Origin of the sequence: Enterobacter sp. CGMCC 5087 (genome assembly GCF_003144775.1) — a bacterium.
Lineage (GTDB): Bacteria > Pseudomonadota > Gammaproteobacteria > Enterobacterales > Enterobacteriaceae > Enterobacter > Enterobacter cloacae_M.
On record NZ_QFXN01000153.1, the window covers coordinates 1 to 57,671 of the forward strand.

At 56.4% G+C, this 57,671-nt stretch carries 50 protein-coding genes, 1 pseudogene and 1 other annotated feature; of the genes and pseudogenes, 19 read left to right on the forward strand and 32 right to left on the reverse strand.

Going from position 1 to position 57,671, the window contains the following annotated elements:
• From DEO48_RS14745 to rluA, 6 genes are all read left to right on the forward strand, one after another.
• A partial coding sequence (locus tag DEO48_RS14745; protein ID WP_258306105.1) for an FGGY-family carbohydrate kinase occupies positions 1-828 on the forward strand: 828 nt, incomplete at its 5' end.
• A 10-nt stretch (positions 829-838) separates the two neighbouring features.
• Positions 839-2,341: an L-arabinose isomerase gene (gene araA / locus DEO48_RS14750; protein ID WP_023310371.1), complete on the forward strand. Its 1,503-nt coding sequence runs from the start codon at positions 839-841 to the stop codon at positions 2,339-2,341.
• A gap of 86 nt (positions 2,342-2,427) precedes the next feature.
• Positions 2,428-3,123 carry an L-ribulose-5-phosphate 4-epimerase gene (gene araD, locus DEO48_RS14755; RefSeq protein WP_039260840.1) on the forward strand — a complete coding sequence of 232 codons (696 nt, stop codon included), beginning with the start codon at positions 2,428-2,430 and terminating at the stop codon, positions 3,121-3,123.
• A gap of 74 nt (positions 3,124-3,197) precedes the next feature.
• Complete coding sequence (gene polB, locus DEO48_RS14760) at positions 3,198-5,555, forward strand: DNA polymerase II (RefSeq protein ID WP_109845582.1); 2,358 nt, start codon at positions 3,198-3,200, stop codon at positions 5,553-5,555.
• 128 nt (positions 5,556-5,683) lie between these two features.
• Positions 5,684-8,590 carry an RNA polymerase-associated protein RapA gene (gene rapA / locus DEO48_RS14765; protein WP_109845583.1) on the forward strand — a complete coding sequence of 969 codons (2,907 nt, stop codon included), beginning with the start codon at positions 5,684-5,686 and terminating at the stop codon, positions 8,588-8,590.
• Positions 8,591-8,602: 12 nt separating this feature from the next.
• On the forward strand, positions 8,603-9,262 hold the full coding sequence (gene rluA / locus DEO48_RS14770; protein ID WP_008502014.1) for a bifunctional tRNA pseudouridine(32) synthase/23S rRNA pseudouridine(746) synthase RluA: 660 nt from the start codon (positions 8,603-8,605) through the stop codon (positions 9,260-9,262).
• A gap of 28 nt (positions 9,263-9,290) precedes the next feature.
• Here the strand turns inward: rluA and djlA are convergent, their stop codons facing one another.
• On the reverse strand, positions 9,291-10,106 hold the full coding sequence (gene djlA, locus DEO48_RS14775; RefSeq protein ID WP_023310366.1) for a co-chaperone DjlA: 816 nt from the start codon (positions 10,104-10,106) through the stop codon (positions 9,291-9,293).
• A 239-nt stretch (positions 10,107-10,345) separates the two neighbouring features.
• On the opposite strand from djlA, the gene lptD reads away from it, so the two are divergent.
• Genes lptD through apaH form a run of 6 tightly spaced genes read left to right on the forward strand, consistent with a single transcriptional unit; the run spans position 10,346 to position 17,075 of the window.
• Positions 10,346-12,697 (forward strand): LPS assembly protein LptD, encoded by a 2,352-nt coding sequence (gene lptD / locus DEO48_RS14780; protein ID WP_109845584.1) that lies wholly within the window; start codon positions 10,346-10,348, stop codon positions 12,695-12,697.
• A 53-nt stretch (positions 12,698-12,750) separates the two neighbouring features.
• A complete protein-coding gene (gene surA, locus DEO48_RS14785) occupies positions 12,751-14,037 on the forward strand; it encodes a peptidylprolyl isomerase SurA (protein WP_109845585.1) in 1,287 nt (428 codons plus the stop codon).
• Entirely contained in the window at positions 14,037-15,023 is a 987-nt protein-coding gene (gene pdxA / locus DEO48_RS14790) for a 4-hydroxythreonine-4-phosphate dehydrogenase PdxA (RefSeq protein WP_109845586.1), read from the forward strand. The genes surA and pdxA overlap by 1 nt, the downstream gene beginning before the upstream one ends.
• Positions 15,020-15,841: a 16S rRNA (adenine(1518)-N(6)/adenine(1519)-N(6))-dimethyltransferase RsmA gene (rsmA, locus tag DEO48_RS14795; RefSeq protein ID WP_023310362.1), complete on the forward strand. Its 822-nt coding sequence runs from the start codon at positions 15,020-15,022 to the stop codon at positions 15,839-15,841. Before pdxA ends, rsmA begins: the two co-directional genes overlap by 4 nt.
• A 3-nt stretch (positions 15,842-15,844) precedes the next feature.
• On the forward strand, positions 15,845-16,222 hold the full coding sequence (gene apaG, locus DEO48_RS14800) for a Co2+/Mg2+ efflux protein ApaG (protein ID WP_023310361.1): 378 nt from the start codon (positions 15,845-15,847) through the stop codon (positions 16,220-16,222).
• Between the two features lie 4 nt (positions 16,223-16,226).
• On the forward strand, positions 16,227-17,075 hold the full coding sequence (gene apaH / locus DEO48_RS14805; protein ID WP_023310360.1) for a bis(5'-nucleosyl)-tetraphosphatase (symmetrical) ApaH: 849 nt from the start codon (positions 16,227-16,229) through the stop codon (positions 17,073-17,075).
• Between the two features lie 39 nt (positions 17,076-17,114).
• On the opposite strand, the gene folA is transcribed toward apaH, so the two are convergent.
• From folA to DEO48_RS27185, 13 genes and pseudogenes are all read right to left on the reverse strand, one after another.
• Positions 17,115-17,594, reverse strand: coding sequence for a type 3 dihydrofolate reductase (gene folA, locus DEO48_RS14810; protein ID WP_109845587.1), 480 nt, complete (start codon positions 17,592-17,594; stop codon positions 17,115-17,117).
• 114 nt (positions 17,595-17,708) lie between these two features.
• The gene (kefC, locus tag DEO48_RS14820) at positions 17,709-19,574 is read right to left on the reverse strand and encodes a glutathione-regulated potassium-efflux system protein KefC (RefSeq protein ID WP_109845589.1); all 1,866 of its coding nucleotides are present in this window, start codon (positions 19,572-19,574) and stop codon (positions 17,709-17,711) included.
• Complete coding sequence (gene kefF / locus DEO48_RS14825; RefSeq protein ID WP_023310358.1) at positions 19,567-20,097, reverse strand: glutathione-regulated potassium-efflux system oxidoreductase KefF; 531 nt, start codon at positions 20,095-20,097, stop codon at positions 19,567-19,569. The genes kefC and kefF overlap by 8 nt, the downstream gene beginning before the upstream one ends.
• A 103-nt stretch (positions 20,098-20,200) precedes the next feature.
• A complete protein-coding gene (locus tag DEO48_RS14830) occupies positions 20,201-20,434 on the reverse strand; it encodes a YgdI/YgdR family lipoprotein (RefSeq protein WP_023310357.1) in 234 nt (77 codons plus the stop codon).
• Between the two features lie 138 nt (positions 20,435-20,572).
• Positions 20,573-23,797 carry a carbamoyl-phosphate synthase large subunit gene (carB, locus tag DEO48_RS14835; protein ID WP_109845590.1) on the reverse strand — a complete coding sequence of 1,075 codons (3,225 nt, stop codon included), beginning with the start codon at positions 23,795-23,797 and terminating at the stop codon, positions 20,573-20,575.
• 18 nt (positions 23,798-23,815) lie between these two features.
• Positions 23,816-24,964 (reverse strand): glutamine-hydrolyzing carbamoyl-phosphate synthase small subunit, encoded by a 1,149-nt coding sequence (gene carA, locus DEO48_RS14840; RefSeq protein WP_109845591.1) that lies wholly within the window; start codon positions 24,962-24,964, stop codon positions 23,816-23,818.
• Positions 24,965-25,417: 453 nt separating this feature from the next.
• Positions 25,418-26,239 (reverse strand): 4-hydroxy-tetrahydrodipicolinate reductase, encoded by an 822-nt coding sequence (gene dapB / locus DEO48_RS14845; protein ID WP_109845592.1) that lies wholly within the window; start codon positions 26,237-26,239, stop codon positions 25,418-25,420.
• A gap of 205 nt (positions 26,240-26,444) precedes the next feature.
• Positions 26,445-27,395, reverse strand: a complete 951-nt coding sequence (ispH, locus tag DEO48_RS14850; protein WP_045888142.1) for a 4-hydroxy-3-methylbut-2-enyl diphosphate reductase — start codon at positions 27,393-27,395, stop codon at positions 26,445-26,447.
• A 1-nt stretch (position 27,396) separates the two neighbouring features.
• On the reverse strand, positions 27,397-27,846 hold the full coding sequence (gene fkpB, locus DEO48_RS14855; protein ID WP_003856450.1) for an FKBP-type peptidyl-prolyl cis-trans isomerase: 450 nt from the start codon (positions 27,844-27,846) through the stop codon (positions 27,397-27,399).
• Positions 27,847-27,898: 52 nt separating this feature from the next.
• Entirely contained in the window at positions 27,899-28,399 is a 501-nt protein-coding gene (lspA, locus tag DEO48_RS14860) for a signal peptidase II (RefSeq protein ID WP_023310352.1), read from the reverse strand.
• Positions 28,399-31,215 (reverse strand): isoleucine--tRNA ligase, encoded by a 2,817-nt coding sequence (gene ileS / locus DEO48_RS14865; RefSeq protein ID WP_109845593.1) that lies wholly within the window; start codon positions 31,213-31,215, stop codon positions 28,399-28,401. The genes lspA and ileS overlap by 1 nt, the downstream gene beginning before the upstream one ends.
• Before the next feature lie 45 nt (positions 31,216-31,260).
• Positions 31,261-32,187: a bifunctional riboflavin kinase/FAD synthetase gene (ribF, locus tag DEO48_RS14870; RefSeq protein ID WP_109845594.1), complete on the reverse strand. Its 927-nt coding sequence runs from the start codon at positions 32,185-32,187 to the stop codon at positions 31,261-31,263.
• A 7-nt stretch (positions 32,188-32,194) separates the two neighbouring features.
• Positions 32,195-32,413, reverse strand: a pseudogene (locus DEO48_RS27185) (DUF2575 domain-containing protein).
• Positions 32,414-32,514: 101 nt separating this feature from the next.
• On the opposite strand from DEO48_RS27185, the gene rpsT reads away from it, so the two are divergent.
• Positions 32,515-32,778, forward strand: coding sequence for a 30S ribosomal protein S20 (gene rpsT, locus DEO48_RS14880; protein WP_003856458.1), 264 nt, complete (start codon positions 32,515-32,517; stop codon positions 32,776-32,778).
• Between the two features lie 57 nt (positions 32,779-32,835).
• Here the strand turns inward: rpsT and nhaR are convergent, their stop codons facing one another.
• From nhaR to dnaK, 4 genes are all read right to left on the reverse strand, one after another.
• Positions 32,836-33,735 carry a transcriptional activator NhaR gene (nhaR, locus tag DEO48_RS14885; RefSeq protein ID WP_109845595.1) on the reverse strand — a complete coding sequence of 300 codons (900 nt, stop codon included), beginning with the start codon at positions 33,733-33,735 and terminating at the stop codon, positions 32,836-32,838.
• A 58-nt stretch (positions 33,736-33,793) separates the two neighbouring features.
• Positions 33,794-34,969: a Na+/H+ antiporter NhaA gene (nhaA, locus tag DEO48_RS14890; RefSeq protein ID WP_109845596.1), complete on the reverse strand. Its 1,176-nt coding sequence runs from the start codon at positions 34,967-34,969 to the stop codon at positions 33,794-33,796.
• 172 nt (positions 34,970-35,141) lie between these two features.
• Entirely contained in the window at positions 35,142-36,287 is a 1,146-nt protein-coding gene (dnaJ, locus tag DEO48_RS14895) for a molecular chaperone DnaJ (protein ID WP_023310347.1), read from the reverse strand.
• An 87-nt stretch (positions 36,288-36,374) separates the two neighbouring features.
• Positions 36,375-38,288: a molecular chaperone DnaK gene (dnaK, locus tag DEO48_RS14900; protein WP_008502041.1), complete on the reverse strand. Its 1,914-nt coding sequence runs from the start codon at positions 38,286-38,288 to the stop codon at positions 36,375-36,377.
• Positions 38,289-38,585: 297 nt separating this feature from the next.
• Here dnaK and satP point away from each other — a divergent pair, with 297 nt between their 5' ends.
• The gene (satP, locus tag DEO48_RS14905) at positions 38,586-39,152 is read left to right on the forward strand and encodes an acetate uptake transporter (RefSeq protein ID WP_023334461.1); all 567 of its coding nucleotides are present in this window, start codon (positions 38,586-38,588) and stop codon (positions 39,150-39,152) included.
• On the opposite strand, the gene DEO48_RS14910 is transcribed toward satP, so the two are convergent.
• The 3 genes from DEO48_RS14910 to tal form a co-directional block, all read right to left on the reverse strand.
• Positions 39,129-40,451, reverse strand: a complete 1,323-nt coding sequence (locus DEO48_RS14910) for an MFS transporter (RefSeq protein WP_109845597.1) — start codon at positions 40,449-40,451, stop codon at positions 39,129-39,131. The two genes, satP and DEO48_RS14910, sit on opposite strands and share 24 nt — an antisense overlap.
• Positions 40,452-40,572: 121 nt before the next feature.
• Positions 40,573-41,160 carry a molybdopterin adenylyltransferase gene (gene mog / locus DEO48_RS14915; protein WP_109845598.1) on the reverse strand — a complete coding sequence of 196 codons (588 nt, stop codon included), beginning with the start codon at positions 41,158-41,160 and terminating at the stop codon, positions 40,573-40,575.
• Positions 41,161-41,270: 110 nt separating this feature from the next.
• Positions 41,271-42,224: a transaldolase gene (gene tal / locus DEO48_RS14920; RefSeq protein ID WP_023310342.1), complete on the reverse strand. Its 954-nt coding sequence runs from the start codon at positions 42,222-42,224 to the stop codon at positions 41,271-41,273.
• Between the two features lie 262 nt (positions 42,225-42,486).
• On the opposite strand from tal, the gene DEO48_RS14925 reads away from it, so the two are divergent.
• Positions 42,487-43,917 (forward strand): sodium:alanine symporter family protein, encoded by a 1,431-nt coding sequence (locus tag DEO48_RS14925; RefSeq protein ID WP_109845599.1) that lies wholly within the window; start codon positions 42,487-42,489, stop codon positions 43,915-43,917.
• A gap of 66 nt (positions 43,918-43,983) precedes the next feature.
• Positions 43,984-44,757 (forward strand): peroxide stress protein YaaA, encoded by a 774-nt coding sequence (yaaA, locus tag DEO48_RS14930; protein WP_045355099.1) that lies wholly within the window; start codon positions 43,984-43,986, stop codon positions 44,755-44,757.
• A gap of 31 nt (positions 44,758-44,788) precedes the next feature.
• Here the strand turns inward: yaaA and DEO48_RS14935 are convergent, their stop codons facing one another.
• The 7 genes from DEO48_RS14935 to yjjY all read right to left on the reverse strand — a co-directional run bounded on the left by DEO48_RS14935 (position 44,789) and on the right by yjjY (position 51,616).
• Positions 44,789-45,091 (reverse strand): DUF2502 domain-containing protein, encoded by a 303-nt coding sequence (locus DEO48_RS14935; protein ID WP_023310339.1) that lies wholly within the window; start codon positions 45,089-45,091, stop codon positions 44,789-44,791.
• 254 nt (positions 45,092-45,345) lie between these two features.
• Positions 45,346-46,632 carry a threonine synthase gene (gene thrC, locus DEO48_RS14940; protein ID WP_109845600.1) on the reverse strand — a complete coding sequence of 429 codons (1,287 nt, stop codon included), beginning with the start codon at positions 46,630-46,632 and terminating at the stop codon, positions 45,346-45,348.
• Positions 46,633-46,635: 3 nt separating this feature from the next.
• Entirely contained in the window at positions 46,636-47,565 is a 930-nt protein-coding gene (gene thrB, locus DEO48_RS14945) for a homoserine kinase (protein WP_023310337.1), read from the reverse strand.
• 1 nt (position 47,566) lies between these two features.
• On the reverse strand, positions 47,567-50,029 hold the full coding sequence (thrA, locus tag DEO48_RS14950; RefSeq protein WP_109845601.1) for a bifunctional aspartate kinase/homoserine dehydrogenase I: 2,463 nt from the start codon (positions 50,027-50,029) through the stop codon (positions 47,567-47,569).
• Between the two features lie 24 nt (positions 50,030-50,053).
• Positions 50,054-50,171: a sequence feature (Thr leader region), on the reverse strand.
• The gene (gene thrL / locus DEO48_RS14955; RefSeq protein WP_015572623.1) at positions 50,110-50,178 is read right to left on the reverse strand and encodes a thr operon leader peptide; all 69 of its coding nucleotides are present in this window, start codon (positions 50,176-50,178) and stop codon (positions 50,110-50,112) included. Its footprint overlaps the feature before it by 62 nt.
• A 211-nt stretch (positions 50,179-50,389) precedes the next feature.
• Positions 50,390-51,076: a tRNA/rRNA methyltransferase gene (locus DEO48_RS14960; RefSeq protein ID WP_029740855.1), complete on the reverse strand. Its 687-nt coding sequence runs from the start codon at positions 51,074-51,076 to the stop codon at positions 50,390-50,392.
• Positions 51,077-51,475: 399 nt separating this feature from the next.
• Positions 51,476-51,616, reverse strand: a complete 141-nt coding sequence (yjjY, locus tag DEO48_RS14965; RefSeq protein ID WP_085928893.1) for a protein YjjY — start codon at positions 51,614-51,616, stop codon at positions 51,476-51,478.
• Positions 51,617-51,711: 95 nt separating this feature from the next.
• On the opposite strand from yjjY, the gene arcA reads away from it, so the two are divergent.
• Positions 51,712-52,428 carry a two-component system response regulator ArcA gene (gene arcA / locus DEO48_RS14970; protein WP_003856501.1) on the forward strand — a complete coding sequence of 239 codons (717 nt, stop codon included), beginning with the start codon at positions 51,712-51,714 and terminating at the stop codon, positions 52,426-52,428.
• A gap of 46 nt (positions 52,429-52,474) precedes the next feature.
• Here arcA and creA read toward each other — a convergent pair whose 3' ends face one another.
• Positions 52,475-52,948, reverse strand: coding sequence for a protein CreA (creA, locus tag DEO48_RS14975; protein ID WP_032660778.1), 474 nt, complete (start codon positions 52,946-52,948; stop codon positions 52,475-52,477).
• Positions 52,949-53,159: 211 nt separating this feature from the next.
• On the opposite strand from creA, the gene robA reads away from it, so the two are divergent.
• The gene (gene robA / locus DEO48_RS14980) at positions 53,160-54,029 is read left to right on the forward strand and encodes an MDR efflux pump AcrAB transcriptional activator RobA (RefSeq protein ID WP_109845602.1); all 870 of its coding nucleotides are present in this window, start codon (positions 53,160-53,162) and stop codon (positions 54,027-54,029) included.
• Here the strand turns inward: robA and gpmB are convergent.
• Entirely contained in the window at positions 54,026-54,673 is a 648-nt protein-coding gene (gene gpmB / locus DEO48_RS14985; protein WP_023310332.1) for a 2,3-diphosphoglycerate-dependent phosphoglycerate mutase GpmB, read from the reverse strand. The two genes, robA and gpmB, sit on opposite strands and share 4 nt — an antisense overlap.
• 48 nt (positions 54,674-54,721) lie before the next feature.
• On the opposite strand from gpmB, the gene yjjX reads away from it, so the two are divergent.
• Positions 54,722-55,237: an inosine/xanthosine triphosphatase gene (gene yjjX / locus DEO48_RS14990; protein ID WP_048961786.1), complete on the forward strand. Its 516-nt coding sequence runs from the start codon at positions 54,722-54,724 to the stop codon at positions 55,235-55,237.
• On the opposite strand, the gene trpR is transcribed toward yjjX, so the two are convergent.
• Positions 55,234-55,560, reverse strand: a complete 327-nt coding sequence (trpR, locus tag DEO48_RS14995; protein ID WP_109845603.1) for a trp operon repressor — start codon at positions 55,558-55,560, stop codon at positions 55,234-55,236. The two genes, yjjX and trpR, sit on opposite strands and share 4 nt — an antisense overlap.
• Positions 55,561-55,615: 55 nt before the next feature.
• Positions 55,616-57,553, reverse strand: a complete 1,938-nt coding sequence (gene sltY / locus DEO48_RS15000; protein ID WP_023310329.1) for a murein transglycosylase — start codon at positions 57,551-57,553, stop codon at positions 55,616-55,618.
• Between the last annotated feature and the right edge of the window lie 118 nt (positions 57,554-57,671).

A 57,671-nucleotide genomic window follows, 5' to 3' on the forward strand; every position in this document is an offset into this window, starting at 1 on the left:
ACCTCCACCTGCGACATCCTGACGGCGGATAAAGGCACCGTCGGCGACCGCGCGGTGAAAGGCATCTGCGGCCAGGTTGACGGCAGCGTGGTGCCGGACTTTATCGGTCTGGAAGCCGGTCAGTCCGCGTTTGGCGATATCTATGCCTGGTTTGGCCGCGTGCTCGGCTGGCCGCTGGACCAGCTGGCGGCGGCGCATCCTGAACTGAAAACACAGATAGCAGAGAGCAAAAAGCAGCTCCTGCCGCAGCTCACCGAAGCCTGGGCAAAAAATCCGTCTCTCGATCACCTGCCGGTGGTGCTGGACTGGTTTAATGGCCGCCGCACGCCGTTTGCCAACCAGCGACTGAAAGGAGTGATCACCGATCTCAACCTGGCGACCGACGCCCCTACGCTGTTCGGCGGTCTGATTGCCGCAACGGCCTTCGGTGCCCGCGCCATTATGGAGTGCTTCACCGGGCAGGGCATCGATGTAAACAACGTGATGGCGCTGGGCGGCATCGCCCGTAAAAACCCGGTGATCATGCAGGCCTGCTGCGACGTGCTGAACCGTCCGCTGCAGATTGTGGCCTCCGATCAGTGCTGCGCGCTGGGCGCGGCGATTTTCGCCGCCGTGGCCGCGGGGGTCCATGCCGACATCCCGACCGCACAGCAGCATATGGCGAGCGCCGTCGAAAACACGCTCCAGCCGCGCGCCCAGCAGGCACAGCGCTTTGAACAGCTTTATCAGCGCTACCAGCAATGGGCAAAAAGCGCCGAACTTCACTATCTCCCTGTCGCCGCCCCGGCCAAAAGCACCGCGGACACTACGGCAACCCTGACCCATTAAGGACACGATGATGACCATTTTTAATAACTATGAAGTGTGGTTTGTGATTGGCAGCCAGCATCTGTACGGACCGGAAGCGCTGCAGCAGGTGACGAAACACGCGGAGCACGTCGTTAACGCGCTGAATGCGGAAGCTAAACTGCCGTGCAAACTGGTGCTGAAACCGCTGGGCACCACGCCGGATGAAATTACCCACATCTGCCGCGACGCCAACTACGACGATAAATGCGCCGGTCTGGTGGTGTGGCTGCACACCTTCTCACCCGCCAAAATGTGGATCAACGGCCTGTCTATCCTCAACAAACCGCTGCTGCAGTTCCATACCCAGTTCAACGCCTCCCTGCCGTGGGACAGCATCGACATGGACTTTATGAACCTGAACCAGACCGCGCACGGCGGCCGCGAGTTCGGCTTCATCGGCGCGCGTATGCGCCAGCAGCACGCGGTGGTCACCGGCCACTGGCAGGACGGCAAGGCGCAACAGCGTATCGGCTCCTGGATGCGCCAGGCAGTATCCAAACAGGATACCCGCCATCTCAAAGTGGTGCGTTTTGGCGACAACATGCGTGAAGTGGCGGTCACCGACGGCGATAAAGTGGCCGCGCAGATCAAGTTCGGCTTCTCCGTGAATACCTGGGCCGTGGGCGACCTGGTGCAGGTGGTGAATGAAATCAGCGACGGCGACGTGAGCGCGCTGGTGGACGAGTACGAAAGCAGCTACCGCCTGACGCCTGCGGCACAAATCAACGGTGACAAGCGTCAGAACGTGCTGGACGCGGCGCGCATTGAGCTGGGCATGAAGCGCTTCCTGGAACAGGGCGGCTTCCACGCCTTTACCACTACCTTTGAAGACCTCCACGGCCTGAAACAGCTGCCGGGTCTGGCAGTACAACGTCTGATGCAGCAGGGCTACGGCTTTGCGGGCGAAGGCGACTGGAAAACTGCCGCTCTGCTTCGCATCATGAAGGTGATGTCAACCGGTCTGCAGGGCGGCACCTCCTTCATGGAGGACTACACCTACCACTTCGAAAACGGCAATGACCTGGTGCTCGGCTCGCACATGCTGGAAGTGTGCCCGACGATCGCCGTGGAAGAGAAACCGATCCTCGACGTGCAGTACCTCGGCATCGGCGGCAAAGCGGATCCGGCGCGTCTGATCTTCAACACCCGTACGGGCCCGGCCATCAACGCCAGCCTGATCGACCTGGGCGATCGCTTCCGCCTGCTGGTGAACTGCGTCGATGCGGTTGAAACGCCGCACTCTCTGCCGAAACTGCCGGTGGCCAACGCCCTGTGGAAAGCACAGCCTGACCTGCCAACCGCCTCAGAGGCCTGGATCCTGGCCGGTGGCGCGCACCACACGGTGTTCAGCCACGCGCTGGATCTGAACGACATGCGTCAGTTCGCCGAGCTGCACGACATCGAGCTGACCGTCATTGATAACGATACCCGCCTGCCCGCCTTCAAAGACGCGCTGCGCTGGAACGAAGTCTATTACGGTTCAAAACGCTAAGTACGGAATGCCCGGTGGCGCTGCGTTTACCGGGCCTACGGTTCTGTAAGCCGGATAAGCGAATCGCCATCCGGCAGGAGACAACAATGTTAGACGATCTCAAACGTCAGGTGCTCGAAGCCAACCTGGCGCTGCCGAAACATAATCTGGTCACCCTGACATGGGGCAACGTCAGCGCCGTTGACCGCGAAAAAGGCGTGTTCGTGATTAAGCCTTCCGGCGTGGATTACACGGTGATGACCGCAGACGATATGGTCGTTGTCAGCCTTGAGACCGGCGAAGTGGTCGAAGGTAAGAAAAAACCGTCCTCCGATACGCCGACTCACCGCCTGCTGTACCGGTCATTCCCGACCATCGGCGGCATCGTGCATACCCATTCGCGCCACGCCACCATCTGGGCGCAGGCGGGCCAGTCCATCCCGGCGACCGGCACCACGCACGCTGACTACTTTTACGGCACCATTCCCTGCACGCGTCTGATGACCGACGCCGAGATTAACGGTGAGTACGAGTGGGAAACGGGGAACGTGATTGTCGAAACCTTCGAAAAACAGGGGATCGACGCCGCGCAGATGCCCGGCGTGCTGGTGCACTCCCACGGCCCGTTTGCCTGGGGTAAAAACGCAGAAGACGCGGTGCATAACGCCATCGTGCTCGAAGAGGTCGCCTATATGGGGATCTTCTGTCGCCAGCTGGCGCCGCAGCTGCCGGATATGCAGCAAACCCTGCTGGATAAGCATTACCTGCGCAAGCACGGCGCGAAGGCCTATTACGGTCAGTAGACTGTATATAAACCCAGCATTAAATTCTTAACCAGGCTATAATCAGGCTTGGTTTTGTTTTCTGGGATAACGGCGTGGCGCAGGCGCAAGAAGGTTTTTTACTGACCCGACACTGGCGGGATACCCCTCAGGGCACCGAGGTCGCGTTCTGGCTGGCAACCGATAACGGTCCGCTGCACGTTACGCTGCCCCCGCAGGAATCCGTTGCCTTTATTCCTGAAGCCAACGTCGAGAAGGTGAAGCAGCTGCTGCGCGGCGAAAACGGCTGGCGCATCACCCCGCTTGAGCTGAAAGATTTCCACCGCCAGCCGGTTTACGGCCTCTACTGTCGCGCCCATCGCCAGCTGATGCGCTATGAAAAACTGCTCCGCGAGGCGGGCGTGACTCTCTACGAGGCGGATATCCGCCCACCGGAACGCTTTCTGATGGAGCGGTTTATTACCGCCCCCGTCTGGGTCGACGGCACCGCGCATAGCGGCAGCCTCGTTAACGCGCGCATGAAGCCCAATCCGCACTACCGCCCGCCGCTGAAGTGGGTCTCTCTGGATATCGAAACCACCCGCCACGGTGAACTGTACTGCATCGGTCTGGAAGGCTGCGGCGATCGTGTTGTCTATATGCTCGGGCCGCCGAATGGCGATGCCTCCGCGCTGGATTTCCGGCTTGAGTACGTCAACAGCCGCCCGCAGCTGCTGGAGAAGCTTAACCAGTGGTTTGCCGACAACGACCCCGACGTCCTGATCGGCTGGAACGTGGTGCAGTTCGACCTGCGCGTGCTGCAAAAGCACGCCGAGCGCTACCGCATCCCGCTGATGCTGGGGCGCGGAAACAGCGAGCTGGAATGGCGTGAGCACGGTTTTAAGAACGGCGTTTTCTTCGCGCAGGCTAACGGTCGCCTGATTATCGACGGCATCGAGGCGCTTAAGTCCGCCTTCTGGAATTTCTCCTCTTTCTCTCTGGAAGCCGTCGCGCAGGAGCTGCTTGGCGAAGGTAAATCCATCGACAACCCCTGGGACAGAATGGACGAGATCGACCGGCGCTTTAATGAAGATAAACCGGCGCTTGCCACCTATAACCTGAAAGACTGCGAGCTGGTCACGCAGATTTTCCACAAAACCGAGATTATGCCGTTCCTGCTGGAGCGCGCGACGGTAAACGGCCTGGCGGTCGACAGGCACGGTGGATCGGTTGCCGCCTTTAGCCACCTCTATTTTCCGCGCATGCACCGGGCGGGATACGTCGCCCCCAACCTCGGGGACGTGCCGCCGCAGGCCAGCCCCGGCGGATACGTCATGGACTCCCGACCAGGATTGTATGACTCCGTTCTGGTGCTGGACTACAAAAGCCTCTACCCGTCGATTATCCGCACCTTCCTCATCGATCCCGTCGGGCTGGTTGAGGGCATGGCCCAGCCGGATGATGAGCACAGCACGGAAGGTTTCCTCGGCGCACGCTTCTCGCGGGAAAAACACTGTCTGCCTGAAATCGTGGGAAACATCTGGCACGGCCGCGATGAGGCCAAGCGCCACGGCAACAAGCCCCTTTCTCAGGCGCTAAAAATCATTATGAATGCTTTTTACGGCGTGCTGGGCACCAGCGCCTGCCGCTTCTTTGATCCACGTCTGGCCTCCTCTATCACCATGCGCGGGCACGAGATCATGCGCCAGACCAAAGCGCTGATTGAGTCCCGGGGCTATGACGTCATCTACGGCGACACGGACTCCACCTTTGTGTGGCTTAAGGGCGCGCATTCAGAAGACGACGCCGCGCAAATCGGCAAAGCGCTGGTCGCCTTCGTGAACGACTGGTGGCAGGAACATTTGCAGAAAGAGCGGTTAACCAGCGCGCTGGAGCTGGAATTTGAAACCCATTTCGCCCGCTTTTTAATGCCCACCATTCGCGGCACCGATCAGGGCAGCAAGAAGCGCTACGCCGGGCTGATTCAGGAAGGCGACGCGCAGCGGATGGTTTTTAAAGGGCTGGAGACGGTACGTACCGACTGGACGCCGCTGGCGCAGCAGTTCCAGCAGACGCTCTATCTGCGGGTGTTTCGCAATGAGCCGTATCAGGACTACGTGCGCGAGACGATAGCCAGCCTGATGGCGGGCGAACTTGACGCGCAGCTGGTGTACCGCAAGCGCCTGCGCCGCCCGCTGGCGGAGTACCAGCGCAACGTTCCACCGCACGTACGCGCCGCGCGTCTGGCGGATGAAGAAAACGTACGCCGCGGCCGCGCGCCGCAGTATCAAAACCGGGGAACCATTAAATACGTCTGGACCATTAGCGGCCCGGAACCCGTGGATTATCAGCATTCTCCTCTGGATTACGAACACTATCTGACGCGTCAGCTTCAGCCGGTTGCCGACGGAATTTTGCCCTTCATCGACGATGATTTTGCTACACTAGTGACAGGGCAACTTGGCCTATTTTGACGCGTGACGAAATGGCTGCCATCCAGTACCATAGCGCCCTTTCCATTCCCGGACCCATTTTTCGATGACCGTCTTTTTTGACGGTAGTCGAACTATTGCCTGCAATTAAAGATTAGAGCCGAACAACTATGCCTTTTACACTTGGTCAACGCTGGATCAGCGATACAGAAAGCGAACTTGGATTAGGAACCGTCGTAGCAATCGATACGCGTATGGTTACCCTCCTCTTCCCTGCCACCGGTGAAAACCGTCTGTACGCTCGCAATGACTCCCCTGTAACCCGCGTGATGTTTAATCCGGGTGACACCGTGACCAGCCATGACGGCTGGCAGCTCAAGATTGAAGACGTAAAAGAAGAGAATGGACTGCTCGCCTACATTGGTACTCGTCTTGATACGGATGAAGCCAATGTCGTCCTGCGTGAAGTGCTTCTCGACAGCAAACTGGTGTTCAGTAAGCCGCAGGACCGCCTGTTTGCCGGGCAAATCGACCGTATGGATCGCTTCTCCCTGCGCTATCGCGCGCGTAAGTTCCAGAGTGAACAGTACCGCATGCCGTGGAGCGGCCTGCGCGGCCAGCGCACCAGCCTGATCCCCCACCAGCTGAACATCGCCCACGACGTGGGCCGTCGCCACGCGCCGCGCGTGCTGCTGGCAGATGAAGTGGGCCTGGGTAAAACCATCGAAGCGGGCATGATCCTGCATCAACAGCTGCTTTCCGGCGCTGCAGAACGCGTGCTGATCGTGGTGCCAGAAACCCTGCAGCACCAGTGGCTGGTTGAAATGCTGCGCCGCTTTAACCTGCGTTTCTCTCTGTTCGATGACGAACGCTATGCCGAAGCGCAGCACGACGCCGACAACCCGTTTGAAACCGAACAGCTGGTCATTTGCTCCCTGGACTTCGTGCGCCGCAGCAAGCAGCGTCTTGAGCACCTGTGCGATGCCGAGTGGGACATTATGGTTGTTGACGAGGCGCACCATCTGGTCTGGAGCGAAGACGCGCCGAGCCGCGAATATATGGCTATCGAGCAGCTTGCCGAGCGCGTGCCTGGCGTTCTGCTGCTGACCGCAACGCCGGAGCAGCTGGGTCTGGAAAGCCACTTCGCCCGCTTGCGCCTGCTCGATCCAAACCGTTTCCACGACTTTGCGCAATTCGTGGAAGAACAAAATAACTACCGCCCGGTCGCCGATGCCGTCGCCATGCTGCTGGCGGGCAAGCGTCTTTCTGATGACGAACTCAACACCCTGAGCGATCTGATTGGCGAGCAGGATATCGAGCCGCTTTTGCAGGCTGCGAACAGCGACAGCGACAACGCGGAATCCGCGCGTAAAGAGCTGATCGACATGCTGATGGATCGCCACGGCACCAGCCGCGTGCTGTTCCGAAACACCCGTAACGGCGTCAAAGGCTTCCCGAAACGCGAGCTGCATACGATTAAGCTGCCGCTGCCGACGCAGTATCAGACGGCGATTAAAGTCTCCGGCATTATGGGGGCGCGCAAAACTCAGGAAGAGCGCGCCCGCGACATGCTTTATCCGGAACAAATCTACCAGGAGTTTGAAGGCGATACCGGCACCTGGTGGAACTTCGATCCGCGCGTGGAGTGGCTGATGGGCTACCTGACCGCGCACCGCTCCCAGAAAGTGCTGGTGATCTGCGCCAAAGCGGCCACCGCGCTGCAGCTGGAGCAGGTTCTGCGCGAGCGTGAAGGCATTCGCGCCGCCGTGTTCCACGAAGGCATGTCCATCGTCGAGCGCGACCGCGCCGCGGCGTGGTTCGGGGAAGAGGACAGCGGCGCACAGGTTCTGCTGTGCTCGGAAATCGGCTCTGAAGGCCGTAACTTCCAGTTCGCCAGCAACCTGGTGATGTTCGATCTGCCGTTTAACCCGGATCTGCTCGAGCAGCGTATCGGCCGTCTGGATCGTATCGGTCAGGCGCATGATATTCAGATCCACGTGCCGTATCTCGAAAAAACCGCGCAGTCCGTGCTGGTACGCTGGTTCCACGAAGGTCTGGACGCGTTTGAACATACCTGCCCGACGGGCCGCACCATTTATGATCAAGTGCATGGCGATCTGATCGGCTACCTGGCCGCGCCGGAAAACGCGGAAGGGTTTGATGAGCTGATCAAGTCCTGCCGTGAGAGGCACGACGCGCTGAAAGCGCAGCTGGAGCAAGGGCGTGACCGCCTGCTGGAGATCCACTCCAACGGCGGTGAAAAAGCGCAGGCGCTTGCCGAGAGCATTGAAGAGCAAGATGATGACACCAGCCTGATCGGCTTCTCCATGAACCTGTTCGACATCGTCGGCATCAACCAGGACGATCGCGGCGAGAACCTGATTGTCCTGACCCCGTCCGATCACATGCTGGTTCCGGATTTCCCGGGCCTGCCGGAAGATGGCTGCACCATCACCTTCGAGCGTGACGTGGCGCTGTCCCGCGAAGATGCCCAGTTCATCACCTGGGAACACCCGCTGATCCGCAATGGGCTGGACCTGATTCTCTCCGGCGATACCGGCAGCAGCACCATCTCCCTGTTGAAAAACAAGGCGCTGCCGGTGGGCACCCTGCTGGTAGAGCTGATCTACGTTGTGGAAGCGCACGCGCCGAAACAGCTGCAGCTCACCCGCTTCCTGCCGCCAACGCCCGTCCGCCTGCTGCTGGACAAAAACGGCACTAACCTGGCAGGACAGGTTGAATTCGAGAGTTTCAACCGACAGCTGAGCGCGGTAAACCGCCATACGGGCAGCAAACTGGTGAACGCGGTACAGCAGGATGTGCACGCGATTCTGCAACTGGGCGAAACCCAGATTGAAAAAGCGGCCAGAGCGCTGATTGACGCCGCGCGCAGTGAAGCCGACGAGAAACTGTCTGCGGAGCTGTCCCGTCTGGAGGCGTTAAAAGCCGTCAACCCGAACATCCGTGACGACGAGCTGGCGGCGATTGAAAGCAACCGTCAGCAGGTGCTGGAAAGCCTGAATCAGGCTGGCTGGCGTCTGGATGCCCTGCGTCTTATCGTTGTGACGCATCAGTAAACGGAGCGCAAGATGGTGATGGAGCCTTACAATCCGCCGCAGGATCCCTGGCTGGTCATTCTGTATCAGGATGAACACATTATGGTGGTCAATAAGCCCAGCGGTCTGTTGTCCGTGCCGGGGCGTCTGGACGAGCACAAAGACAGCGTGATGACGCGCATTCAGCGCGATTATCCGCAGGCGGAGTCAGTCCATCGCCTGGATATGGCCACCAGCGGCGTGATTGTGGTGGCGCTGAATAAAGCGGCGGAACGCGAGTTAAAGCGTCAGTTCCGCGAGCGCGAGCCGAAAAAGCAGTATGTCGCCCGCGTCTGGGGCCACCCCGCGCAGGCGGAAGGTCTGGTGGATTTACCGCTGATCTGCGACTGGCCGAACCGGCCTAAGCAGAAGGTGTGTTACGAAACCGGCAAGGCCGCGCAGACCGAGTACGAAGTGCTGGAGTACGCGCCGGATAATACCGCGCGCGTCCTGCTTAAGCCGATTACCGGACGTTCGCACCAGCTGCGCGTGCATATGCTCGCCCTGGGTCATCCGATTCTGGGTGACCGCTTCTACGCGCCGCCTGAAGCGCTGGCCTTAGCGCCACGTCTGCAGCTGCACGCGCAGACGCTCACCATTACCCATCCGGCCTTCGGTAACGCGATGACGTTTAAAGCCCCGGTGGACTTCTAAAAAAAAGCCCGACATCGTCGGGCTTTTTTTATTTGAAACCTTTCTTCTCTTTTATGAGCTCGTACGCCTTCTGGATTTCCTGCGCTTTTTGCTTCGCCATCTCCATCATTTCTGGCGGTAAGCCTTTCGCGACCAGTTTGTCCGGATGGTGTTCACTCATGAGCTTGCGATAGGCACGTTTAATCGTGGTCTGATCGTCAGAGGGCTTAACGCCAAGCACGTTACAGGCGTCTTCCAGCGTCGGACCACGCTGCGCCTGCTGCCAGGCACCGCCGGACGACTGCTGATGATAGCCACCACCAAACTGCGCCCCGCCCTGCATCATGCGCAGGAACTGGTCGAACTGCATACGGGAGATGCCCAGCTCTTCCGCAATGACGTACAGCACGTCACGCTCATTAGGGTGAAGTGAGCCGTCTGCGAAGGCAGCCTGGATTTGAATTTCCAGAAACATCCGAATTAAATCAAAACGTCCAAAGCAGATGCTGCGGAACTGACGCATTTTTTCGCGAAGCGGATAATTATCCGACTTACCGATGCGAAACGCATTTTGCGCTGCCAGACGGGAGTCGCCGTGCAGGTTCATGCGATCCATAAAAACGCTGGCAATCTGAATATCGGCTTCTGTGACACGCCCTTTGGATTTGGTTAAGTGCCCCATGACCTCAAAGGTGGTAGAGAAAAAGAGTGACTGACGCTCGCGCTGATTGGCAAACCAGGCCATTTTGCGGCTGCGCGCCTTATCAAACATATGGCCGATAATAAGCCCAAGCACAATTCCCCAGAACCCGGCACCCATGATGATGGCGAACGCAACGCCGATTATTTTACCCCAATACTGCATATACTCCCCGGATAGTCATATTCCTGGCCGACGCAACGTCATCATCACTGTGTTCAAGTCACGGTCAATTGAAGGACATCGCCTATAATTTGCTTTATCATACTCGTCATTCGATAGCGAGCCTAACACTCTGGCACGCAAACGGGCAGGATTAACGCTGGTACTGCGCAGATGAGTAAGATAGTCTCTGAGCGTTTGTAAGCCGTAGCCACTGATGACGGAACAATAAAATACAACGTATGAAAAAACGTATCCCCACCCTCCTGGCCACAATGATTGGCTCCGCCCTGTACAGTCAACAGGGGCTGGCGGCCGATCTCGCCTCGCAGTGTATGCTTGGCGTCCCAAGTTATAATCGCCCACTGGTGAGTGGCGATACAAATAGCTTGCCGGTAACCATTACTGCCGACAGTTCGAAAGGGACTTACCCTGACAATGCCACGTTTACGGGCAATGTCGATATTAACCAGGGCAATAGCCGCCTGCAGGCAGACGAAGTGCAGCTGCACCAGAAGCAGCCGGAAGGTGCGGCCGAGCCGGTACGAACGGTGGATGCGCTGGGTAATGTGCACTATGACGACAATCAGGTCATCCTGAAAGGTCCGAAAGCCTGGTCAAACCTGAATACTAAAGATACTAACGTCTGGAAAGGTGATTACCAGATGGTGGGTCGCCAGGGACGCGGCGACGCTGACCTGATGAAACAGCGCGGTGAAAACCGCTATACGATCCTGGAAAACGGTACGTTCACATCATGTCTGCCGGGTTCAAATACCTGGAGCGTGGTCGGGAGCGAGGTTATCCATGACCGCGAAGAGCAGGTCGCAGAGATCTGGAACGCCCGCTTTAAGCTGGGTCCAGTACCCATATTCTACAGCCCTTATCTGCAGCTTCCCGTCGGTGACAAACGTCGCTCCGGTTTCCTGATCCCGAATGCCAAATACAGCACGTCGAACTACTTTGAGTTCTACCTGCCGTATTACTGGAACATCGCGCCAAACATGGATGCGACGATCACGCCGCACTATATCCACAAGCGCGGCAACATCATGTGGGAAAACGAGTTCCGCTATCTGACCCACGCCGGTGCGGGTCTGATGGAGCTGGATTATCTGCCGTCGGATAAAGTCTTCCAGGACGAACATCCGACCGAAGGCGACAAGCACCGCTGGTTATTCTACTGGCAGCATGCCGGGGTGATGGATCAGGTATGGCGCTTTAATGTTGACTACACTAAAGTTAGCGATTCGTCTTATTTTAATGACTTCTCGTCCAAATACGGCTCAAGTACCGATGGCTATGCCACGCAGAAATTCAGCGTAGGCTATGCGGTACAGAACTTTGACGCAACCGTCTCGACTAAGCAATTCCAGGTATTTTCCGACCAGTCAACGCCTACATATGGGGCAGAGCCACAACTGGACGTTAACTGGTATCAGAATGATGTGGGTCCATTCGACACCCGGGTTTACGCTCAGGCGGTACATTTCGTTAACACGGATTCGGACATGCCTGAAGCGACGCGTGTTCACCTTGAGCCGACGATCAATCTGCCGTGGTCTAACGACTGGGCGAGCCTGAATACCGAAGCCAAGCTGATGGCGACTCACTATCAGCAAAAAAATATCGATAATTACAATGCCAGTAGAAATGCCAACCTTGAAGAGTCGGTCAACCGAACGCTTCCGCAGTTCAAAATGGACGGGAAGCTGATCTTCGAACGTGATATGGCTCTGCTGGCGGATGGTTATACCCAGACGCTTGAACCGCGTATGCAGTATTTGTACGTGCCATACCGCGACCAGAGCAAAATCCAGAACTACGACTCCTCTTTACTGCAGTCTGACTACAGCGGCCTGTTCCGTGACCGTACTTACGGCGGTCTTGACCGCATCGCGTCTGCTAACCAGTTAACGACCGGCGTCACAACACGTGTTTATGATGATGCTGCCGTTGAACGTTTTAACGTTTCTGTTGGTCAAATCTACTATTTCACCGAGTCTCGTACCGGTGATGACAACATTAACTGGGAGAAAGATAACAAAACGGGATCGCTGGTCTGGGCGGGAGATACTTACTGGCGTATGACCGATCGTTGGGGTCTGCGCGGTGGTGTGCAATATGACACTCGCCTCGATAATATTGCCACAAGTAGTGCGGCTATTGAGTACCGTCGCGATGAAGACCGTATGGTCCAGTTGACGTATCGTTACGCCAGCCCGGAATATATTCAGGCAACATTGCCATCTTATGCTGGCTCTGAACGTTATAAAGACGGTATTTCGCAGGTGGGTGGCGCAGCGAGTTGGCCAATCGCCGACCGCTGGTCAATCGTAGGCGCATACTACTTCGACACTAACGCCAATAAAGCTGCTGACCAGATGGTGGGTCTGCAATATAACTCCTGCTGTTACGCGCTGCGTGTCGGCTACGAACGCAAGCTTAACGGCTGGGATACTCAAAACAATCAGAGCAAATACGATAACGTGATTGGCTTTAACTTCGAGTTACGCGGTCTGAGTTCCAACTACGGTCTGGGTACGCAGAAAATGCTGCGCTCGAATATTCTGCCGTACAGTAGCGCCTTGTAATGTGCTTGATTTGCAACGTAATCCGCTTTGCGGTTAATTGAAATGGAAAAAGTATGAAGAACTGGAAAACGCTGCTGCTCGGTGTCGCTATGGTTGCGAATACCAGCTTCGCCGCCCCCCAGGTTGTTGATAAAGTCGCTGCTGTGGTTAACAACGGCGTCGTGCTTGAAAGTGACGTTGACGGTCTGATGAAATCGGTGAAGCTCAATTCGGGCGAAGCCGGTCAACAGCTTCCGGATGACGCAACGCTGCGCCACCAGATCCTGGAGCGTCTGATCATGGATCAGATCGTTCTGCAGATGGGGCAGAAAATGGGTGTGAAGGTCACTGACGAGCAGCTCGATCAGGCGATCGCTAACATCGCGAAGCAGAACAATATGTCTTTAGACCAGATGCGCAGCCGCCTGGCCTATGACGGCATCAGCTACGCCACCTACCGTAACCAGATCCGTAAAGAGATGCTGATTTCGGAAGTGCGTAACAACGAAGTGCGTCGCCGCGTTACCATCCTGCCTCAGGAAGTTGACGCGCTGGCAAAACAGGTGGGTAACCAGAACGATGCGAGCACAGAGCTGAACCTGAGCCACATTCTGATCCCACTGCCAGAGAACCCAACGTCCGATCAGGCTGCGGAAGCCGAAAGCCAGGCGCGTTCTATTGTTGAACAGGCGCGTAACGGCGGCGACTTTGGCAAGCTGGCGATCGCCTACTCCGCTGATCAACAGGCGCTGAAAGGCGGCCAGATGGGCTGGGGCCGTATTCAGGAGCTGCCATCCATCTTTGCCCAGGCGCTGAGCACGGCGAAGAAAGGGGATATCGTCGGTCCTATCCGTTCAGGCGTGGGCTTCCACATTCTGAAGGTGAACGATCTGCGCGGCCAGAGCCAAAATATCTCCGTCACCGAAGTTCACGCTCGCCACATTCTTCTGAAACCGTCACCGATCATGACTGACGATCAGGCGCGTGTGAAGCTGGAACAGATCGCAGCTGACATTAAGAGCGGTAAAACCTCATTTGCGAAAGCAGCAAAAGAGTTCTCTCAGGATCCAGGCTCAGCTAACCAGGGCGGCGATCTGGGCTGGGCGGCTGCGGATATCTACGATCCTGCCTTCCGCGATGCGTTGATGAAGCTGAACAAAGGCCAGATCAGCGCGCCGGTCCACTCTTCATTCGGCTGGCATCTGATCGAGCTGATGGACACCCGTAACGTTGATAAAACGGATGCGGCACAGAAAGACAGAGCCTACCGTATGCTGTTTAACCGTAAGTTCTCTGAAGAAGCAGCAACCTGGATGCAGGAACAACGCGCCAGCGCTTACGTGAAAGTTTTGAGCAACTAATGAAACAGCATCGTGTTGTTATCACGCCCGGCGAGCCCGCCGGGATTGGGCCTGACCTCGTTGTCCAGCTCGCCCAGCGCAGCTGGCCGGTAGAACTGGTTGTCTGCGCCGATGCAACACTGTTACAAGACCGGGCAACGCTGCTCGGTCTGCCTTTAACGCTCATCCCTTACGTTGAAGGCCAACAGCCTGCACCCCAGCAAGCCGGTACGCTCACCCTTCTTTCAGTTCCCCTTCGTACGCCGGTCAACCCGGGCCAGCTCAGCACGGAAAACGGTCACTATGTCGTTGAAACCCTTGCGCGCGCCTGCGACGGTTGCCTGAAGGGCGAATTTGCCGCTCTGATCACCGGCCCCGTCCACAAAGGCGTCATCAACGAAGCGGGTATACCGTTTACAGGGCATACGGAGTTCTTCGAAGAGCGCTCGCACAGCCCGAAAGTGGTGATGATGCTGGCGACGGAGGAGATGCGCGTTGCGCTGGTGACCACCCATCTGCCGATCAAAGCCATTCCTGACGCGATCACCCCTGAACTCCTGCGCGAGATCATCGGGATTTTGCATCACGATCTGCAGACAAAGTTTGGGATCCCGCAGCCGCACGTGCTGGTTTGTGGCCTCAATCCGCACGCTGGTGAAGGCGGGCACATGGGCACCGAAGAGATCGACACCATCATTCCGGTACTCAACGAAATGCGGGAGAAGGGGATGAACCTCAGCGGGCCGCTGCCTGCAGATACCCTTTTCCAGCCGAAATACCTGGATAATGCCGACGCCGTGCTCGCGATGTACCACGATCAGGGTCTGCCCGTGCTAAAATACCAGGGCTTTGGCCGCGGAGTGAATATCACCCTCGGTTTACCCTTTATTCGAACGTCCGTTGACCACGGTACTGCGCTGGATCTGGCAGGCCAGGGGAAAGCGGATGTCGGCAGTTTTATTACGGCGCTTAATCTCGCCATCAAAATGATTGTTAATACTCAATGACTAATCGAGTCCATCAGGGCCACTTAGCCCGTAAACGTTTCGGGCAAAACTTCCTTAACGATCAGTTCGTGATCGAAAGCATTGTCTCGGCTATTAATCCGCAAAAAGGTCAGGCGATGGTCGAAATCGGCCCGGGCCTTGCCGCGCTGACCGAGCCGGTAGGCGAACGCCTCGACGAGCTGACCGTCATCGAACTGGACCGCGATCTGGCCGCACGCCTGCAAACGCACCCGTTCCTCGGGCCGAAGCTGACCATCTATCAGCAGGACGCCATGACCATGAACTTTGGCGAGCTGTCCGAAAAAATGGGCCAGCCGCTGCGCGTCTTCGGCAACCTGCCGTACAACATCTCCACGCCGCTCATGTTTCACCTCTTTAGCTATACTGATGCCATTGCCGACATGCACTTCATGTTGCAAAAAGAGGTTGTTAACCGTCTGGTTGCAGGCCCGAACAGTAAAGCGTATGGTCGTTTAAGCGTGATGGCACAGTATTACTGCAACGTGATCCCGGTACTCGAAGTACCGCCGTCAGCGTTCACACCACCACCGAAAGTGGATTCAGCGGTTGTGCGCCTCGTGCCGCACAAGACGAAACCGTATCCGGTTAAAGATCTGCGCGTACTGAGCCGCATTACCACAGAAGCCTTTAACCAGCGCCGTAAAACGATCCGTAACAGCCTGAGCAATTCGTTTACCGTTGAGGTGTTAGCCGAGCTGGGGATCGACCCGGCAATGCGTGCGGAGAACATTTCCGTAGAGCAGTACTGCAAGCTGGCTAATTACATCAGCGATAATGCGCCGCCGAAGGAGAGTTAAGCCATGATTGATTCGCCCCGCGTATGTGTCCATGTACAAAGCGTCTATGTTGAATCACAGTCCTCACCGGACGAAGAACGTTTTGTTTTCGCTTACACCGTGACCATTCGCAATCTGGGGCGGATGCCCGTGCAGCTGCGCGGGCGCTACTGGCTTATCACTAACGGCAATGGCCGCGAAATCGAAGTTCAGGGCGAAGGTGTGGTTGGTGAACAGCCCCACATCGCCCCTGGCGAAGAGTACCAGTACACCAGCGGCGCGGTGATTGAAACGCCGATGGGTACTATGCAAGGCCATTATGAAATGGTCGACGTCGATGGCAATGATTTCCGCGTTGCCATTCCTGTGTTCCGTCTCGCCGTAACCACACTCATTCATTAATCTAATGTCTACATATCTGATTGGCGACGTTCACGGTTGCTACGATGAACTGATCGCATTATTAAAACAGGTCGACTTTACGCCAGGACAGGACACGCTCTGGCTGACGGGCGATTTAGTCGCGCGTGGCCCCGGCTCCCTTGAAGTATTACGTTTCGTCAAATCGCTGGGCGACAGCGTCCGCATGGTGCTGGGCAATCACGATCTGCATCTGCTGGCGGTTTTCGCCGGGATCAGCCGCAACAAGCCTAAAGATCGCCTCACCCCACTGCTGGATGCGCCGGACGCAGACGATCTGATTAACTGGCTGCGCCGTCAGCCCCTGCTGCAGATCGACGAAGAGAAAAAGCTGGTCATGGCGCATGCCGGAATCACGCCACAATGGGATCTTGAGACGGCGAAAACCTGCGCGCGTGACGTTGAGGCGGTGCTGGCGAGCGACTCGTATCCTTTCTTCCTCGATGCCATGTACGGCGATATGCCAAACCACTGGAGCGAGGATCTCAGCGGTCTGGCCCGTCTGCGCTTTATCACCAACGCGTTCACCCGCATGCGTTTCTGCTTCCCGAACGGACAGCTGGATATGTATTCCAAAGAGACGCCGGAGAGCGCGCCCGCTCCGCTGAAACCGTGGTTTGCCATTCCGGGGCCGGTGACAAGCGAGTACAGCGTGGTATTTGGCCACTGGGCTGCGCTGGAAGGAAAAGGAACACCGGAAGGGATTTACGGTCTGGATACCGGATGCTGCTGGGGCGGAGAGTTAACCTGCTTACGCTGGGAAGATAAAGCTTACTTTGTGCAGCCGTCCAACCGACAGCTGGACTTAGGGGAAAGTGAGGCCGTTGCCTCCTGATACGCTATTCCCTCTCCCGGCCGGGAGAGGGAAAATCACTTAACGACGTTCCAGAATCTCGAAGCAGTAGCTGTGGGAGTTCTGTGCATCCGCGTCGTGGAATTCGCTGAATACCGATTCCCACTCGTCCGGATCGTAGTCCGGGAAATGGGTATCCCCTTCCACTTCTGCATCAATGTGGGTCAGATACAGCTTCTGCGCTTTTGGCAGGAACTGCTCGTACACGCGCCCACCGCCAATCACCATGATCTCTTCGGCACTGCCGCATGCAGCAATCGCCTCGTCTACTGATTTTACCCATTCGACGCGATCGTCAGTGCCCGGCTGGCTGCTGATAACGATATTCTTACGGCCCGGCAATGGACGACCAATCGACTCCCAGGTCAGGCGGCCCATCACTACCGGCTTGTTTAACGTAGTACGTTTAAACCATGCGAGATCGGCAGGCAGGTTCCACGGCATGGCATTTTCCATACCGATAACGCGGTCCACCGCCAGCGCTGCAATCAGACTGATCATTGAAAATTTCCCGGATGCAAAAAATTGCCGCCACTATACGGAAAGCTTAATCTTTCGTCGACTGGCGGCAGGGTAAAGATAAAGAAATTTTTTAATATTGCTGGCAACTCCACTTCACGCGGAAGGTTTACTCTCCGGTTCGTCAGACGGATCGCCGGTATGCTTGCCCTCTTCCGTGCCCTGCCAGCCGTGACGCTGGATCAGCGACAGGTGATTACGGTCCTCGTTAATGATTTCCGTCAGCATGGCGCTGGTGCGTTTAAACACCGCCGCACGCTCGGTGGCCGAACTCCCGGCCATCGCCGCCATCTCTTCGACCATCTCGGTGTTAAAGCGGCGGAACAGGTCCGCACGCTCACGCGCTTCATACGCGCCGAGCCCCAGATTTTCCAGCGCCATACGGCCAGATTTCAGCGCGCCTTCGAAGGTTTCACGCTCAGGGGCTTCTACGCCCGCTTGCCTGAGACGGATATAATGATCCACATCGCGGGCACGGGAAATAATGGTCAGATCCGGGAAATGTTCTTTCGCCATTTCCACCATCTGCATGCTGGTCTCCGGATCGTCAATCGCGTTAATCAATACCTCCGCTTTGGCCGCACCGGCGGATTCCAATAGATCGACGCGGGTCGCATCGCCGTAAAAGACCTTCATATCAAATTTACGCAGAGTATCGACATGGTCGGGGTCGTGATCGAGGATAACCATCTTCACCCCGCTGGACAGCAGCAGACGGCCAACGATCTGCCCGTAGCGGCCAAATCCGGCAATGATGACGCGCGGCTGTTCTTCGTCAATTTCATCGGCTTCGCGCTCCTGCTCGCTGTCCGATTTTTCCAGGCGCGTCAGCACCACCAGCAGAACGGGCGTTGCGGCCATCGAGAGCGCGACCGCCAGCGTCAGCGCTTTCGCCCACTCGGGATCGAGCACGTTTGCCATCTGCGCGGCGCCAAAGACCACGAACGCAAATTCACTCCCCTGCCCCAGCAGCACGGCGAACCAGCGGCGTTGCCTGCCCGGCACGTTCAATGGGCGAGCAATCAGCCACAGCATCACCATTTTAATGACCAGGAAGCCGACGAGCAGGATGACGATCCGCAGCGGGTGCGTCACCAGCGTGCCGAAATCGACGGACATCCCGACGCCGATGAAAAACAGCCCCAGCAGCAGTCCTTTGAACGGCTCGATATCGCTTTCCAGCGCGTGACGGTATTCAGAGCTCGCCAGCAGAACGCCTGCGAGGAACGCCCCCATCGCCATCGATAGCCCGGCCTCCTCCAGCAGCAGACCGAAGCCAAACACCAGGAACAGCGCCACGGCGCTGAACACTTCGCGCAGGCCAGAGCGGGCAACAAACCGCAGCAGCGGGCGGGTCACGTAGCGACCAAGCAGCACCACCAGCGCCAGCGCGCCCGCCACCTTCAGCGCCGACAGCGCAAAAGCGCCCAGCGTGGTAGACGAACCGCTGGCCGCCAGCAGCGGGATCATCGCCACCAGCGGGATAGCGGCAATGTCCTGGAACAGCAGCACTGAGAACGCGCTGCGTCCCATCTGGGATACCGTCAGATTTCGCTCGTTCATCGCCTGCATGGCAATCGCCGTGGAGGAGAGCGCCAGCGTCATGCCGATGAGCTCTGCCACTTTCCAGTCCATACCCAACAGGATGCAGAACCCACCCAGCAGCAGGCCGCAGGCCACCATCTGCAGCGCGCCGCCGCCAAATACCGAGGCGCGAAGCTTCCACAGCCGCTGCGGGTCGAGCTCCAGGCCAATCACAAACAGCATCAGCACCACGCCGATTTCAGCGAAATGGAGAATCGCCTCGGCATCCGTGACCAGCCGAAAGCCCCACGGCCCAATGACGCAGCCCGCAATCAGGTAGCCGAGCACCGAACCCAGCCCCAGGCGTACCGCCACGGGCACAATCAGCGCCGCCGCGCCGAGGTAAATCAGCGCCTGTATCAGCGTATGGCTATCCATGGTGCGTCTCCTGCCACTCAAGTAAGCGTTGTTTATAATGGCGAGCCTGCGCCTGCAGCGTTTCATCGTCGCAAACAAACGTGCAGTGCATCGCAAACGGCGGGAGCCAGTTCAGGCCGCAATAGAGCGCAGTCGCCTGCAGCGGCTGCGCCAGGACGTCAAAACCCGGGAAGGAACCGATATCAAAATGGCTTTCACCGCCGCCGGTGGTGACCGCCCACATCAGGCTTTTTCCTTTTAGCGCATTGCCGTTGTGTCCGTACGCCCAGCCGTGGGAGAAGACTTTATCGATCCACAGCTTCAGGAGCGGGGGCGTGCTGTACCACTGCATCGGATGCTGCCAGATAATCAGATCGGCACGGGAAAGCGCCTCCTGCTCGGCGGCGATATCGATATTAAAATCGGGATAGAGTTGATAGAGGGAACGTATCTCTACGTTATCAAGCGTCCTTACCTGCTCAAGCATCCGCTTATTCGCATGCGAGTGCTGCGGATAAGGATGGGCATAAATTATCAGAATCATTGATTAGCCTGTTGTTACTGCTTTCTTTTAACAAAAGAGTGTAGTCAGTAATTCAACAGGCTAATAGTGAATATTATTGACGGGCTTACGTCAGAATTCTGAATTAGTTATCCAGCTCGCCCATGGATTTAACCTGGTCACGGTTGATCTGCTCGGTTTGACCGGTTTCGGCGTTTTTATACGACACCAGACCGGTATCGTCATCTACCTGCGGTTTGCCGTCGGTGACAATGGTTTTGCCATCGGTGGTTTTTACGGCCTGATTAGACGAACAGCCCGCAACGGTAAACATTGTCGTGGCAGCCAGAACGGAAGCGATCAGTAATTTATTTTGCATGGTGTTTTCCCCTGCTCTCAGTTGAATTTCGTTATCGACCTAACCATTTTAGGCTAACTGACTGAATGCGGATGAAAAACCAGAAGGTTCTGAAGATGGGAGAATGCCCGGCAACCGAACGGCACCGGGCATTTTTACTTACTTGCTAATCTGCGCGTGCATTTCCTGAACCGAAATCACCTTCTCGGTGGCATCCGCGTTCAGCGCCATGGCCGTCGCGAAACCGCCGTTCAGGGTGGTGTCGTAGTGCACTTTGTACTGCAGCGCGCTGCGGCGAATCAGCTTGGAGTCTTCAATCGCCTGGCGGCCTGCGGTGGTGTTGATGATGTAGGTGTATTCGCCATTCTTGATACGGTCCTGAATGTGCGGACGACCTTCATGCACCTTGTTCACCAGACGCGGGTTGATGCCGGCTTCGCCCAGCACAATCGCGGTGCCGTGGGTCGCGTCCAGCTCGAAGCCCTGTTTCAGCAGCTTGGCGGCCAGGTCAACCACGCGCTCTTTATCGCCTTCACGAACGGAGAGCAGCGCACGGCCTGATTTTCTCATGGTGGAGCTACTGCCCAGCTGCGCCTTCGCGAACGCTTCTGCGAAGGTGCGGCCCACGCCCATCACTTCCCCGGTAGAGCGCATTTCTGGCCCTAACAGCGGGTCAACGCCCGGGAATTTGTTGAACGGCAGCACCACTTCTTTCACCGAGTAGTACGGTGGAATGATCTCTTTGGTCACGCCCTGCTGCGCCAGCGTCTGGCCCGCCATCACGCGCGCCGCGACTTTCGCCAGCGGTACGCCGGTGGCTTTGGAGACGAACGGTACGGTACGTGCCGCACGCGGGTTCACTTCAATCAGATAGACTTCGTTGTCTTTCACCGCGAACTGGACGTTCATCAGACCGCGAACCTGCAGCTCGAAGGCCAGCTTCTGCACCTGCTGGCGCATCACGTCCTGAATCTCCTGGCTCAGCGTGTACGCCGGCAGAGAACAGGCGGAGTCGCCGGAGTGCACGCCAGCCTGCTCGATGTGCTCCATGATGCCGCCAATCAGCACCATTTCGCCGTCGCAGATGGCGTCAACGTCCACTTCCACAGCGTCGTCGAGGAAGCGGTCGAGCAGCACTGGCGCATCGTTAGACACGCTCACCGCGGTCTGGAAGTAGCGACGCAGGTCGGCCTCGTCATAAACGATTTCCATCGCGCGGCCGCCCAGCACGTAGGAAGGACGCACCACCAGCGGGTAGCCAATCTCTTTCGCCTTCTCAACGGCCATTTCAATGGCGGTCACGGTGGCGTTCGCCGGCTGTTTCAGCTTCAGACGGTCAACCGCCTGCTGGAAACGCTCGCGGTCTTCCGCACGGTCAATCGCGTCCGGGCTGGTGCCGATAACCGGCACGCCTGCTGCTTCCAGCGCGCGCGCCAGCTTCAGCGGGGTCTGGCCGCCGTACTGCACGATAACGCCTTTTGGCTTCTCGATGCGCACGATTTCCAGCACGTCTTCCAGGGTAACCGGCTCGAAGTAGAGGCGGTCAGAGGTGTCGTAGTCGGTAGAGACGGTTTCCGGGTTACAGTTGACCATGATGGTCTCGTAACCGTCTTCGCGCAGCGCCAGGGAGGCGTGTACGCAGCAGTAGTCGAACTCGATGCCCTGGCCGATACGGTTTGGACCGCCGCCCAGCACCATAATCTTGTCGCGGTCGACGGACGGGTTCGCTTCACACTCGTCTTCATAGGTGGAGTACATGTAGGCGGTGTCGGTCGAGAATTCAGCCGCACAGGTGTCCACGCGCTTGTAGACCGGGTGCAGGTCATACTGGTCACGTAGCTTGCGGATTTCCGCTTCGCGCACGCCCGCCAGCTTAGCCAGACGCGCATCGGCGAAGCCTTTACGCTTCAGCACACGCAGGAAGTCAGAGTCCAGGCCGTTGATACCCAGCTCGGCCACTTTCTCTTCCAGACGCACCAGCTCTTCAATCTGGACCAGGAACCAGCGGTCGATGTTAGTCAGGTTGAACACACCGTCGACGGACAGACCGGCACGGAAGGCATCGGCGATGTACCAGATACGCTCTGCACCCGCGTCTTTCAGCTCGCGGCGGATTTTGGTCAGCGCTTCCGGGTCGTCCAGGCTCACTTTCGGGTCGAAACCGGTCGCGCCCACTTCCAGACCGCGCAGCGCTTTCTGCAGGGATTCCTGCTGCGTGCGGCCAATCGCCATCACTTCCCCGACAGATTTCATCTGCGTGGTCAGACGGTCGTTCGCGCCTGCAAATTTCTCGAAGTTAAAGCGTGGAATTTTGGTCACAACGTAGTCGATGGACGGCTCGAAGGACGCAGGGGTGCGGCCACCGGTGATGTCGTTCATCAGCTCGTCGAGGGTATAACCCACCGCCAGCTTCGCCGCCACTTTCGCAATCGGGAAGCCGGTCGCTTTAGAGGCCAGCGCGGAGGAACGGGACACGCGCGGGTTCATTTCGATAACAATCAGGCGGCCAGTTTTCGGGTTCACGGAGAACTGCACGTTTGAACCACCGGTTTCCACGCCGATTTCACGCAGTACCGCCATCGAGGCGTTACGCATGATTTGATACTCTTTGTCGGTCAGCGTCTGGGCTGGCGCAACGGTGATGGAGTCGCCGGTGTGGATACCCATCGCATCGAAGTTTTCGATGGAGCAGACGATGATGCAGTTGTCGTTTTTATCACGCACCACTTCCATCTCGTACTCTTTCCAGCCAATCAGCGATTCATCAATCAGCAGCTCTTTGGTTGGGGAGAGATCCAGACCGCGTTCGCAAATCTCTTCGAACTCTTCGCGGTTGTAGGCGATGCCGCCGCCGGTGCCGCCCATGGTGAACGATGGGCGGATGATGCACGGATAGCCCACGTCAGCCGCAACGGCCAGCGCTTCTTCCATGTTGTGTGCGATACCGGAACGCGCGGTGTCGAGGCCGATTTTCTTCATCGCCACGTCGAAGCGGCGACGGTCTTCTGCTTTATCAATCGCGTCGGCGGTCGCACCAATCATGGTCACGCCGAACTCTTCCAGCACGCCCTGACGCTCCAGCTCCAGCGCACAGTTCAGCGCCGTCTGGCCGCCCATGGTTGGCAGCACCGCGTCCGGACGCTCTTTCTCGATGATTTTACGCACCACTTCCCAGTGAATCGGCTCGATATAGGTCGCATCTGCCATTTCCGGGTCGGTCATGATGGTAGCCGGGTTAGAGTTCACCAGGATGACGCGATAACCCTCTTCACGCAGGGCTTTACACGCCTGCGCGCCGGAGTAGTCGAATTCGCAGGCCTGGCCGATGACGATCGGGCCAGCGCCAAGGATCAGGATGCTTTTTATGTCTGTACGTTTTGGCATTGTCTTCTCGGCTCCTGATTATTTAGCGGTCTTACGGTATTGCTCGATAAGTTCGATGAAGTGATCGAACAGCGGCGCGGCATCGTGTGGGCCCGGGCTGGCTTCCGGGTGACCCTGGAAGCTGAAAGCTGGCTTATCGGTACGATGAATGCCCTGCAGGGTGCCATCGAACAGCGACTTATGGGTCACGCGCAGGTTAGCCGGCATCGAGGCTTCATCGACGGCAAAGCCGTGGTTCTGCGCGGTGATCATCACCGTGTTGTTGTCGATGTCTTTCACCGGGTGGTTACCACCGTGGTGGCCGAACTTCATCTTAACGGTGTTCGCACCGCTCGCCAGCGCCAGCAGCTGATGGCCAAGGCAGATGCCGAATACCGGGATGTCGGTTTCCAGGAAGGACTTAATGGCGTCGATAGCGTAATCGCACGGCGCCGGGTCGCCAGGGCCGTTGGACAGGAAAATACCGTCCGGATTCATCTTCAGCACGTCTTCGGCAGACGTTTGTGCCGGCACCACCGTCAGGCGGCAGCCGCGGTCAACCAGCATGCGCAGGATGTTGCGCTTGGCGCCGAAATCGTAGGCCACCACGTGGAACGGCAGCTCGCTCTCTTTTTTCGCTTCCGGCAGGTCGCCTTCCAGCGTCCAGCTACCCTGAGTCCAGCTGTAGGCTTCAGCGGTAGTCACTTCTTTCGCCAGGTCCATGCCGTTCAGGCCCGGGAAGGCTTTCGCTTTCTCCAGCGCCAGCGTCGCATCGAGGTTATCACCCGCGATGATGCAGCCGTTCTGTGCACCCTTCTCGCGCAGCAGACGCGTTAACTTACGGGTATCGATATCGGCAATCGCCACGATGTTATGGCGCTTCAGGTAAGAAGAGAGGTCTTCGGTATTGCGGAAGTTGCTGGCAATCAGCGGCAGGTCGCGGATGACCAGGCCTTGCGCATGTACCTGAGAAGATTCTTCGTCAGCAGCATTGGTGCCGACATTGCCGATATGAGGATAAGTAAGAGTAACGATTTGGCGAGAATAGGAAGGATCAGTGAGGATTTCTTGATAACCGGTCATTGAAGTATTGAAAACGACTTCCCCAACCGCCGAACCCGTTGCCCCTATGGCCCGACCGATAAACTGGGTTCCGTCTTCCAGAACCAATAGCGCTGACTTAATCAAAACACCCTCCAGAGAATATTCACTCACTTTATTTGCATATTAATTCATAGCATGTCATGGATCAATGCAAATGTGTTGCCAGCGGATTTTTGGCAAACGGCGGCATTCTGGGGATTTGGTGGGTAAAAGTCAACTTAAAACGGATATTTTGTTTACTCTTTTGCAAGTCTTACGAGTGGAATACGGCTTAAGCGACAAAAAGATCAGGTAAATCACTGTGGAAAACGCTTGCGCGCCTGGTTTAATGAAAAGTTAGCTAGCGCAGCACCATAAAGTGGACCAAATGGTCAAAATTTACATTTCAGTAACGCTAAAATGCAATTTTAGATAGATATTTATGGCTTTGAAGTAAAACTCACCATAAAAAAGATAAAATAAAAGGGCAATAAAATATTGCCCTATGCAATCAAACAATTACGACTGCAATAACCACATCACGATGGGTAATAATGCTTACAAATTGTTGAGATCTAGCACGTCTCTCATATCAAAAAGGCCGTCTTTCTTGTTTTTAAGCCACAAAGCGGAACGTACCGCACCGTTGGCGAACGTCATTCGGCTGGAGGCTTTATGCGTAATTTCGACACGCTCGCCTATATCGGCGAACATCGCCGTGTGTTCGCCGACGATGTCACCCGCTCGCACGGTTGCAAAACCAATGGTGCCCGGCACGCGTTCGCCGGTGTAACCTTCACGGGTATAGACCGCGCAGTCTTTTAAATCTTTATCAAGTGCATGAGCAATCGCTTCGCCCATCGCCAGCGCCGTACCCGATGGCGCATCAACTTTGTAACGGTGGTGAGCTTCTACGATCTCAATATCGGTATAGTTGCCCATCACCTTCGCGGCCTTCTCCAGCAGCTTCAGCATGACGTTAACGCCCACGCTGAAGTTTGCGGCGAAGACAATCGCAATCTCTTTTGATGCATCATGGATAGCCTGCTTACCCGCATCGTCAAAACCGGTGGTGCCAATCACCATTCCTTTGCCGTGCTGACGGCAAAATGCCAGGTGGTTCAGGGTTCCTTCCGGACGGGTAAAATCGATGAACACATCAAAATCATCTTTCACCGCATCCAGGCTGCTTTGCACGGTGACGCCTGTCTTGCCCGCGCCTGCCAGTTCACCGGCATCGGCCCCAAGAAGCGACGAACCATCACGCTCCAGTGCAGCGCCAAGTGCCACGCCATCCATCTGAAGTGCCGCCTGAATCAGCTGACGACCCATACGTCCACCCGCGCCCGCAATAGCGACACGGATCTGTGCATCATGCATAGTTATTCTCTTACGTTAAAATGATGTAAACCGTTTTCAGATTAACCAGCCTTGAGAAGCACTGCCAACTGAAAACACCGATAATTAGAATTTAACGTGAAACGGACTTAAATATCAGTAAAAGACATGATTTTGTCGTCACGATAAAGTAACGGGTAAAAAAAAGGCCAGCACAGAAGGTGCTGGCCTTTCATCAGAAAAAGGTCTATTCAACTTCGCGGGCGTCGATGCGCAGTTCTTTTGGGACTTCGAAAACGATGTTCTCTTCACGTCCTTCCAGCGGCACCGCTTCGCCGCCGCCCAGCTCCTGCAGTCGGGTAATCACGTTCTGCACCAGGATGTCCGGCGCGGAAGCGCCGGCGGTCACGCCAACACAGGCCGCATTTTTGACCCACGCTTCCTGAATGTCCGTTGCGTCGTCGATCAGAAACGCCGCTTTCCCCATACGCTGCGCCAGTTCGGCCAGACGGTTGGAGTTAGACGAGTTTTTGGAGCCGACTACCAGCACCACATCCGCCTGTTCAGCCAGTGCGCGCACCGCTTCCTGACGGTTAGTGGTCGCGTAGCAGATATCATCCTTACGCGGGCCGACGATTTTCGGGAAGCGCTGACGCAGCGCGTCAATCACGTCTGAGGTATCGTCAACGGAGAGCGTCGTCTGGGTCATAAACGACAGACGGGCTTCATTTTTCACGTTCAGCGTAAAGACATCTTCAGGCGACTCAACCAGATACATCCCCCCTTCCGGGTTACTGTACTGGCCCATGGTGCCTTCGACTTCCGGATGACCGGCATGGCCAATCAGAATCGACTCTTCACCGCGGCGGCTGGCGCGCGCCACTTCCATATGCACTTTTGTCACCAGCGGACAGGTGGCATCGAATACGGTCAGATCGCGGCTTTTCGCTTCGTTACGTACCGCCTGCGAGACGCCGTGCGCGGAGAAGATCAGGATCGCACCGTCCGGCACTTCGCTGATCTGCTCAATGAAGATGGCGCCGCGCTCGCGCAGGCTGTCGACCACGTAGCGGTTGTGCACCACTTCGTGACGCACATAAATCGGCGCGCCGTAAATCTCCAGCGCGTTTTCAACAATGCTGATAGCGCGGTCTACACCGGCGCAGAAGCCGCGCGGGTTAGCCAACAGGATCTGCATTTCAGGCCTCCAGTGCAGGATCGATTTCCAGCACTTCAACATCAAAATGAACGGTACGCCCGGCAAGCGGATGGTTGAAGTCAACGGTAATAGAGTCGCCGTTGATTTCGCGGATCACGCCAGGCATTTCGCTGCCGTCCATAGCGGTAAAGAGCATAATCGCTCCGATCTCCGGTTCACCCGCATCCATAAACTCGCGGCGCGAGAAATACTGGATCAGGTCCGGACTCGGCACGCCAAACGCGGCATCCGGCTCCAGCGAAAAGGCTTTTTTCTCTCCCTCTTTCAGGCCCAGAAGCTGCTGCTCAAGACCTTCAGACAGGGAGGTATCGCCAAGACGAAACAGGGCCGGTTTGCCGTTATTGCGGGTGGATTCGGCCGTGGAGCCGTCATCCAGCTTCAGCGTGAAGTGAACGAGAACCGCGCTGTTGCTCTGTACGGATTTAGACATGCAAATTGCTCGCTTGTTTTGCCCGGTGGCGTTACGCCGCCGGGCGAGTGTGTTACGCCTGCTCTTTCGCGGCGGGTTTAGGCAGGAAGCCTTCCAGCACGATTAACGCGGCGCCAACGCAAATTGCGGTGTCGGCCAGGTTAAAGGTCGCGAAGTGCCAGTCGCCGACGTAGAAGTCGATCATATCGACCACAAAGCCGTGCCACAGGCGGTCAAACAGGTTGCCCAGCGCACCGCCAATGATCAGCGCGTAGGCGATGTTATTCAGCTTTTGCGTCGCCTTCGAGCGGTACATCAGCACCGCGAGGATCACACAGATACCGAGAGCGATACCCGCAAAGAACCAGCGCTGCCAGCCACCGCTGTCGGCAAGGAAACTAAACGCTGCGCCGTAGTTACGCGCGTAGTGCAGGTTAAGCGACGGGAACAGCGGAACCGTTTCCCCCAGAGCAAAATTCTGGAGGATCAGGAACTTGCTGCCCAGATCGATAATCAGCACCACCACAACCAGCCACAGCCAGCGCAGTCCTGTTGAACAGAGAGTTTTACTCATCAGGCAAACTTACGTTTTTCGCCGTCACCGGCGACGTTGCTTACACAGCGTCCGCAGATGTCTGCGTGTTCCGCCACCTGGCCAACATCGGTGGTGTAATGCCAGCAACGCGGGCATTTCTCACCGTCGGCTTTGCTCAGCGCGACTTTCAGTCCTTTGAGCAGTTCGCTCTGCTGAGCATCATCAGAAGCCTCGGCATAATCCGCAACTTTCGCGCCCGAGGTCAACAGGACAAATCGTAATTCATCGCCCAGCGCCGTCAGCTTCGCCGCCAGCTCCGGTTCGGCGTACAGCGTGACTGCCGCTTCCAGAGAGCCGCCGACTTTCTTGTCCGCACGCGCCTGCTCGATAACCTTGTTCACTTCGCCACGCACTTTCAGCAGCTCGTCCCAGAAGGCATCGTTCATCGCTTCGGTGCTGGAGAGATCGAACAGACCTTCGTACCACTCGCCCGTGAACACATACTTCTCACGGTCGCCCGGCAGGTAGCCCCAGATTTCGTCCGCAGTGAAGGACATGATCGGCGCCATCCAGCGAACCAGCGCTTCTGCGATGTGGAACAGCGCGGTCTGGCAACTACGACGCGCCACGCTGTCCGCTTTCGCGGTGTACTGGCGGTCTTTGATGATGTCGAGGTAGAACGAGCCCATTTCGATGGAGCAGAAGCGCATCAGGCGCTGCACCACTTCGTGGAAGTCGTAAGACTCATAGGCTTTCAGGATATCCTCCTGCGCCGCTTTCGCGCAGCCTACCGCCCAGCGGTCCAGCACCACCATCTCTTCCGGTTTCACCATGTCTTTTGCCGGATCGAACCCGTTCAGGTTCGCCAGCAGGAAGCGCGCCGTGTTACGGATACGACGATAGCTGTCGGCAGCACGCTTCAGGATCTCGTCAGACACCGCCATTTCGCCGGTGTAATCGGTAGAGGCCACCCACAGACGCAGAATGTCTGCGCCCAGCTTGTTCATCACATCCTGCGGAGAAACGGTGTTACCGATAGATTTGGACATCTTGCGGCCCTGACCATCCACGGTGAAGCCGTGAGTCAGTACCTGACGGTAAGGCGCTTTACCCTTCATGGCGGTGGAGATCATCAGAGATGACATGAACCAGCCGCGGTGTTGGTCAGATCCTTCCAGATACATATCGGCAGCGTGACCGGCAAATTCCGGACGCACGTCAACCACGGAGGAGTGAGTAGACCCGGAGTCGAACCACACGTCCAGGGTATCCGGCACTTTCTCATAGTTGTCTGCGTCAGCGCCCAGGATGTCGCGGGCGTCGAGATCCCACCACGCCTGAATGCCGTCAACTTCGACGCGCTTCGCCACTTCTTCCATCAGTTCCAGGGTGTTCGGGTGCAGCTCCTGCGTCTCTTTATGTACGAACAGAGACATCGGCACGCCCCAGGTACGCTGACGGGAGATACACCAGTCAGGACGGTTAGCCACCATGGATTCGATACGCGCCTGGCCCCAGTCAGGGATCCACTGCACGCCTTTGATCTCTTTCAGAGACTGCTCGCGCAGGCCTTTCTGATCCATGCTGACGAACCACTGCGGGGTCGCACGGAAGATGATCGGGGTCTTGTGACGCCAGCAGCACGGATAGCTGTGCTGCATTTTTTCAACGTGCAGCAGCGCGCCGCTGGTGCGCAGCATGTCGACGATGATGTCGTTCGCTTTGAAGACGTTGATACCGTCCAGCGCCGGGTAGGTGCCAGGCAGATAAGAGCCGTCCGGGCCAACCGGGTTAGCGATTTCCAGACCGTACTTCAGGCTGATGTTGTAGTCGTCAGGACCGTGGCCACCGGCGGTATGTACAGCACCGGTACCCGCTTCCAGCGTCACGTGGTCGCCCAGGATCGCCGGAACGTCGAAGTCCAGGAACGGGTGTTTGAAGCGCATCAGCTCCAGCGCGTCGCCTTTCACGGTGCCCAGCACGGTGTAGTCGGTGATATGCGCGCGCTTCAGCACGCTCTCAACCAGATCTTTCGCCAGGATAACCGCCTGACCGTCAATCTGCACCAGCGCGTATTCGAACTCACCGGACAGGGAGATCGCACGGTTTGCTGGCAGGGTCCACGGGGTGGTGGTCCAGATCACCAAAGAGATCGGGCCGTTTACCGAGGAGACGCCAAATTTAGCCTTCACCGCATCCTGATCGACAGCGTTGAACGCCACGTCGATAGACGGAGAGGTTTTGTCGTAATACTCAACTTCCGCTTCTGCCAGCGCAGAACGGCAGTCCACGCACCAGTGCACCGGCTTAGCGCCTTTGTGCAGGTGGCCGTTACCGATGATTTTACCCAGCGCACGGATGATGTTGGCTTCAGTTTTGAAGTCCATGGTCAGGTACGGGTGCGACCAGTCGCCCAGCACGCCCAGACGGATGAAGTCAGCGCGCTGACCGTCAACCTGCGTGGCTGCGTATTCGCGGCACTTCGCACGGAACTCGGCGGCGGTGAACTTCTCACCCGGTTTGCCAAACTCTTGCTCCACTTTCAGCTCGATTGGCAGACCGTGGCAGTCCCAGCCAGGAACGTAAGGCGAGTCATATCCCGTGAGGCCTTTGGACTTCACGATAATGTCTTTCAGAATCTTGTTAACCGAGTGACCAATATGAATGCTGCCATTCGCATATGGAGGGCCATCATGCAGAATGAAGGTTTTTTTGCCTTTTTTGGCTGCACGAATGATGCCGTACAGGTCATCATCGGTCCAACGCGCCAGCATTCCCGGTTCGCGCTTGGCGAGATCGCCGCGCATCGGGAACCCTGTTTCCGGCAAATTCAGGGTTGATTTATAGTCACTCATCAGATTCTCGGTTCCGTATTTATCACGTAGGCAGTTAAGCCGGGTTCAAAGCCCAAAAAACTCGCGGGCGGTCAATTCATCTCGCGCAATTTGCGCTTTTAGTTCATCCAGCGAACCAAATCGCTGCTCGTTGCGTATTTTTTTACGCAGTATCACATCTATATGGCGACCATAGAGGTCCATTACAACGTTCAGCAGGTGCACTTCTAACTGTTGACGCACACCGGCGACGGTCGGACGCGTGCCAATGTTGGCGACGCCGTAGAACGGCTTATCGCCCAGTCCTGCCACTTCCACCGCATACACCCCTTTAACCGGGGAAACCTGACGACGCAGCGGTATATTCGCCGTCGGGAAGCCTATCGTGCGGCCCAGCGCATCGCCATGGACCACGCGGCCAGAGATAGTGAACGGATGCCCCAGCAGGGTTTCTGCCGTGTCCAGGTCATCATTAGCCAGCGCCTGACGCACCGCCGTGCTGCTGACGCGCACGCCGCCTTCGCAGAAGGTCATCGCGCTGGTGACGTCAAATCCGTACTCCAGACCAGCCTTCTGTAATAGCAAGAAATCGCCCTGACGACCAGCGCCAAAGCGGAAATCATCACCCACGGCGAGAAACTGCACGCCAAGACGCTTAACCAACAGGTCGCTGACGAAATTTTGTGCTGTCAGCGCGGCAAAGCGACGATCGAAACGTAAACACAATACATAGTCCACGCCGGACTCCGCCAGATAGCGCAATTTCTCGCGCAGGCGAGTGAGCCGGGCGGGAGATTTATCGCCCGCGAACAGCTCCAGCGGCTGCGGCTCGAAAATCATCACTACAACGGGCAGGCCGCGGGCCTCCCCTTCTTTACGCAATCCCTGCAACAGCGCCTGATGACCACGATGCACGCCGTCGAAATTACCAATAGTCAGCACGCACCCGTGTGGCGCGCTGCTGAGATTATGTATGCCGCGTATCAGCTTCATGTCTGGCTCAAAACAGTGAAAATCGCCAAAGTATACCTTGTACAGCGGTTAAGGTTAACCGGCGATTGTTCGCGCAAAACAGAAAGCCGTAATGATTTCATCAGGCTGACCTTTCGCAGCGAAAAAATCTGCTCCTGAACTGCGATTTTTATGCCGAAAGGCTGTATTCAGGGAAGACAAGCTGGTAGAATCCTGCGCCATCACTACGTAACGTAGCGTCGCTAATTAACGGCGCTTATTTGCACAAATCCATTGACAAAAGAAGGCAAAGAGGGCATATTCCTCGGCCTTTGAATTGTCCACATAGAACATATTTGGGAGTTGGACTTGGCTAATATCAAATCAGCTAAGAAACGTGCCGTTCAGTCTGAAAAGGCTCGTAAGCACAACGCAAGCCGTCGCTCTATGATGCGTACTTTCATCAAGAAAGTATACGCAGCAATCGAAGCAGGCGACAAAGCTGCAGCGCAGAACGCATTTAACGAAATGCAACCAATCGTGGATCGTCAGGCTGCTAAAGGTCTGATCCACAAAAACAAAGCAGCGCGTCATAAAGCAAACCTGACCGCGCAGATCAACAAACTGGCTTAATCGCTACTTGTTGTTGCTTGTTTAAAGAACCCGCTTAACGCGGGTTTTTTTATGCCTTCAGATTGCCGGTGGCGTAAACAGCACCGCATAGTCACGGTTACAGATTCGCTGCACCGCCGGGTGCTGAATCATTCTTTCGGCAAATATGGCGTGATACTCCTCCATCACGTTATCCACTCTGCCTATCTCCGTAATCTTATCGTCCGAATAGAGATCGTGCGCGTACAGCGTCGGCGCAACGAAGATCGCATTATGCGCTTCGCCAAAGGCTTTCATCAGCGCCGCATCGTCGAACTCACCGAGGATTTCTACCTTCAGCCCCTGCGAATTAAACCAGTTCAGCAGCTTGCGTCCGAGCATGGAACGTCTTCCCGGCACCAGCAGACGGCGCTCTTCAAGGCACGCGGGGAACGGTTTCTCCGGCGGCGGATTAATGCACCAGAAGCTCACGCCGCATTCGCCAATCTTCACCGAGAACAGCCCTTCCTGCTGGGTGGAGTCAATCGGGCAGTCCGAGATAATCATGTCCAGCTTGTGCTGGCTCAGCTGCTCCAGCAGCATCTCGTGGGTGGATTCAAAGCAGCGCAGGTGGATTTGCTCGTCTTCGACTACCGCCGCATCCAGCACGCCGCTCACCAGCCTCTTGGACAGCGCATCCGCCACGCCCACGTCAAAGAGCAGGTTCGACTCTTTGCGATAGTTGACGATATCCAGCATCTCCTGGCTCAGGGTGAACATTTTGTCCGCATAGCGGAACACCAGTTCACCCAGTTCGCTGGGTTCAATCCCACGCCCCTTTCGCTTGAACAGCTTGCCCTGCAGGCGCTCTTCCAGGGCCTTGATTTGCCCGGTGATGGTTTGTGGAGTCAGGTAGAGCGCCTCTGCCGCCCCCACCACCGAGCCCTGTTTGTAGACGTGCCAGAAGTAGTACAGATGGTTGTAATTTAAATGAGACATCGCGTCTTCTCTCCCTGAGTGTGTATCGGGAGAAGGATCGCCTCCTCCCGGTGTTCCGTTATGCCTGGACGGCCTGTCCGGACAACTTCACCTTCAACAAGGTATAACCGATTACCGCGGCCAGTAATGACCCGATGAGAATGCCGAGTTTAGCCCAGACGATAAGCTCAGGCGCATGCGCACCAAACGCCAGCGTCGAAATAAAGATCGACATCGTAAACCCGATTCCACACAGCACGCCGACGGCCATAATCTGCGAAAACGCGGTGCCATGCGGCAATGACGCCAGCTTCAGCTTCGTCGCCAGCCAGCAGAAGAGGCTAATGCCCAGCGGCTTACCGATAAACAGCCCGGCAATGATGCCCAGCGGCAGCACGGACGTCAGCCCGTCCAGCGTCACGCCGCCGAGGGAAACGCCCGCGTTGGCAAACGCAAACAGCGGCAGGATCATAAAGGCAACCCACGGGTGCAGCACATGCTCCAGCTGTTTGGCAGGCGACTTGCCGTCCTGCGGCTTAAGCGGCACGAGGAAGCCGACGATCACACCTGCCAGCGTGGCGTGCACGCCGGATTTTAGCACCGCCGTCCACAGCACCATCCCCACCAGGATATAGATACCGATGCGGCGAACATTGAAGATGTTCAGCATCGCCAGCACCGCAATCGCCCCGGCGGCGACGCTCAGGGACAGGATCGACAGATCGCTGGTATAGAACAGCGCGATAATCACAATGGCGCCCAGGTCATCGATGATCGCCAGCGCCATCAGGAAGATTTTCAGGGCCACCGGCACGCGGCTACCGAGCAAGGCTAAGACACCGAGCGCAAAGGCGATATCCGTCGCGGCCGGGATCGCCCAGCCGTCACGCGCAACAGGATCCTGCCAGGTGAACGCCAGGAAGAGCAACGCCGGAACGACCATTCCGCCGATGGCTGCGATCACAGGAAACGCCGCGCGCTGGCGGCTGGCAAGCGAGCCCAGAACCAGCTCACGCTTAACCTCAAGACCCACCAGCAGGAAGAATACCGCCATTAGCGCATCGTTGATCCAAAGCAGCATGTTCTTGTTAATTTCCAGCGCCCCGACCTTCAGCTCAACGGGCGTTTCCAGAAATGCATGGTAGAGATCCTGCGTGATGCCAAGGTTAGCCAGCACCATCGCGGCCGCTGCGGCAATAATCAGGATCACGCCACCGGACGCCTCACTGCTAAAGAAACGGTGTAGTAATTTCATTTAAGTTCTCTCTTTTACAACAATACCTCGATAAAACCATAATACCAAGCCAAATAGCTCGGCAAAAACAGATTAATGTTGAGTATAGACTCAGTTTAACCGAGCTATACGCGCAAATAAAAAAGCCCGGAATCGCTTCCGGGCTTTTAGAAGATGAAAACCAGCTAACGAATTAGCGGGTCAAATCATCGAAGAATTTTTTGACGCCATCGAAGAAGCTTTTGGAACGCGGGCTGTTTTTCTCACCCGTTGGGCCGCCAAAGCTCTCCTGCAGTTCTTTCAGCAGCTGTTTCTGCTTGTCGTTCAGACCAACCGGCGTTTCGACGACGACGCGGCACAGCAGGTCGCCCTGGGCACCACCGCGAACGGATTTAACGCCTTTCCCGCGCATGCGGAACAGCTTGCCGGTCTGGGTTTCGCCCGGTACTTTCAGGTTCACGCGACCGTCCAGCGTAGGCACTTCGATTTCACCACCGAGTGCCGCCATCGCGAAGTTGATCGGCACTTCGCAGTACAGGTTGTTCCCTTCACGCTCAAAGATAGCGTGCTGTTTCACCTGCACCTGGACGTACAGATCGCCTGCCGGTGCGCCGTGCTCGCCTGCTTCGCCCTCACCTGCCAGACGGATGCGGTCGCCCGTATCCACGCCGGCCGGGATCTTAACGGACAGGGTCTTGGTTTTCTCAACGCGACCGTGGCCGTGACATTTGGTGCACGGATCTTTGATCAGCGTACCGCGACCGTGACAGTGCGGACAGGCCTGCTGCACCGCAAAGAAGCCCTGACGCATCTGTACCTGACCCGAACCGTGACAGGTTGGACAGGTTTGTGGCTGCGTACCCGCTTTCGCACCGCTGCCGTGGCAAACGTCACACTCTTCCAGCGTTGGAATACGGATCTCTTTGGTTACGCCGCGAACGGCCTCTTCCAGCGTCAGCTCCATGTTGTAGCGCAGGTCCGCGCCGCGCGCCGCGCGCTGACGACCACGGCCGCCGCCGAAGATATCGCCGAACACATCGCCAAAGATATCGCTGAAGTCAGCGCCGCCGCCAAAGCCGCCGCCACCGAATCCACCGCCGCCCATGCCGCCCTGTTCAAAGGCTGCGTGACCGTACTGGTCATAGGCCGCACGTTTTTGTGCATCGGTCAGGACTTCGTAGGCTTCTTTGATCTCTTTAAATTTGGCTTCAGCCTCTTTGTCACCCTGGTTACGGTCCGGGTGGAATTTCATGGCCAGGCGCTTGTACGCCTTTTTGATTTCACGCTCTTCCGCAGTTTTCGGAACGCCTAAAATCTCGTAATAGTCTTGCTTTGCCATTGGTTTTTTTAAGCCCCTTAACATGCGAGCACGGGCGTGGAGAGTTCTCCTACGCCCGTGCCGATTAATTACCCTGCATCAGGGCGATTATTTTTTATCTTTAACTTCTTCGAACTCAGCGTCGACAACGTCGTCGTCTTTCGCGTTGTTCGCCGAAGCGTCAGCGCCCGCCTGCTGTTGAGCGTGCTGCTGCTGAGCGATTTCCATCAGCTTCTGAGAAGCCTGTGCCAGTTCCTGCATCTTCGCTTCGATGTCCGCTTTATCTTCACCTTTCAGTGAGGATTCCAGCGCACTCAATGCAGCTTCGATAGCAGTCTTGTCTTCCGCTGGCAGTTTATCGCCTGCTTCTTCAACCTGCTTACGGGTGCTGTGCAGCAGATGGTCACCCTGGTTGCGGGTCTGAACCAGCTCTTCGAACTTACGGTCGGATTCCGCGTTAGCTTCGGCATCGCGAACCATTTTTTCGATTTCAGCTTCGTTCAGGCCAGAAGATGCCTTGATGGTGATCTTCTGCTCTTTACCGCTGTTTTTGTCTTTCGCAGACACGTGCAGGATACCGTCAGCATCGATATCGAAGGTGACTTCGATCTGCGGCATGCCGCGCGGTGCCGGGTTAATACCGTCCAGGTTGAACTGACCCAGAGATTTGTTATCCGCCGCACGCTTACGCTCACCCTGCAGCACATGGATGGTTACCGCAGACTGGTTGTCTTCAGCGGTAGAGAACACCTGGCTGTGCTTGGTTGGGATGGTGGTGTTTTTGTTGATGAGCGCAGTCATCACACCGCCCATGGTTTCGATACCCAGAGACAGCGGGGTAACGTCCAGCAGCAGTACGTCTTTAACTTCACCGGTCAGTACGCCACCCTGAACCGCAGCACCGATAGCCACTGCTTCGTCCGGGTTAACGTCTTTACGTGGCTCTTTACCAAAGAACTCAGCCACTTTCTTCTGCACCATTGGCATACGGGTCTGGCCACCAACGAGGATGACGTCGTTGATATCAGACACGGACAGGCCAGCGTCCTGCAGAGCAACTTTCAGCGGCTCGATAGAACGGTTCACCAGGTCTTCTACCAGGCTTTCCAGTTTCGCACGGGTCACTTTGATGTTCATGTGTTTAGGACCGGTCGCGTCTGCAGTGATGTACGGCAGGTTAACGTCGGTCTGCTGAGCAGAAGACAGCTCGATCTTCGCTTTCTCAGCGGCTTCTTTCAGGCGCTGCATAGCCAGCGGGTCGTTACGCAGGTCAATGCCCTGATCTTTCTTGAACTCGTCAACGAGGTAGTTGATCAGACGGGTATCGAAGTCTTCACCACCCAGGTGGGTATCACCGTTGGTTGCCAGAACTTCGAAGGTTTTTTCGCCGTCAACTTCGTCGATTTCGATAATAGAGATATCGAAGGTACCACCACCCAGGTCGTAAACCGCGATAGTACGGTTGCCGACTTCTTTATCCAGACCGTAAGCCAGTGCAGCCGCGGTTGGTTCGTTGATGATACGTTTTACTTCCAGACCTGCGATACGGCCAGCATCTTTGGTTGCCTGACGCTGAGCATCGTTGAAGTAGGCAGGTACGGTGATAACAGCTTCAGTTACCGGCTCACCCAGGTAATCTTCAGCGGTTTTCTTCATTTTTTTCAGCACTTCAGCAGAGATCTGCGGTGGTGCAGTTTTGGTGCCTTTCACATCAAGCCATGCATCGCCGTTATCTGCCGCGATGATTTTGTAAGGCATGATGGAAACGTCACGCTGAACTTCTTCGTCCTGGAAGCGGCGACCGATCAGGCGTTTAATCGCAAACAGGGTGTTTTGCGGGTTTGTCACTGCCTGACGTTTAGCCGGCTGACCAACCAGAGTTTCACCATCCTGGGTATAAGCAATGATAGAAGGCGTGGTGCGATCGCCCTCGGCGTTCTCCAGCACGCGTGCAGTAGTGCCATCCATAATCGCTACACAAGAGTTGGTAGTACCCAGGTCGATACCAATAATTTTACCCATCTAAACGTCTCCACTAAAAATTCAGTCAACATGTGGTTGTGTACCTGTAATAAGGGCAGAACGTGCTTTTTCAACTGCCCAGATTTGATTTTTTTTCAGGTCCACACACTGCGGTTGACTACAAGATGGGGTCGCGACGGCATCCATCAAGGGGCAAGCATAAAAAAAATTTTAATTTCACCCTGATGAGATCATAGACGCCACCGATTGCGCCCATTATGATGCCGCGCCCAGTCAGGGAGAACTGACGCGGGTTTAACCATTTCACCATATTAATGATGATTTTTTTGAGGACTTATGGGCAACACTAAGTTGGCTAATCCGGCTCCGCTGGGCCTGATGGGTTTTGGCATGACCACTATTCTGCTGAACCTGCACAATATCGGGATGTTCCCGATGGATGGCATCATCCTGGCGATGGGCATTTTTTACGGCGGTATCGCACAAATCTTCGCGGGCCTGCTGGAATATAAGAAAGGCAATACCTTCGGCTTAACCGCATTCACCTCTTACGGTTCTTTCTGGCTGACCCTGGTTGCCATTCTGCTGCTGCCTAAAATGGGCATGGCAGACGCGGCAAACGCCCACTTCCTGGGCGTTTACCTGGGCCTGTGGGGCGTCTTCACCCTGTTCATGTTCTTCGGTACCCTGAAAGGTAACCGCATGCTGCAGTTCGTTTTCCTGAGCCTGACCGTGCTGTTCGCCCTGCTGGCGATTGGGCACCTGGTGGATAACGAAGGCATCGTTCATGTTGCAGGCTGGATTGGTCTGGTTTGCGGCGCAAGCGCTATCTACCTCGCAATGGGTGAAGTGCTGAACGAGCAGTTTGACCGCACCATTCTACCGATTGGTGAAAAACACTGATCCCTCTGTCGTGTCCGCCTCGCGGGCACGACATCCCCCCGCCTGACGAAGCCAAAATCCTAATACCAGCCCCATCAGCGAGAGCGCGAGTACATACCAGGCTGGCGCCATCGGCGACACGCCCATTAGCACCGTCACCGCAATCGGCGTCAGCCCGCCGAAAATGGCATACGACACGTTGTAGGAAAATGAGATCCCGGTGAAGCGTACCTCCGGCGGGAATGCGCGGACCATCACGTACGGTACAGCCCCGACAACGCCCACGCACAGCCCTACCGTGCCGTACAGCAGGAACAGCTGTTCAGGATGGCTGCCCGCCAGATGGTAAAACGCCCAGCTTGATGCGGCCAGTAACAGGCTGCCGACGATAAAGGTAACGCTGGCGCCGAAACGATCTGCCGCCAGCCCGGCGGCCAGACAGCCAAAGCAGAGCATGATTGTCGCGATACTGTTCGCCTGTAGCGTCACGGCAGGAGCGAAACCGTACTGCTTTTGCAGCCACACCGGAGACATCAATATCACCACCACAATGCCCGCCGAGAGCAGCCAGGTGAGCAGCATCGACACCACCACCGCTTTTTTATGGCGTACCACGACCGCCTTCACCGGCAGCTCCTGCGCCAGCGCTTTGCGCTGCTGCATCTCGAGGAAAATCGGCGTCTCCTGCAGCCAGCGGCGCAGGTACATCGCGACCAGACCAAACGCCCCGCCCAGCAGGAACGGAATACGCCAGCCCCAGTCGTGCACGGCCTGCTGCGTCATGCTGGTGTTTACAATTGTCGCGACGACGGAACCGAGCAAAATCCCTACTGTTAACCCCGCGGTTAAGGTTCCGCAGGCGATACCTATACGGCGCGCCGGAACATGCTCCGCGACAAACACCCACGCGCCCGGCACTTCACCGCCAATCGCCGCGCCCTGAAGGACGCGCATCAGCAACAGCAGCAACGGAGCAAGAATGCCCATCGAGGCATAGGTGGGCAGCAGACCAATGGCCAGCGTCGGCACGGCCATCAGCAGAATGCTAAGGGTAAACATCTTCTTGCGCCCGACCAGATCGCCAAAGTGGGCCATGATAATGCCGCCCAGCGGACGCGCCAGATATCCGGCGGCAAAAATGCCGAAGGTTTGCACCTGGCGCAGCCAATCAGGAATATCCGCCGGGAAGAAGAGCTCTCCCACCACGGCGGCGAAGAAGACGAAGATGATAAAGTCGTAAAACTCCAGCGCGCCCCCTAAGGCCGCGAGCGTGAGGGTTTTGTAGTCCTGTCGATTCAGAGGTCGGGTGTTATGTGACATAGCGAACCATTTGCGTGTGTTGTGGATTTATTTTTACAGTAATCGTAAAGAAAAAATTACTATACCGTAAAAGCTTTACCACGCTATCGCCGCTTCAGCTAATGCCACATATTGGTTAATTTCAGGAGATTGTTTCGCGGCGTGCGTTTTTCGGGCGAAAAGCTGCTACCACTTTCTCATCGGTTTCTACATACGGACCGTCTAGCAGCTGTATACAATACGGTACACTCGCAAAGATGCCGTGAACGAGGACGCTGCCATCTTCCGCCTTCAGCCCTTCCAGCGTCTCTTTGATCGACTTCGGCTGCCCCGGCAGGTTCAGGATCAACGCCTGCTTGCGGATCACCCCCACCTGGCGGGAAAGAATGGCCGTCGGGACAAAGTGTAGACTTATCTGGCGCATCTGTTCGCCGAAGCCCGGCATTTCACGATCGGCAATCGCCAGCGTTGCGTCCGGCGTCACGTCGCGGCGCGCGGGGCCGGTTCCGCCCGTCGTCAGAACAAGGTGGCAGCTCATCTCATCCACCAGCTCGCAGAGGGTCTGCTCAATGATCAGCTGTTCGTCAGGGATCAGGCGGGTCTGAATGTCGAAGGGGGTGGTCAGCGCGCTGCCAAGCCACTCTTCCAGAGCGGGGATGCCTTTATCCTGGTAAACACCGCTGGAGGCGCGGTCAGAAATCGACACTAAGCCGATGCGTAAGGTATTCATATCCATTCCATTCAAAAAGTACTGATTAAAGGGAATGATACACGCAGAGAGGAGATTCAGACAGGGTACGAAAGAAGTCGCGTGACCGGGAACCCGGTCACGCAGAATGATTACAGCAGGTCGCCGATCATTTTTTCCAGTTTGCCCTGGTCAACAGCAAACTTACGGATACCGTCCGCCAGCTTGTCTACAGCCATTGGATCCTGGTTGTGCTGCCACAGGAACTCGGATTCGGTGATGCGCTCTGGGCGAGCTTTCACTTCACCGGTGTAAGACAGCTTACGCTCGATGGTACCTTCGCTTTCTGCCAGCTCTTTCAGCAGTGCAGGAGCGATGGTCAGGCGGTCACAGCCAGCCAGCTCGATGATTTCACCGACGTTACGGAAGCTTGCGCCCATAACCACGGTCTCATAGCCATGCTGTTTGTAGTATTCGTAGATTTCAGTAACAGAAACCACGCCTGGATCTTCAGCCGGCGCGTACTCTTTCTTATCAGTGTTGGCTTTGTACCAGTCCAGAATACGGCCCACGAACGGAGAAATCAGGTATACGCCTGCTTCTGCACATGCACGCGCCTGCGCGAAGGAGAACAGCAGGGTCAGGTTACAGTTGATACCGTCTTTTTCCAGCTGCTCTGCCGCGCGGATACCCTGCCAGGTAGAAGCCAGTTTGATCAGGATACGGTCGTTGCTGATGCCAGCGTCGTTGTACATTTTGATCAGACGTTTCGCTTTCGCGATAGACGCTTCGGTGTCGTAGGAGAGACGTGCATCCACTTCGGTAGAGATACGGCCAGGAACCAGTTTCAGGATTTCCAGACCGATGTTCACTGCCAGCTTGTCGGTAGCGTCCACAACCTGCTGCGCGCGGTCATTGCTCTGCGCTTTCGCCCAGGTCACTGCGTCGTCAATCAGTTTGCGATACTCAGGGATCTGTGCGGCGTTAAGGATCAGAGAAGGGTTGGTTGTGGCATCCTGCGGCTGGTACAGCTTCATTGCCGCGATATCTCCGGTGTCAGCTACGACAGTGGTGAACTGACGAAGGGAGGTCAATTTATCCGTCATGATAGTGTTTCTCTTTTAACGTGCCCTGGATAATTCACGCTACCGACAGCATGCCTGCAGCGGAAAAATGACAGGTTTACTTGTTAGGGGGATGTAACCGGTCTGCCCTGATGATAACACGAGTGAGAGGCAGCGCAACCGCAGACAGTGCGCTTAGGTAGAGTATGGTAAACTCGGAAGATTAACAGGCTGCTAAGCAACAGCATGCCCAATCAGTGGTAGCGCTTACATATTCACTTTGGCATCAACAAGAGGGACGTTAATGCCTGATTTCTTTTTCTTTATTAACGAAGTCCTGTGGGGTTCGATAATGATTTACCTGCTTCTGGGAGCAGGTATTTGGTTTACGCTACGCAGTGGGTTTATCCAGTTTCGTTATATTCGCAAGTTTGGCAGAAGTCTGAAAAACAGCGTTACGCCCCAGCCGGGCGGATTAACGTCGTTCCAGGCACTCTGTACCAGCCTGGCGGCACGCCTCGGCAGCGGGAATCTGGCGGGCGTTGCGCTGGCCATCAGCGCCGGTGGGCCAGGCGCGGTCTTCTGGATGTGGGTAACGGCGCTACTCGGGATGGCCACCTCCTTTGCGGAAAGTTCGCTCGCCCAGCTGTATAAAGAGAAAGATAAAAACGGCCAGTTTCGCGGCGGTCCTGCCTGGTACATGGCGCGTGGCTTAGGGATGCGCTGGATGGGCGTTCTGTTCTCGCTTTTTTTACTGCTCGCGTACGGCCTTATTTTTAATACCGTCCAGGCAAATTCTGTCGCCAATGCCCTGCGCTATGCCTTCTCCTGCCCGGAGTGGATCGCCGGTATCGTGTTAGCCCTCGTCGTTTTGCTCACCATTTCAGCCGGTCTCAGGGGCATCGCCCGCCTGATGCAGTGGCTGGTTCCCGTTATGGCGCTGCTTTGGGTTGTCGCGAGCCTGTTCGTCGCCGCACTGCATATCGACCAGGTGCCGGGCGTGATTGCAACCATCGTCAAAAGCGCTTTTGGCTGGCGCGAGGTGGCCTCCGGGGCGCTGGGCTACACCTTCAGCCAGGCGCTGATGGCGGGTTTTCAGCGGGGCATGTTCTCCAATGAAGCCGGAATGGGGTCAACCCCCAACGCGGCCGCTGCCGCCTCTTCCTGGCCGCCACACCCGGCGGCACAGGGCATTGTGCAGATGATTGGCGTCTTTACCGATACCATTATCATCTGCTCCGCCAGCGCCATGATTTTGCTGCTGGCAGGCCCCGTCCCGCATTCTTCTGGTACCGCCGGGATACAGCTTCTCCAGCAGGCGCTGGTGAACCTGACCGGCGGCTGGGGAGCAGGATTTGTCTCGCTCGTCCTGGTGCTGTTTGCCTTCAGTTCGATTGTGGTGAATTACCTCTACGCCGAAAATAACCTTATTTTCCTGAAACTCGACTCCCGCGCCGCAATCGGAACCCTGCGTCTCGCGGTCATTCTGATGATCATCGCTGGCTCCTTCCTCAGTATGCCGCTGGTCTGGCAGCTGGCCGATATCATTATGGCGCTGATGGCGATCACGAACCTCACCGCTATCCTGCTGCTCTCACCCGTTGTGACCCTGATTGCCAAAGACTATCTGCGTCAGCGCAAACTCGGCGTTCCGCCGGTATTTGATCCCGCCCGCTATCCCGACGTTAAGGTGCAGCTTGCCCCCGGCACGTGGGATGATTTGCCGCGGCAATAACAGCTATCGATCAATTCAGGGCGATTTTTTGCTAAAGTCGCTCTAAATTTCCTGCAAGGACTGGATATGCTGATTCTGATTTCACCTGCAAAAACGCTCGACTACCAGAGCCCGCTCGCCACCGAGCGCTATACCCAGCCTGAACTGCTGGACTACTCGCAACAGCTGATCCGCGAAGCGCGTAAACTCTCTGCGCCGCAAATCGCCTCGCTGATGAGCATCAGCGACAAGCTGGCCGATCTTAACGCGACCCGCTTTCACGAGTGGCACCCGGATTTCACCCCGGCGAACGCTCGCCAGGCGATTCTGGCGTTTAAAGGTGATGTCTACACCGGCCTGCAGGCGGAAGATTTTAGCGAAGCCGATTTCGATTTTGCCCAGCAGCATCTGCGCATGCTGTCGGGACTGTACGGCGTACTGCGCCCGCTGGATCTGATGCAGCCGTATCGTCTGGAGATGGGGATTCGCCTGGAAAATGCCAAAGGCAAAGATCTGTACCATTTCTGGGGCGATATCATTACCGACAAGCTGAACGCGGCGCTGCACGCCCAGGGCGATAACGTGGTGATAAACCTGGCATCCGATGAATACTACAAGTCGGTGAAGCCGAAAAAGCTGGATGCGGAGATTATCAAACCGGTATTCCTCGACGAGAAGAACGGTAAGTTCAAGGTGATCAGCTTCTACGCCAAGAAAGCGCGCGGCCTGATGAGCCGCTACATCATCCAGAACCGCCTGACGAAGCCGGAGCAGCTGACCGCCTTCAACAGCGAAGGCTATTTCTTTGACGAAGAAGCGTCAGGGAAAGGCGAGCTGGTGTTTAAGCGCCACGAGCAGTAAAACAAACCCCGCCAGCTGGCGGGGTTTTGCATTAATGGTGTTTCCAGTCCGGGCCGCGATCGTCGCGGTGGTCATCGTGGTGATGGTCATCGTGACGATCGTCGTGTTTACGATGCTCATCATGTGGACGCCAGTGGTTATCACGCCAGTCATAATGCGCCTTCCACCAGTCGTGGTCGCGCCAGCGGCCGCCGTCCCAGTAATGACCGTTGTTATCCTGGTCGCCAATCTGCAGTTTAACCGCCGGTACGAGGGTAATTTCAGATGCCTGAACCGCCATGGGGGCGGCCAGCACCAGTGAAAGCGCGATGAGTGCAGGTTTCAGTGTAGACACAGGTGACTCCTTATTCTTCTTGCCCAACGTGGGCCGATGTAAGGAGATTACGCGAGGGGAACGGGGGATGTTATTCTCTGCAATCCTAAACGCTAAGTGACCGCATTTATTGGGAATTTCTGCTTTTTTCCTGCTTTTTCTCTCCTTAATTTCTCCATAAAAAAGCCGGGTGGCGCTGCGCTTACCCGGCCTACGATTAGGTCGTCGTGGTCATTGTAGGCCCGGTAAGGCGTAGCCGCCACCGGGCAACACAATCACGCGCGGGTCATCATCAGCTTACGCAGCGCGGCAAAGTCTGCCGGCAGTTCATGGGACAGCAGAGGCAGGTCGGCGCGCTCGGCCAGCTCTTTCGGCAGCGGCAGCGTTTCGCCCAGGATTGCCTCCACGCTCTCTTTGAACTTCGCCGGATGCGCGGTGCCCAGGAACAGGCCATATTCACCCGGGTTAAGCTGGTCGCGCAGCGCGCGGTAGGCAATCGCCGCGTGCGGTTCAGAGGTATATCCCACCGCCTTCAGCTCGCGCATGGTGGATTTGGTAGTTTCATCCGTCACCGCGGCATAGCCCAGGTCGCCCAGGCGCCAGATCTTACGGCGGAACAGCTCTTCCACACGCGGCCAGTTGTTCGGCTGAGACACATCCATCGCATTGGAGAGGGTCGCCTGCGTGGCGTTCGGCGCCCACTTCCCGTCTTTCAGGAAACGCGGCACGGTGTCGTTGGCGTTGGTCGCGGCGATAAAGCGTTTCACCGGCAGACCCAGGGATTTTGCCAGCAGCCCTGCCGTCAGGTCACCGAAGTTACCGCTCGGCACGGAGATCACCAGCTGGTTGCGCGCTTCCTGCGGCAGCTGCGCCACCGCTTCGAAGTAGTAGCAAATCTGCGCCAGCAGACGGCTGATGTTGATGGAGTTCGCAGAGTTAAGACCCAGAGCTACCTTCAGCTCTTCGTCGTCGAAGGCCTGCTTGACCAGCGCCTGGCAGGCATCGAAATCGCCGTCAATTGCCACGGTTTCAATGTTGCCGCCGAGGGTGCAGAACAGTTTCTCCTGCAGCGGGCTGATTTTGCCTTTCGGATAGAGGATCACCACGCGGACGTTTTTCAGGCCGTAGAACGCGTGTGCCACCGCCGCGCCGGTATCGCCGGAGGTTGCGGTCAGGATGGTCACTGGCTTGTCGCCGCTGATGTGGGTCAGCATCTGCGCCATAAAGCGGCCGCCGAAGTCTTTAAACGCCAGCGTCGGGCCGTGGAACAGCTCCAGGCAGCCAACGTCAGGCTCAACCTGCTTAACCGGCGCCGGGAAAGCGAACGCCGCACGCACGCGCTCTTCCAGCAGCTCCTGCGGGATTTCGTCGCCGATAAACGCAGACAGAATTTTGGTGCTGCGGGTGACAAAATCCTGCTTCAGCAGGTCATCAATCTCGGTCAGCTGGAATTCCGGCAGGTCATGCGGGAAGAATAGCCCCTGGTTTTTGCCCAGCCCCTGAGTTACCGCCTGCGCGAAGCTGACCTGCTCGTTATGATCTTTAAGGTTATAGAGTTTCATTAATTATCCCAGTACTCGTGCGCCAGCCGTGTCCAGACGGCAAATATGAACAAAGCCTTCCTGATTTTGCAGGTAGTGTTTAGAGAGCCAGTCCGCCACGCGCTGCGCGGTGTCAGGCTTGTCGCACAGGGCGAACAGCGTCGGGCCGGAGCCGGAGATGCCGCACGCCTGCGCGCCGATATCCATGGATGCCTGTCGCGCCTCGTTAAAGCCCGGCAGCAGCTTCGTGCGGTACGGCTCGGCAATGACGTCCTTCATCAGCTTCGCCGCCAGCTGCGGCTGACGGGTGTAGCAGGCGTGGATAAAGCCCGCCAGATGACGCCCGTGGGCGATACAGTCCTGACGACGATACTGCGCGGGCAGGATCGCACGCGCTTCCGCGGTAGAGACCTTAATGCCCGGATAGGCCAGCACCCACAGCCACTCATCAAACCCTGGCACCTGCTGGCTGATGATGCCATTTTCTTCGATCATCAGCTGCATGCCGCCGAGGAAGCACGGTGCCACGTTGTCATAGTGAATGCTGCCGGAGATGCGCCCTTCCAGCTCGCCCATTAAGCCCAGCAGGCGGTTGTTGTTCAGCGGCTTGCCGCAGTGCTCATTCATGGCCACCAGCGCAGCGACCACCGAACAGGCGCTGGAACCCAGCCCCGAGCCAATCGGCATACTTTTTTCCAGCGTCATAGCGACCGGCACGTTTTTACCGATCTCCTGACAGAAGCGTTCCCAGCACTGATAGACGATGTTCTCACGCGGGTCGGACGGCAGTTTGCTGGCGAAGCGGCCCACGTTGTTCAGGCTGAAGCTGTCTGCCGCTTCCACCGTGACCGTATCGCCCAGCAGCGAACCATCCACCGGCGTCACCGCCGCACCCAGCACGTCAAATCCGACGCTCATATTCGCGCTGGAAGCCGGGGCATAAACTTTGACCATGTTAAACTCCTAACTTCCATGACAGGGTACGCAGCAGATCGGCAAACACACCCGCCGCCGTAACATCGTTCCCTGCGCCATAGCCGCGAAGCACCAGCGGCAGTGGCTGATAATAGTGGCTGTAAAACGCGAGGGCGTTTTCGCCGTTTTTGACTTTGTACAGCGGGTCGTTGCCATCCACTTCGGCAATCTTCACCCGGCACACGCCATCTTCTTCAATGTTGCCAACATAGCGCAATACCTTACCTTCATCACGGGCTTTCGCAACGCGAGCGGCAAAAGCGTCGTCAAGCTGCGACAAATTTGCCATGAATGCAGCGACATCACCGCTGCTGTCAAATTCTGCCGGCAGCACGGGTTCAATCACGATATCGGAAAGCTCAAGTTCACGGCCCGTTTCACGGGCGAGGATCAGCAGCTTGCGCGCCACGTCCATACCGGAAAGGTCGTCACGCGGATCCGGCTCGGTATAGCCCAGCTCGCGCGCGGCGCGGGTGGCTTCCGACAGGCTCATCCCCTCATCCAGCTTGCCGAAGATAAACGACAGCGAGCCGGAGAGAATGCCGGAGAAACGCTGCAGTTCGTCGCCCGCGTTCAGCAGGTTCTGCAGGTTCTCGATAACCGGCAGGCCGGCACCCACGTTGGTGTCGTACAGGAACTTGCGGCGCGACTTGCTCGCCGCCAGACGCAGCTGGTGATAGTAATCCATCGACGAGGTGTTGGCCTTTTTGTTCGGCGTCACCACGTGGAACCCTTCGCGCAGGAAGTCGGCGTACTGGTCGGCCACCGCCTGGTTCGAGGTACAGTCGACGATCACCGGGTTAAGCAGATGATACTCTTTCACCAGACGGATCAGGCGGCCCAGGTTGAACGGCTCTTTCGCCTCGCTCATCTCGGCCTGCCAGTTTTCCAGGTTAAGGCCATGCACATTGGTCAGCAACGCTCTGGAGTTGGCAATCCCGCAGACGCGCAGATCGATATGTTTCTTCTTCAGCCACTCCTGCTGACGCTTCACCTGCTCCAGCAGCGCGCCGCCCACCCCGCCGACGCCAATCAGGAACAGCTCGATAACCTGATCGGTGTTGAACAGCATCTGGTGAACCACGCGTACGCCGGTGGTGGCGTCATCGTTGTCCACGACAACAGAAATTGATCGTTCTGACGAGCCCTGGGCAATCGCCACGATATTGATATTGGCGCGCGCCAGCGCGGCAAAGAACTTGGCGGAAATACCGCGCAGCGTGCGCATGCCGTCGCCGACCACGGAGATAATCGCCAGGCGTTCCTGAATGGCGAGCGGCTCCAGCAGCTCTTCTTTGAGTTCCAGATAGAACTCCTCCTCCAGCGCGCGACGGGCGCGCAGGCAGTCAGCCTGCGGCACGCAGAAGCTGATGCTGTATTCGGAAGAAGACTGGGTAATCAGCACCACCGAGATACCGTTGCGGGACATAGCCGCAAAGACGCGCGCCGCCATGCCGACCATCCCCTTCATCCCCGGACCGGAGACGCTGAACATCGCCATGTTGTTGAGGTTGGAGATACCTTTCACCGGCAGACCGTCCTCATCAGTACTCGCGCCAATCAGCGTACCCGGCGCCTGTGGGTTACCGGTGTTTTTAATCAGGCAAGGGATCTGGAACTGAGCAATCGGGGAGATGGTACGCGGGTGAAGCACTTTGGCGCCGAAGTAGGAAAGCTCCATCGCTTCCTGGTACGACATCGACTTCAGCAGTCTGGCATCGGGTACCTGGCGCGGGTCGCAGGTATAGACGCCGTCGACGTCAGTCCAGATTTCACAACAGTCCGCACGTAAACAGGCGGCCAACACGGCGGCGGAGTAGTCAGAGCCGTTACGGCCCAGCACCACCAGCTCACCCTTCTCGTTACCGGCTGTGAAGCCTGCCATCAGGATCATATGGTCAGACGGAATTTTGCTGGCGGCGATACGGCGGGTTGATTCGGCGATATCAACGGTGGATTCGAGGCAGTGGCCCACCGCCAGCAGTTTTTCAACCGGATCGATTACGGTCACGCTATGACCGCGCGCTTCCAGCACGCCGGCCATGATGGCGATAGAGAGTTTTTCGCCCCGGCAGATCAGCGCCGCGTTGACGCTGTCCGGGCACTGGCCGAGAAGGCTGATGCCGTGCAGGACATGTTTGATTTGCGCGAATTCCTGCTCAACGAAGGACTTCAGCTGAGCGTGCGGGAAGCCAGGCAGCGCCTCTGCCAGCCCTTGCAATAAATCAGCGAAGATACGTTCTGCGTCGCTGATGTTCGGGAGTGCATCCTGGCCACCGATGGTTTTTTCAATCATCGCCACCAGATGGTTCGTGATTTTTGCCGGGGCAGAGAGCACGGTAGCAACCTGCCCCTGCCTGGCGTTGCTTTCCAGGATATCGGCAACACGCAGAAAACGTTCTGCATTTGCCACTGATGTACCGCCGAACTTCAACACTCGCATGGTTCTACCTCGTTTCCTTTAGCCGAAAAAAAAGCCCGCACTGTTCAGGTGCGGGCTTTTTTTTGTTTTTCCTGTACGCGTCAGCCCGCATCGTTACCTGTGGTAATGATGATGGTTGTGGTAATGGTGGTGATGCTGATGCGTTTCATGGATGTTGTGTACTCTGTCATTATTATCTGTCTGTCCTGTATTCTTTTAGGGTTAAAGGATCGAGCACCTTAAGTCAACGAATTTTTAATTTGATCACAATTCGGGAGACTCTCACGTCCCGCTGTTTGCAGATTTATTTTCATCCGATTCGCCCAATAGCAACCCTTCTGGACAGACTTATTCGCCATAGTAAAAACTTATGACAGGATTTTACTCCGCCAATTTTTTTTCAATATCGTGCAGCAAACGGTGCAGCATTGCGGTGTCCCGCTGCTCAAGACGGCCCAAACGCTGCTGCAGCCAGTCAGCCATTTTCTGATCGTCCGCTACCCCCAGCTGAGACAAGAGTTGCTCAACGCGAGCGCGCAGCGCAGCCAGCTGATTTTCATTTGCCCCTTCTGCCGGAGGTTGGGGGATTTGTATTAGGGAGGCTAATTGATAGCAGTAGACCATGACCGCCTGGCCTAAATTCAGGGAGGGATAATCGGCGACCATCGGCGCACCGGTAAGAACGTCCGCCAGCTCCAGCTCTTCGTTGGTTAATCCTGAATCTTCGCGACCAAACACCAGGGCGGCTTTATCCAGCCACTGGCTTTTCTCACTCAGCATCGGCACCAGCTCCGCTGGCGTGGCATAGTAATGGAACTTCGCACGGCTGCGCGCGGTGGTCGCAACGGTAAACGAAATGTCGTGCAGCGCATCAGCAAGCGTAGCGTAAGTGGTTATATTATCGAGGATATCGCCCGATCCGTGCGCGACCCAACGAGCTGCAGGCTCCAGGTGGGCAGTGCTGTCCACGATACGTAAATCGGTGAACCCCATGGTCTTCATGGCACGCGCGGCAGCGCCTATATTTTCGGCTCTGGCTGGGGCAACCAGTACAATCGACAGATGCATTTATGCTCTCTTTTTAATCAGTTAGCGGGTAAAAATGTGATGCACTTCAACATATTACGCAGCGCGAATTTACAAAATTGCAACACAAATCACCGAAATAGCGTTTCATAACAAATTAAAAACGCTAAACTATTCCTTGTCTGAACAATCAGTTAGAATGTTAACAGAACACTATTATCCCTATGTTTTATAATGATAATAGCAATATGAATACCCTATTCTGATTGGATTCGCTTCGTTTATAAATCAATGTCCGCAACTAGTTGGTTTATTGAAAAATTGTGACAAAGGCTAGCATTCCGCTACGATGATTTCATCAAACTGTTAACGTGCTACAATTGAACTTGATATATGTCAACGAAGCGTAGTTTTATTGGGTGTCTGGTGTCACTTAGCCTGTTATGTTGCTGTTAAAATGGTTAGGATGACAGCCGTTTTTGACACTGTCGGGTCCAAAGGGAAAGTACCCAAGACCAAGCTAATGATGTTGTTGACGTTGATGGAAAGTGCATCAAGAACGCAATTACGTACTTTAGTCACGTTAAGCCGATCATGTTAATTTGCGACATGCATCAGGCAGGTCAGGGACTTTTGTACTTCCTGTTTCGATTTAGTTGGCAATTTAGGTAGCAAACATGCAGACCCCGCACATTCTTATCGTTGAAGACGAGTTGGTAACACGCAACACGTTAAAGAGCATTTTCGAAGCAGAAGGCTACGATGTCTTTGAAGCGACCGATGGCGCAGAGATGCATCAGATCCTTTCTGAAAATGATATCAACCTGGTGATCATGGATATTAACCTGCCGGGCAAAAACGGTCTTCTTCTGGCGCGCGAACTGCGCGAGCAGGCGAACGTCGCGTTAATGTTCCTGACGGGCCGTGATAACGAAGTTGATAAAATTCTTGGCCTGGAAATCGGTGCGGATGACTACATCACCAAGCCGTTCAATCCTCGCGAGTTAACCATTCGTGCACGCAACCTGCTGTCCCGCACCATGAACCTGGGTACGGTCAGCGAAGAGCGTCGTAGCGTAGACAGCTACAAATTCAACGGCTGGGAACTTGATATCAATAGCCGTTCGTTGATTAGCCCGAACGGTGAGCAGTATAAACTGCCGCGCAGTGAATTCCGCGCGATGCTGCACTTCTGCGAAAACCCGGGAAAAATTCAGTCCCGTGCAGAACTGCTGAAGAAAATGACCGGCCGTGAGCTGAAGCCGCACGACCGTACCGTAGACGTGACCATCCGTCGTATTCGTAAGCATTTCGAATCTACGCCAGATACGCCGGAAATCATCGCCACCATTCACGGCGAAGGGTACCGTTTCTGCGGCGATTTACAGGAATAATCCCGCAGTTAATGCATTAAAAAACGGCGCTTATGCGCCGTTTTTTTTATTCCCGCCAGGGCATAATCGGCACCGCGCTGATCGCGTTTTTCGGTGACCCTTCCACCACTTTGTCAGAATAGGCCAGGTAGGCCAGCGTATTGCGTTTGGCATCGTAGAAACGCACAACCTGCAGCTTTTTGAACACCAGCGAGGTCCGTTTCTGGAATACCACGTCGCCCTGCGCTTTGCCGTTTTTAATTTTGTCGCTCAATTCAACCGGGCCCACCTGCTGACAAGAAATCGCCGCATCGGAGGTATCTTCCGCCAGTCCCAGCCCGCCTTTGATACCGCCCGTTTTCGCGCGGCTGACGTAGCAGGTGACGTTTTTCACGTCCGGATCGTCAAACGCCTCCACCACGATTTTGTGGTCCGGGCCGAACATTTTGAACACGGTATCGACGGAGCCAATCTGTTCTGCCTGCGCCACGCGCCCAACCATCAGCATCAACGCGGTGAAGATCAAAGTCTTGTATTTCATATTGTTACCATTCTTTAAAATTACACTGAACGATTATTCAACACTTTAGACAAAAATGTAGCAAGATCACAGGATTAGAATATATCTGCCTGTAATGTGCTAGAAAAAGCATGAATGCGCAAAAAAAACACTGAATGCTAAAACATCAAAAAATGCTATTATCCGCTAACCTGTTATCAGGCACCTGCTGTTTTAAGGATGAGGATAGTATATGGATCAGGCTGGAATTATTCGCGACCTGCTCACCTGGCTGGAAGGTCATCTCGACCAGCCTTTGTCACTGGATAATGTGGCGGCTAAAGCAGGCTATTCCAAGTGGCATCTGCAAAGGATGTTCAAGGATGTCACCGGTCATGCTATCGGGGCCTATATTCGCGCACGTCGTTTATCAAAATCTGCTGTGGCTTTGCGCCTGACCGCGCGGCCGATTCTGGATATTGCCCTGCAATATCGTTTCGATTCACAGCAGACCTTCACCCGCGCCTTTAAAAAACAGTTCTTGTTGACGCCAGCGCTTTATCGTCGCTCGCCTGACTGGAGCTCGTTTGGCATGCGTCCGCCGCTGCGTCTGGGCGAGTTCGCAATGCCGAAGTACGACATTATTACACTGCCGGAAACCCATCTGATCGGCACAACGCAGAGCTACTCCTGTTCACTGGAGCAGATTTCCGAGTTCCGACATCAGATGCGCGTCCAGTTCTGGCGCGACTTCCTGAGCCACGCGCCGGCGATCCCGCCTATCCTGTATGGCCTCAACGAAACGCATCCAAGCCAGGAAAAAGACGACGAGCAGGAGGTGTTCTACACCACCGCGCTGACGCCAGAGATGGCCAATGGGTATATTCAGGGTTCGAAGCCTGTCGTGCTGGAAGGCGGCGAATACGTGATGTTCGCCTATGAAGGGCTGGGAACGGGGGTTCAGGAATTTATCCTGACCGTTTACGGAACCTGCATGCCGATGCTGAATCTGAATCGCCGTAAAGGTCAGGACATTGAGCGCTACTACCCGGCGCAGGATGCCAAACCGGAAGAAGGCCCAATCAATCTGCGTATGGAATTTTTGATTCCAATACGTCGTTAACGCTGCAGTTCGTCAAGCGCAGGGGCATCGAGATGCGAAATGTCCCCTGCCATCTCCACGACCCAACCTGACGCCAGCCACGCGCTTTCCTGATAATCAATTCGGGAAATGGAGCAGTTACGCAGACGCAAACGGCGCTCAGCGTAAGCCGGTAATCCCAGAATGGTGCTCACCAGGCAACCCAACGCAATCCCGTGACTCACCAGCAGCGGACGGCTTCCCGCCGGCAGCTTCAGGCATTCCGCCAGGGCGGCATGCATGCGTACGCTGAGCTCCTGCATGGATTCGCCCTCAGGAATACGGCCATCTTCGGTACCGTTCACCAGCGTGCGGCGCCAGCCCTCCTCCGCTTCCGTCAGCGTATCGATATGGCGTTTTTCCAGCACGCCCATATCCAGCTCGCGCAGGCGCGGCTCCAGCATGACGTCACAGCCGCAGGCGTCTGCAATGATGCGCGCCGTCTGCTGTGTGCGACCTAAATCGCTGGTAATGACGTGGGTAATGCCCAGCGTTCGGGCGCGTTCTGCCACCTGCCACGCTTGCTGCACGCCCTTCTCTGTAAGAGGACTGTCTGACTGGCCTTGAATACGTCGCTCGGCGTTCCACTGCGTTTCACCGTGGCGAACAAGGTATACCTGTAACATGCTTTTTTTCCGTTATACTGCGATGAGTTTTTTGAATCGAGCTTAATTATGCACCATGTTGTCTCTGCTACCACTAATCCTGCCAAAATTCAGGCAATTCTAAGGGCATTTGAAGAGATCTTCGGCGCAGGATCCTGCCATATTGAGGCCATCGGCGTCGAGAGTGGCGTTCCTGAACAGCCGTTTGGCAGCGAGGAAACGCGCGCTGGCGCACGAAACCGCGTGGCAAATGCCAGGGCTGCGGCACCGGATGCGGACTTTTGGGTGGCAATTGAAGCCGGTATCGACGAAGGCGCAACCTTTAGCTGGGTGGTGATCGAAAGCCGTGAACAGCGCGGTGAAGCGCGTTCAGCCACCCTGCCGCTGCCGGAGATTATTCTGGAAAAAGTCCGCGCGGGTGAAGCGCTCGGGCCGGTGATGTCGCAGTACACCGGCATTGATGAGATTGGCCGTAAAGAAGGGGCGATTGGCGTCTTTACCGCAGGCGCGCTGACGCGTTCAGGCGTTTATCATCAGGCGGTGATCCTGGCGTTGAGCCCGTTCCATAACGCGATTTATCGTTAGGTATTTTTCAGCAATACCGCTTCCAGCCACTGGCGCAGCTCAACGGGTGCCGACTTCAGGCTGTTCGATCCGCGGGTAATCGTTGCGATGCCCGCGCCGAGCTCATTTTTCAGCTCGCGCTGGCTCATTTCTCCGCGCAGCAGCTCTTCAATGATGCGCACGCGCGTGCCCAGCGCCTCACGCTCGTCCGGCGTGAGCATCAGCTGCATCAGGGGTAAATGCAGATCCTGTTCGTAAGACTGACGCAGCAGCTCCACAAAACGAAGCCACTCCAGATGACGTTGTTCGGCCATTGCCGAGGAATACGGGGAATGCTGGGTCATGTTATGCTGCCTCTTGTACTCTTTAGCGAGTACAGCATAACACAACCCACGCCGATCAGTAACGTCTCTGCCACTCGGCATCGCTCATCAGGGTATCTTTCTGCCCCATGAAGTAGCGATAGTAAGCGTCATAGGCCAGCACGTTCTTCACGTAGCCGCGCGTTTCCGAGAACGGGATGCTCTCCACAAACGCTACCGCGTCGATGCGTCCGGCGCTGTTGCCGAGCCAGGTGCGCACGCGTCCTGGCCCCGCGTTATACGCCGCCGAAGAGAAGATGCGGTTATTGCCGAACTGCTGATACACGTACTGGAGATAGCTGGTACCGATATTGATGTTGGTATCCGGATCCAGAAGCTGCGACGGACTGCTGTACCCCGGAATATTAAACATCTTCACCGTGTGCGTCGCCGTGCCTGGCATAATCTGCATCAGGCCGCTGGCGCCCACCGGGGAGCGGACTTTCGGGTTCCAGGCGCTCTCCTGACGGGCAATCGCCATCGCGTAGCTTTGCGGGATATCTTTGCCGCTGGTGTAGCGATCGAACAGATCTTTGTACGCCAGCGGGAAACGCTCTTCCAGATGATCCCAAAGCTTGCCGGCGATCGTCGCCTGCACGCTGAGATCCCACCAGTGATTATCAAACGCATAGCGGGCAAGCTGGGCTTTCTCGTCGGTGGTGCGGCTGGTCACCAGATTCGCCCACTCGCTGCGCGCGGTGTTATCCATATTCCAGTACATCAGCTCGCGAACGCGCGCCATTTCTGGCCCCTGCGTCAGCGCCGGGTTCGCGTTGGCAGGCGCTTTATCTATACGGAAGGTGTATTCCTCGCCCAGACGCTGCGCGGCAGCCATTGGGTAAAACCCGCGCTGCTGCATCAGCGTATGGAGGATCTCTTTGGCTTCATCATCACGGCCGCGCTCCATCAGCAGATCGGCCTGCCAGTAGCGCCATTCGTCTTTCTCTTTGGCCTCCATTGGCAAACGCGCGAGCCAGGTATTGAGCCCGCGACGATCGCCCGTGCCCAGCGCCATGCGCACGCGGCGTTCCACCAGAGAGGTGGAGTTCGAACGCATAATCGCATCGTCACGCCAGCGCGCCTGTTCATCGGTCACATCGGTGCCCATCAGTCGCCACGCCACAATGTCGCGCAGCTCCTGGGTTTGCTCCTCATTGAGCTGCTGCGCCTGCACCAGCTGCGGGATCATCAGCCGCGCGTTTTCCACATCGTCACGCGCCACGCTGGCAAAGGCCACCGCCGCCATCTGGCGGGTAAAATCGGTCGCGCCCGTACTGCGGGCAAAGGTCAGCACGCTGTTGGGATCGTTTGCAAGCCCGATAACCGCGGTAGAGATCGTCTGGTAATCGGACGGCATCTGCCCCGCCAGCGTGGTCACCAGACGCGTGTTACCGGCTTTCATCGCCAGACGGATGCGCTCAAGGTAGGACAGCGGATCCTGCTTGCCGGAAGCGCGCCACGCGCTAAACAGGGAATCACAGGCGTTTGGCTGGTTTTTTCCGGTCAGCCAGAGCTCTTTCGCCCCGGCCCAGGCCTCTTCCTGCTGGCCGGTCGCCCATTTCGCGTAGTAATAGTTACACTGGGCTTCGGTGGCGTTCGGCTTTTCAGGGCTAAACGCCAGCAGGCCGCGCCAGTCTTCGCGACGCGCCAGCTCATTCACAAAGCGAGACTGGAGATTTCGGGCAGGCGGCAGGGTCGGGTTCGCCTGAATGAAGTTATTCACGGTGACGGTGGGTTGGTTCATGAGATCGTCGGTTATCTGGCGGTACTCCAGATACGGATACAGCGGATAATCCTTTAGCGTCGGCATCAGCGCCTGCACGGTATCCATCTGCTTGTTGTCCCACGCCTGTTTAATCTGGGCGTAGCGGTTACGTTGTTCATCCAGTGAATCGGCATGCACCGCCTGGCTTACCGCCATTACGCATACGCTGGCAGCCAGCAGACGCCAGACCACCCGTTTGGCTTTTTCCACAAGCTCTTCCTCATTGTTTTTTCGTCAATTGCAGCGTCTTGCCACGTCAAAGTCTAATTAACTTATGCTAACCAGGCATCCTTCAACGCGCCACGTCATGGACACTTTTTTACCTTTC

Excerpts from the sequence above, each read along its gene's own strand:
- araA (WP_023310371.1), top strand. The coding sequence starts at position 839 with ATGACCATTTTTAATAACTATGAAGTGTGGTTTGTGATTGGCAGCCAG.
- araD (WP_039260840.1), top strand. The coding sequence starts at position 2,428 with ATGTTAGACGATCTCAAACGTCAGGTGCTCGAAGCCAACCTGGCGCTG.
- rapA (WP_109845583.1), top strand. The coding sequence starts at position 5,684 with ATGCCTTTTACACTTGGTCAACGCTGGATCAGCGATACAGAAAGCGAA.
- rluA (WP_008502014.1), top strand. The coding sequence starts at position 8,603 with ATGGTGATGGAGCCTTACAATCCGCCGCAGGATCCCTGGCTGGTCATT.
- djlA (WP_023310366.1), bottom strand. The coding sequence starts at position 10,106 with ATGCAGTATTGGGGTAAAATAATCGGCGTTGCGTTCGCCATCATCATG.
- lptD (WP_109845584.1), top strand. The coding sequence starts at position 10,346 with ATGAAAAAACGTATCCCCACCCTCCTGGCCACAATGATTGGCTCCGCC.
- surA (WP_109845585.1), top strand. The coding sequence starts at position 12,751 with ATGAAGAACTGGAAAACGCTGCTGCTCGGTGTCGCTATGGTTGCGAAT.
- pdxA (WP_109845586.1), top strand. The coding sequence starts at position 14,037 with ATGAAACAGCATCGTGTTGTTATCACGCCCGGCGAGCCCGCCGGGATT.
- rsmA (WP_023310362.1), top strand. The coding sequence starts at position 15,020 with ATGACTAATCGAGTCCATCAGGGCCACTTAGCCCGTAAACGTTTCGGG.
- apaG (WP_023310361.1), top strand. The coding sequence starts at position 15,845 with ATGATTGATTCGCCCCGCGTATGTGTCCATGTACAAAGCGTCTATGTT.
- apaH (WP_023310360.1), top strand. The coding sequence starts at position 16,227 with ATGTCTACATATCTGATTGGCGACGTTCACGGTTGCTACGATGAACTG.
- folA (WP_109845587.1), bottom strand. The coding sequence starts at position 17,594 with ATGATCAGTCTGATTGCAGCGCTGGCGGTGGACCGCGTTATCGGTATG.
- kefC (WP_109845589.1), bottom strand. The coding sequence starts at position 19,574 with ATGGATAGCCATACGCTGATACAGGCGCTGATTTACCTCGGCGCGGCG.
- kefF (WP_023310358.1), bottom strand. The coding sequence starts at position 20,097 with ATGATTCTGATAATTTATGCCCATCCTTATCCGCAGCACTCGCATGCG.
- DEO48_RS14830 (WP_023310357.1), bottom strand. The coding sequence starts at position 20,434 with ATGCAAAATAAATTACTGATCGCTTCCGTTCTGGCTGCCACGACAATG.
- carB (WP_109845590.1), bottom strand. The coding sequence starts at position 23,797 with ATGCCAAAACGTACAGACATAAAAAGCATCCTGATCCTTGGCGCTGGC.
- dapB (WP_109845592.1), bottom strand. The coding sequence starts at position 26,239 with ATGCATGATGCACAGATCCGTGTCGCTATTGCGGGCGCGGGTGGACGT.
- ispH (WP_045888142.1), bottom strand. The coding sequence starts at position 27,395 with ATGCAGATCCTGTTGGCTAACCCGCGCGGCTTCTGCGCCGGTGTAGAC.
- fkpB (WP_003856450.1), bottom strand. The coding sequence starts at position 27,846 with ATGTCTAAATCCGTACAGAGCAACAGCGCGGTTCTCGTTCACTTCACG.
- lspA (WP_023310352.1), bottom strand. The coding sequence starts at position 28,399 with ATGAGTAAAACTCTCTGTTCAACAGGACTGCGCTGGCTGTGGCTGGTT.
- ileS (WP_109845593.1), bottom strand. The coding sequence starts at position 31,215 with ATGAGTGACTATAAATCAACCCTGAATTTGCCGGAAACAGGGTTCCCG.
- ribF (WP_109845594.1), bottom strand. The coding sequence starts at position 32,187 with ATGAAGCTGATACGCGGCATACATAATCTCAGCAGCGCGCCACACGGG.
- nhaR (WP_109845595.1), bottom strand. The coding sequence starts at position 33,735 with ATGTCTCATTTAAATTACAACCATCTGTACTACTTCTGGCACGTCTAC.
- nhaA (WP_109845596.1), bottom strand. The coding sequence starts at position 34,969 with ATGAAATTACTACACCGTTTCTTTAGCAGTGAGGCGTCCGGTGGCGTG.
- dnaJ (WP_023310347.1), bottom strand. The coding sequence starts at position 36,287 with ATGGCAAAGCAAGACTATTACGAGATTTTAGGCGTTCCGAAAACTGCG.
- dnaK (WP_008502041.1), bottom strand. The coding sequence starts at position 38,288 with ATGGGTAAAATTATTGGTATCGACCTGGGTACTACCAACTCTTGTGTA.
- satP (WP_023334461.1), top strand. The coding sequence starts at position 38,586 with ATGGGCAACACTAAGTTGGCTAATCCGGCTCCGCTGGGCCTGATGGGT.
- DEO48_RS14910 (WP_109845597.1), bottom strand. The coding sequence starts at position 40,451 with ATGTCACATAACACCCGACCTCTGAATCGACAGGACTACAAAACCCTC.
- mog (WP_109845598.1), bottom strand. The coding sequence starts at position 41,160 with ATGAATACCTTACGCATCGGCTTAGTGTCGATTTCTGACCGCGCCTCC.
- tal (WP_023310342.1), bottom strand. The coding sequence starts at position 42,224 with ATGACGGATAAATTGACCTCCCTTCGTCAGTTCACCACTGTCGTAGCT.
- DEO48_RS14925 (WP_109845599.1), top strand. The coding sequence starts at position 42,487 with ATGCCTGATTTCTTTTTCTTTATTAACGAAGTCCTGTGGGGTTCGATA.
- yaaA (WP_045355099.1), top strand. The coding sequence starts at position 43,984 with ATGCTGATTCTGATTTCACCTGCAAAAACGCTCGACTACCAGAGCCCG.
- thrC (WP_109845600.1), bottom strand. The coding sequence starts at position 46,632 with ATGAAACTCTATAACCTTAAAGATCATAACGAGCAGGTCAGCTTCGCG.
- thrB (WP_023310337.1), bottom strand. The coding sequence starts at position 47,565 with ATGGTCAAAGTTTATGCCCCGGCTTCCAGCGCGAATATGAGCGTCGGA.
- thrA (WP_109845601.1), bottom strand. The coding sequence starts at position 50,029 with ATGCGAGTGTTGAAGTTCGGCGGTACATCAGTGGCAAATGCAGAACGT.
- DEO48_RS14960 (WP_029740855.1), bottom strand. The coding sequence starts at position 51,076 with ATGCATCTGTCGATTGTACTGGTTGCCCCAGCCAGAGCCGAAAATATA.
- arcA (WP_003856501.1), top strand. The coding sequence starts at position 51,712 with ATGCAGACCCCGCACATTCTTATCGTTGAAGACGAGTTGGTAACACGC.
- creA (WP_032660778.1), bottom strand. The coding sequence starts at position 52,948 with ATGAAATACAAGACTTTGATCTTCACCGCGTTGATGCTGATGGTTGGG.
- robA (WP_109845602.1), top strand. The coding sequence starts at position 53,160 with ATGGATCAGGCTGGAATTATTCGCGACCTGCTCACCTGGCTGGAAGGT.
- gpmB (WP_023310332.1), bottom strand. The coding sequence starts at position 54,673 with ATGTTACAGGTATACCTTGTTCGCCACGGTGAAACGCAGTGGAACGCC.
- yjjX (WP_048961786.1), top strand. The coding sequence starts at position 54,722 with ATGCACCATGTTGTCTCTGCTACCACTAATCCTGCCAAAATTCAGGCA.
- trpR (WP_109845603.1), bottom strand. The coding sequence starts at position 55,560 with ATGACCCAGCATTCCCCGTATTCCTCGGCAATGGCCGAACAACGTCAT.